Genomic DNA, 53869 nt, shown 5'->3' with positions numbered 1-53869 from the left:
CGATCTCGGCCCCCGTGTCCGGGTCGCGAGAGGGGACGACGCAGCGCTGACACGGGTTGACGCCGATCAGCGCCGTGTCGCCGACCGCGACGCGGACGCCCTCCCCGTGGTCGGCGAACAGCCGGTCCTCGAAGAACGCCGGGCAGTCGTCCAACACGACGTTCGGGCGGAGCCGCCGGCGCATCTCCGTCGCGTCCGCCACGTCCTCGAACCACGAGGCGATGGTCGCCAGCGTCGCCCGCGAAACCACCGTCGGCCCGCGCGCGGCGCGGTCGTCGGGGAAGCCGCCCGCGTCGTCTCGCACGAGGTCGACCGCGTACCCGAGGTACTCGCCGACCCAGTCGGCCAGCGCGTCGCCTTCGTCGGGGAGCGCGAAGGTGCGCTCGTCGGCCGGGGCGCGTTCCGTCGCCGGTCGCGAGAGCGTCACGGCCGTCGGCGTGGCGTCGGGCGGGCCGGCGAGTTCGTACTCGGCGCTGAGCCCGTGGATCGCCGGCTCGCTCTTCCCGTTGACGTAGCCGCCGCCACCGCTGACGGAGGCGCGCTCCGGGTCGACGCCGGCTTCGACGAGCGCGTACGTGCGGTCGCCGCGGAGCGCGCCCTCGGGGCCGATCGCGGCGCGGTCGACGGCGACGCCGTCACAGGACTTCAGGGGATACGCGAGGAGTTCGGCGACGCGTGTCATACCGCGAGTTCGACGGGCCGGATAAAAAGCGATCGGCCGACGGGGGCGTCCCCGCCGGACGGTGGTCGCGCGCGACGACGGGTCAGAACAGCCCGGCGATGAACCCGACGCCCATGACGACGAGGACCGCCGCGGAGAACGCGGGCAGGTACGGGGTGTACCGCTCGACGCGCTCCCGAGAGCGGTGGTAGCCGGCGATCAGCAGCAACGTGAGTCCGACGATACCCGCGATGACGGTGAGCGCGTAGGCGCTCATCAGTTCGAGACAGTAGTTCGACCCGGCACAGAGCGCGATGATCTCGAACTCCTCCTCGTGGGCGAACCCGAGGACGAACGCGAACCACGCGATTCCGAGCAGGCCGCGGTCGGCCCCCTCGTCGAAGCCGCCGTGCGAGTGGCCGCCGACGAACGGGAGAAGCCGCTTCAATCGAGCGAGGCGTCCGTCGTCGTCATCGTGGTCGTGGCTGTGGTCGTGGTCGTGGCTGTGGTCGCGATCGTGGCCGTGGGCGTGAGCGTCGTGATCGTCCGACGCCTCAAGAGAGCCGTGAGAGTGCCCGTGGACGTACTCGCGGACGCCGAGCCCGATCAGCAGCGCGCCGGCAACGAGGCTAACCGGCCCACCGATCTGGACGCCGCCGAGCACCGTGATCGGCTCGTTGACCTGCGTGAGATCGAAGTAGCTCTTCGCGTAGAAGAAGACGACGACCATCGCGATGCTGCTCACGAGGTGGCCGAGGCCGATGATGGCGCTCGCCGCGAACCCGTACAGCCACTTGTTGGTCTGGTCGAGGGCGTAGGAGGCGGCGACCGGCCAGCCGTGGCCCGGTTCGACGCCGTGGACCGCGCCGAGGAGGACCGCGCCCGCGAGCGGCCCGAACAGTTCACTTGAGAGCATACGCGGCGCTCCGAGCGGGCGGGGTTTAGCGGTTGTTAGTACCGAACCGGGTGAATCGTCATAACGAACCTCTTGTACTCGCGGGATCCACGACGGCACAATGCGAACGAGCTTCAACGTCCCGGACGACCTCGTCGACGAGTTCGATCGGACGTGGCGGGAGGAGGGGATCGAGAACCGGTCGCGGGCTGTCCGCGAGGCGATGCGCGAGTTCGTGGAGTCGCACTCGCGGCTCGAAGACACGACCGGCGAGGTGGTCGCGCTCGTCGGCTTCGACTACCGCCACCACGAGGTCATCCGGGAGCTCCACGGCGCGCAACACGAGTATCAGGACGTGATCCTCAACACGAGTCACACCCACCAGGGCGAGTGGTGTCTGGAGTCGCTGTTCTGCCGCGGCGACGCCGAGCGCGTCCGACAGCTCACGTACCGGATCCGCGACTTCGACGCCGTCCGTCGAGTGAAGGTGATGCTGATTCGGGACGGCCCCGACTGACCGGGACGAGGTTCCCGAGTGGTAATCGATGAACGTTCGCCGCGGCGATGTCGTCATCGTCGAGTTCGATCCGACGGAGGGCTCGGAGCAGAGAGGGACACGGCCCTGCGTAGTCGTCCAGAACGATATCGGGAACGAGAACGACCCGACGATCATCGTCGTTCCGATCACGACATCGCGGGGAGACGAACTGTGTCCCTTCGAGGTGCGTATTCCGGCCGCGGAGTCGCCGCTTCGGGAGGATTCGGTCGCGCTCTGTAGTCAAATTCGCACGGTGTCTATCGAACACCGCATTACCAACAGCAGTGGTTCCGTCCCGGAATCTCGAACGAACGAAGTCGACGAGGCGCTCAGGTATAGCCTCGGCCTGATCGATCCCTACCGACTCTCCCGCTGTTCGACCTTGTTCAATTCGATCAACAGCCGGAAGATCGCCTTCACGAGGTTCGCGTCCACGTCGAAGCGCTCGGCGTTCTCCCCGGCGCGCTCCATCACGCGCTCCTCCTGCCCCTCGTCGGTGGTCGGGAGGTCGCGCTCCTCCTTCACTGCCGCGACGGTGTCGGCGACGTACGTCCGGCGGGCGATCAGCTCGACTATCTCGCGGTCGATGTCCTCTATCTCGTGTCGCAGTTCGTCGAGGCTCCGGTCCTCCGCGTTGGGTGTGTCGCTCATTGGTAGTAGGGTCAGTGATCTGTCGCGGGCGCTCACTCGACGGTCGCGCCGTCGGCTCTCGTCGTCGTTCGCCGCAGCGTTCCGGGACGGTCGGCCCAGGCGTCGGCGACCGCGTCGAGGTCGGTCTCGGGATCGGCGGGGTCCGCGACGGCGACGACGCTCGGGCCGGTCCCCGACAGCGACACCGCGGTCGCGTGCGGCATCGCCTCGACCGCGGGGTCGGCGTCGAAGCCGAGCGCGGCGGAGAACGCCAGCCCGTTCACCGTCATCGCCTCGCCGTACCGGCCGTCGAACACGAGGTCGGTGACGAGGTCAGCCATGGGCGCGACGGCCTCGCAGCGCGCCACGTCGGCGTCCGCGCTGTAGGCGCGCTCGGGCGGCGTCCAGACGAGAACGTCCCAGTCGACTGTCTCGCGGGCGCGGAGTTCGTCGGCGTCGTTGTCGGTGACGGTGACGCCGCCGAGCATCGACGCGGTCGCGTCGTCGAACGCGCCGGTGACCGTGACGCCGACCTCGCGGGCCGCTCGCACGCCAAGTCGACAGGCCTCCAGGCGGGTCACGTCGACCGCGGGATCGTCCGGGTCGTCGCCGACCGCGTCGTCACTTGCGCGGCCGCCGTCGCCGACCACGAGCCCGAGCGCGTCGCAGGTCGCGAGGACGGTCGCGTTGGCGGCCGCGCTGGAGCTTTTCAGCCCCGCCGCAAGCGGCACGTCGCTGTCGGTCCGGACGGTGCCGCCCTCGCCGTCGCCCCAGCGGTCGGTCGCGAGGCTCACGCAGCGCTCGATCAGGTCGGTGTCGGCGTCGGGGTCCTCGGCGATTTCGCCCGCGACGCCGTCGGCTGCGGGATCGAGGTCGACCGTCGCGCGCGTCTCGACGTCGATGCCGAAGGCGGCGCCCGTGCCGGTCGCGAGCGCGTTCAACACGGTCCCGGCGCCGAGCGCCGCCGCCCGTCCTTCCATGGGTTCACGGCTCGCGAGCGCGGACAAAGAGGTAGCGATCACGGCGAGTCTCTCTGTCAGGGAGGCCGGCCGCACCGGTTCCGGGGTATCAGAGCGGTTCCGCGCGCCTGACGGCCGCGTCGACCGCGTACCGCTCGGCGTCGGGTCGGACGGGCGTCCCGCCGGTCTCGAACCGGATCGTCACCTCGAACGACCGCGATCTCGTCCCGTCGAACCGGTCGTCGCGGGGGAAGCGTCGCGTGACGGACGCGAACCCGACCGCCTCGCGCTCGTCTGAGCCCCGCGGGACGGCGTACGCGTCGGCCCGGAACTCGATCGTTCCGTACTCGAATCGCCCCGCGTTCTCGACGGTCAAGCGGGCCCTGACCCGCGTCCAGCCGCCGCCCTGCGTCACGTTGCGGACCGTCGCGTCGGTGACGACGAGCCCTGACCCGTCGGGGTTGACCTCGTCGGGCGTCGCTTCCTCGGCGCCGCCGTCGGACCCACCTCCGTCGCCGTCGGATCCGGTCTCGTCGCCGTCGGACCCGCCTCCGTCGTTCGCGTCCGAGCCGCCGGTCGTCCCGTTCTCGGTCTGCCGAGGGGTCGAGCCGCCCTCCTCCGAGGTCACCAGACAGCCGGCGAGCAGCCCGGCGACGCCGACCGCGACGACGCCCCGCCGCGACGCTCGCCGGACGGGTCGGTCGGCGTCCCGGCCGTCCGCCCCGTCCGCGGAACGGGTCATCGCATCACCGTCCCGAGGACCCCGGTCGACGCGCCGACGGCCGCGGCGACGAACGCCGTCGCGACCGTCGGCACGAACGCGTCCGCCAGCCCGTGCGCCTGCGCGGCGGCGTCGCCCTGCGAGACGACGATCATGGTGACCGCGACCAGGCCGTACGCCAGCGCGCCGAGTCCCGTCCCGAGCCCGCATGTCACAGCCGCGGCGGTGACGCCGCGGGCACGGGACCCGACGAGGACGCCGAGGACGCCGGCCAGCGGGACCGCGCCGACGAGGACCGCCGCGGTCACGGCGAGGTACGACTGGGCGACGAACACGGGTCCGAAGCGCGCGGTCTCGCCGGTCGCGGCGGTCGCCAGCGCCGTCTCCGCCCAGCCCGTCGCGGCCGCGCCGACGATGCCGGCGCCGGCGCCGACGAGGGCGAACGCCGCGGCCACGAGGCCGATCTCGTTCGCGTTCACGCGCCGGTCACCCACCCGTGCCGTAGTCGGCCGTGCCAGCCCGTCCGCTCCTCCCACGCGTCGCCGGAGAAGCCGGTGGCGAGTAGGAACTCGCCCGCTCGGACGAGGTAGCCGTACTGGACGCCGGCGTGCTCGTCGAAGCCGTACCGCTCTCCCTCCGCCTCGCGGTGATAGAAGCGGTACCAGGGGGTCGGGCCGCCGTCGTCCCCAATTCCCCCGGCGGCGGCCGTGCCGTTCTCGGTCGCCGAGCCGTTCTCGGTCGCCGAGCCGTCCCCGGTCGCCGAACTGTTCCCGCTGAAGTCGGAACCGGCGAGCGTCACCTCCGGGTCGATCGGCGCGCGCCCCTCCGTGGCGCCCTCGTCGAGGGCGGTCGAGAGCCGCACGTCGGCGGTCTCCGCGTCCGGGTACCGCTGGACGTACACCGGGACCCCGTCCAGTTCGCGGGCCCAACCGCGGAACGTCTCTTCGGGCCGATTCCCCGCTGGCGGGCGGCGGGCGAACGAGAAGAACAGCTCCTCGACGCGGTCGGCGGGCCGCGGAATCGGGCCGAGGCGGGCACGCAGTTCGCGCCGGCGATCGGCACTAAGGGCGTCTCCGTAGATGCGCGGGACGCGGTCGCGGTCGATCTCATCTCGGTCGTACGGCCGGTGCGCGAACGTCGAGAAGCCGCGGCTCGCGACGGCGAGTTCGACGAGCGTCCCGGTCGTGACGCGACCCCGTTCGGGATTGTCCGGCGGGAGCGGCGCCAGCAGCCTCCGGAACAGGCGGTTGTGGATCGGGTTCCGCGAGAACTGTTCCTCGACGTAGAGGGAGGTTCCCATGCCCGCCAGCCCGGTGCGCAACCGGTCGAGTTCTTCGAGGGCGCGGTCCACGTCGCCGCGGGGCGCGAACTCGCGTAAGACCTCGACGTGGCGGTCGACTCGGTCACGGATCCGGGACCCGGGCGAGAAGTGCGGTTCGAGGGCCTCGGCCGCGCGGGACGCCGCGGTCTCCCCCGCGGCGGCGACCGCGTCGACCTGTTCGGTCGCGATCGCCGCCTCCTCGTCGACGGTCGCCCGGACCGACCGGACCGTCGAGACCGCCTCGGCGACAGCGTCGCGGTAGGTCGCGACCGCGTCCGGGTACTCGGTCGCGAACCACACCGCGTCGTCGACGACCTCGCGCGTCGCGTCAGCGAGCGCGGCGTTCGTCACCGGCGGGTCGCCGTCGGCGTCCGCCGGGTCGTCGGAGGGGGGGTCCTCTGGCGGGTCGTCGGCGTCGCCCCCGTCTCCCCCGTCGCCCGGCGCGTCGGCGGCCTCGGGCGCGTCGGGATACTCGACGCCCTCGACGCCGAGGCACCCGGCGGTCCCGACGAGGGCGGCGCCGACGCCTAAGAGCGCCCGTCGCGTCCGTTGCATGACACGCACTCCCCGCGGCAGGAACTTAAATGTGGTACGCCGATTCTCGCTGTTGAGGGCGCGCCCGCAGTCCGGCGGTCCGACCGGCAGCCGAGCGACGCGTTGGGGCCGAGGGCCGAGCGCGTCCCTTTTGAGGCCGGCACCCCGAGCGTCGCGTATGTCCGCGCCATCACGCAGCGACGTGCCGCCGACCTCGATCGGCGTCGACCTCCGCGAGGAGGGCGTCGTCGTCGAGTACCTCGACGGCCGAACAACCCTCTACCGGGGCGCCCCCGACTCCGCCGAGGGGTCGGTCACCGCCGGTCCCGGCAAGGAGACGCACGTGCTCGTCACCGACCCGACGGAGACGGAGGGCGTGATGACGTACGTGAACGATTACAAGACCGACGACGAGATCCTCGAGGAGTCCGGCGTCGGTCGCGTCATCGTCGAGGACGGCGATCGCGACGAGGTGTTCCCCGGCGTGATCGTCGGTCGGGACGGTAAGCGCAACGAGGTCGTCGCCGATCCCGAGGTCGCCGGCGGGCGCGTGTTCGTCTTCGTCGAGGACGGTTGGACCGAGGGGAGCTACGAGATCGTCGAGGGCCCGGAGGACGGGCTCGACGCGCACCGGTGACCCCGACGCCGACGGGATCCTTCTGATGAGCCTCGCGAAACCCTGGCGCGAACTCGACCGCTCGACCGTCGGGAGCGCGCCCGATCGCTACGCACTCTACGAACTCGGCGATGCCGACGGCGACACGGTCGGGTTCGGCACGGGCGTCCTCCGCGACGAGCTGAAGGAGGCGCTCGCGTACGGCGACGCCGCGACGGTTCGGTGGGAGCTCGCCGACTCGCCCGACCACGCCGAGCGGCTGCTCGCGGACCACGTCGAGGAGTGACCCACTCGTCCGGTCCGCCCGTCCCGACCGACCGGGAACGACCGACAGACGAAAGGCCCGCGGCCGCCGAGGAGGCGACATGAGCGACGAGGCCGAGACCGACGGCGGCGACGAGGTGCTCCGCGCCAGCGACATCGGCGGCGAGGGGCCGCCGATCGAGGAGAAGCCGTACAAGATCGTCTTCGAGGCGAACAAGTGCTTCGGGGCGGGGAAGTGTGCCGAGGTCGCGGACAACTGGGTGATGGACGTGGCGAGCGGGATGGCGAAGCCGGAGGCGTACTACATCGGCGAGGAGGACCTAGCCGAGAACGTCAGCGCGGCAGAGGCGTGTCCCGCGAAGAAGGACGCGGGTGTGATCCACGTCGTCGACCGGCGGACCGACGAGGAGATCGCGCCGGACCCGCACGGCGACGGGACGCTCTCGGTCGACTGGTAGGGCCCGGGCTTCCGAAAGGGGTTTCACCCCGCCGCCGGTAGCCGAATCCGCGCGGGGGTGGCTGAGCCTGGCCAAAAGCGGCGGACTTAAGATCCGCTCCTGTAGAGGTTCGAGGGTTCGAATCCCTTCCCCCGCACTCCTGCGGCGAGCACTTCGCGAGCCGCGGGTGGAGACAAGGAACGGTTCGAACTAGGGAGCGGGAGGTGAGCGAGCCGCGACGCGGCGAGCGAACGGGAGCGACTGGAGTTCGAATCCCTTCCCCCGCACTCCTGGGGCGAGCACTTCGCGAGCGGCCCGCGAATTAACTGGCACCGTCCACCTGCTCGGCGAGCAGATCTCCGCTCCCGATTCCGAATGTCGATACTGGTGGGATCCGCGTCACGGCCCGAACGACCGACCTCGGAGGACCGGAAGCGGTCGCCCGAGCCTAAGGCTATCAGATGCGATAATCTCTCCCGTACAGTTTTGTGAGGGCGGTCGGAGCAGGGGACATGGAAGTTCCGCCCACCGTCCGGGAACACGCCGGCGTGCCGTTACTCGTCGGGATCGGCGGGGGGTTGTTCGCGACGCACGTGTGGCACGCGATCGGCGAGGAAGAGAGCGCCGCGACGTTCCTGTTGGGTATCGTCGCTCCCATGCTCTTCGCCGCCGGCGTCGTAGGCGGCGGCGTCTGGCTGTGGAGGCGGGACACGGACGGCGAGTACGCGCTCAGAGTCGGGAGTTGGTCCGCGGTCGGAGCCGCCGTCCTGGCCGTCGGTGGGGTCCTCGTGATACTGTATCAGCAGCAGTACGGCGTGGTGATGGACGAGCAGGCGTTCGTCGTCGTCAACGCCGCGTCGGGCGGAGCCCTCCTCGGATTCATCGTCGGCGTGTACGACATCCGGCAGCGGAGAGCGGAGGAGAGAGCGACTCGGCTCACTCGGCAGCTAACCGTCCTCAACCGCGTCCTCCGTCACGACATCCGTACCAACGCCAACGTCATTCAGGGGAACGCGAGTCTCCTGACCGAGGAGTCGGTCGACACCGACGAGAAGGCCGACACGATCCGACAACAGGCGACCGATCTGGTGAAACTGGGGAAACAGGCCCGGAGCGTCGAGCAGATCCTGACCACGGAGGAAGTCGACCGAGAGTCACAGGAGCTCACCCCCACCGTCGAGGCGTGCTGCGAGCGAGTCCGGCGCGACAATCCGTCGGCGGAGATCGACGTCTCGCTGCCGCCGACGGTGCCCGTCGTCGCGCACCGGCTGATCGACTCGGCGCTGGCGAACGTCATCGAGAACGCGGTCGAACACAACGACAAGGAGACGCCGCGCGTCCGCGTCGAGACCGAGCCCGTCTCGCGGAATGGGACCGACTACGTCGAACTGCGAGTCGCCGACAACGGGCCGGGGATCGCCGAGAGCGAGATCGAGGTGTTGAAGCGCGGCTACGAGACGGACCTCGAACACACGAGCGGGCTCGGCCTCTGGCTCGTCAGCTGGATCGTGGCGCGCTCGGGCGGAGAGGTCCGCTTCGAGGAGAACGATCCCGAGGGCAGCGTCGTCTGCCTGCGACTGGCGCGGGCCGACGGCGGCGCGCGGTCCGTCGGGGGATCGGACACCGCCGCGCCCGCCGTGTAGCGGTCGCCGAGAGCCGTCTCTGCGTTCGACGACTGCTCTCGCCGCTCGGTCAGCGGATCGGCGCGCCGCCATCGGGTGCCGGATTCGGAGGGAGTCGCACGCGCGGCCCCGTGCTCGCGACCGCGGCGGGCGACGCCGGCGGCAACGGCGGGGCGGAGTGGGGCGGTCGCGCTAACAGCAGAACACGAACGGGTAGACCAGGGCGACGCGGTCGCCCGCCTCGAGCTCCGTGTCGAACCCGTTCTCGTTCTCGTTGAAGTGGCCGTTCACGAGGATCCGGGCGTACGTCGTCGTCTGCTCGCCGACCGGGTTCTTCGTCCACGTCCCCGGCGGCTCGTCCGGCGCCGGCGCCCAACCGCTGTGAGTCGCGTCCGCCTCGGTCTCCGCGATGAGCGTCTCCTGGAGCTGCGGATACTCCTCGAACAACTCGTCGAGGAACGCCCGGAGCGTGTCGCCCTCGAACGCGTACTCGAACTCGTGCTCGTCGAGCTCCGTGCGGACGTGGCCGGTACACCGGACGGTGACCGTCGTCTCCGCCTCGGTCGCGGCGGTCGGCGCATCCTCCGGGTCCGTGCCGTCCGTCGCTGTCGGAGGCGACTCCGCCAGTTCGCTGGTCTGAGTCATGTGTCGGCGTACGCCGCCGCCTCGGGTAAGACAGAGTGCGAACATGTTCCCCGGGATAGTGCCGACGGGACGCGGGCACCGTCGGCCGTCGCCCTCTGCGCGCGGGTCGAGCCGCCCGCCTCACTCGTCGAGCCGGTCGGAACGCTCCGACCACCCGGTCGCGTCCGTCGCGAGGTCGTGGACCTCCTTCCGGATCCCCGCGTAGTTGTCGACGATGTCCTGCGTGGTGACGATCCCCTCCGGCGTCGTCCCGTCGACGACGACGAGCTTCTTGACGCCCTCCGACCGCATCCGCTTCGTCGCCGTCCGGAGCGTCGCGCTCGGTCGGACCGTGACGAGGGGAGCGCTCGCCGCCTTCCGGACCGGAATCGCCGACAGCGGGTCGTCGGTCGCGTAGCCGGCGCGGAGCACGTCGCTCTCCGTCAGGATCCCGGCCGGCGTCCCGTCGTCGGTGACGACGACGCTGCCGACCCGGTTGCGGAGCATCCGCTCCGTGGCGTCTCGGACCGCGGCGTCGGCCCCGCAGGTCACGAGGTCCGTCGTCATCACCTCCTCGACGAGCATACACTGGGGTACCGCGTCGGCGTACTTGTAGGTGTCTTCGCGGGGCGCGGAACCGGGCGCGGCGCGGAACCGGGCCTCGGCCCCGCGCGGCGCGGCCGCCGCCGCTCAGTAGTGCCAGGGGTACTCGCGGAACCGCGGCTCCCGGCCCTCAAGGAACGCGTCGCGGCCCTCTTGGGCTTCCTCTGTCATGTACGCGAGCCGCGTCGCCTCGCCTGCGAACACCTGCTGGCCGACCATCCCGTCGTCGGCCATGTTGAACGCGTACTTCAGCATCCGCATCGCCGTCGGCGACTTCCGAGTCATCTCGTCGGCCCACTCTAGGGCCACCTCTTCCAAGTCCTCGTGCGGGACGACCTCGTTGACCATGCCTATGTCCGCCGCCTCCTCGGCTGAGTAGGTCTTCCCGCGGAAGAACACCTCGCGGGCCTTCTTCTGGCCGATCTGCTTCGCGAGGTAGGCGGAGCCGAACCCGCCGTCGAACGAGCCCACGTCGGGGTCGGTCTGGAGGAACTGCCCGTGCTCCTCGCTGGCGAGCGTCATGTCACAGACGACATGGAGCGAATGACCGCCGCCGACCGCCCAGCCGGGGACGACCGCGACGACGGGCTTCGGCATGAACCGGATCAAGCGCTGGACTTCGAGGATGTGGAGCCGCCCCGCCCGCGCCTCGCGGACGAGGTCGTCGTCGTCGTCGCCCGCCTCGTCGTCGTCGCGGTACTCGTAGCCGGAGCCGCCCCGGACGGACTGGTCGCCGCCCGAGCAGAACGCCCAGCCGCCGTCCTTCTCGGACGGGCCGTTGCCGGTGAGGAGGACGCAGCCGACCTCGGCCTGCTTGCGCGCGTGGTCGAGCGCCGCGTACAACTCGTCGACCGTGCCCGGCCGGAATGCGTTGCGGACCGCGGGGCGGTCGAAGGCGATCCGGACCGCGGGGACGTCGACGGCGCGGTGATAGGTGATGTCGTCGAACTCATCGGTGACGGGCTCCCACGCGTCGGGATCGAAGATCTCCGAGACCATGCCGGATCGTACGTCCGGACCGTTGATAAACGGCGTCGGATCGACGGACGGAGAACGCGACCGCGCCCGGACCGGGGTGAAGTGAAGCCGTTCGGCTCAGAACGGTGCGCGCTCGGTGCGCCGCACGGCCGGAAGCGGGAGCCGGCTCCGGAGTCCGAGGGGGACGCGGGAGCCGCGACTCGCCCGTCGGGACCCGTCAGTCGTTCTGCGCGTACGCGCCCTTCGGGTGGCCCTTGTGCTGGAGGTTCCGGTTGTCGCGCTTCCGCGTCGCCGTCGCGGGGATGACCTCGCGGGACGGGTCGATCTCGGACCGCGGCATCCCGGTGTACCCGTGGTCGGGATGCTCGGAGCAGTGTGCCATCGCGTCGTGCGAGCCCTCCCACGGGCCCTCGTCACAGCCGTCCGCCGTACAGACGAACACTATCTCCTCTGACATGCTAACCGTGGCTTCCGGGTCAGTGTACAAAAACCCCGCACCGAAATTATCAGAATTGATTACGAGCTGTGTCCGAGGCGGACCGACGGCGCGGCGGAGGGTCAGTCTCCCGCGGCGGGCGCGCCGAACAGCTCGACGCTCGTCCCGTCGTGTCGGCAGTCTTCGAGGGCGTGCTTGGCCGCGAATCCGGCCTCATGGGCGGACGGGCCGCGGCCGACGCCGACCTGGAGCTCGATGTCCACGTCGTCCTGTACGTGGGTGACCGCCGACGAGAACGCCGCCTCCGGGAGGTCGGGACAGACGGCCACGACGTTGTCGCCGCCGACGAAGAAGGAGAGGGCGCCGTGCGCCTCGCGGAGGTGGCGCATCAGCGAGCCGTACGCCCGTTCGATGTTGATGAACGTGTCGAACTCGTTGAGCCGGTCGGTGTACTTGCCGGTCGCGTTGACGACGTCGAAGTGCGCGATCTGGAGGTCCGACCGCTCCGTCTCCGAGAGGTACTCGCCCGCGAGCACCTCGGTCCGACTCTCGTCCTGCGCGCTGCCCGCGGTCTGGAGCCGCCGGTTCGCCGCTTCGAGCGCGTCGACCGGGCGCTCGGCGACGGCGGTCCCGAGGCTGATACTGACCGGGTAACGGTTGCCGATCGACTCTTGGAGGGTCGCGTGGGCCGCGCCGTCGACGCCGTTGGTCACCGCGATCATGTTGTCGAAGCGAGTGAAAAAGACGTAGGCGTCGCGGTGGCCGAGGAACTGGGCCACGTCGGCGAAGAGCCGCGACTGGAGCGTCTGGAGATCCATCTCACGGCGCGGCTCCGGCGTCGTCGTCCACGGCCCGTAGTTGTCGATCTGGACGAGGGTCACCTGAGTCGTCGTCACAGTGAACGTCGGTACGGAACCCGGCCGCTTTACCCTTCCGTTATCCCGAAGGTGGGATCGGTACCGAGTTCGTGATCGGCGCCGCGGCGGCAGCGGTCCGTTCGCGGACGCGAGCGCAACTCCTAGGACCGTGGCGCCCCCACCACAAATATGGATTTCAGCGGCGCCGTCCTCGACGTCGACGGCACGGTCGTGCGGGGCGACGATCCGATTCCGGGCGCCCCCGCTGGGTACCGCCGCCTCCGGGAGGTCGGCGTCGAGACGCTGTTCGTCTCGAACAACCCGACGAAGGCGCCGCGGGCGTACGTCGACCGGCTCGGTGGGGCGGGGTACGACATCGACGCGGACCGCGTCTTCACCGCGGGCAGCGTGACGACGCGGTACCTGCGGGAGCACCACCGCGACGACGACCTGCTCTGTATCGCCGACCCCGGACTGCTCGACCAGTTCGCCGAGGCTGGGCTCTCGACGACCGACGACGTGGACGCCGCCGACGCGCTGGTCGCCTCCATCGACCGCGAGTTCGACTACGAGGACCTCTGTACCGCGCTCTGGGCCCTAGAGCGCGACATCCCCTTCATCGGTACCGACCCAGACGTGGTGATCCCGGCCCCGGAGCGCGACGTGCCCGGCTCCGGCGCCGTGATCAACGCGATCGCCGGCGTCGCGGAGCGCGACCCCGACGCCGTCCTCGGCAAGCCCTCGGACACCGCGATCGAGATGGTGCGCGAGCGGCTCCCCCACCCCGCCAAGGAGTGTCTCGTCGTCGGCGACCGGCTCGACACCGACATCGCGCTCGGCGAGCGCGCCGGGATGACGACCGTCCTCGTCCGGTCGGGCGTCACCGACGACGCCGACCTCGCGGCGTCCGAGATCGAGCCGGACCACGTGCTCGACCACCTCGGTCAGATCGACCGAGTCGTGGGCTGAGGAACCCCGAAGCGGTCGGTACCCGTTCGCCGCGTGGGAAACAGTTATGTGCGGTCGAGCGTACCGTTCTCGCATGGGAGTGGTTGACTCACACGAGGACCGGACCGGAGACGACGAGGAGGACCCCGAGGAGTCCGTCCGCGTGGTGGAGGGACACGCGGTCCAGTTCAACGAGTACCGGTACTGACGGGCGAGCGCGTTCGGGCCTGACGGGCGAGGGAATGCGGTTGTGACGCCTGGATCGGTGTCCGCGCTGTCCTGACGGCCGGCGCCGGCGTCCGCGCGGGCCGCGACCGACCGCCCGACGGCTGTCGGGACCGTTAAGTGGTCGTCGCGGGTAGCCGAGGGTGTGATACCGAGGCTCCGACGCGCGAGTGCCTTCGCCGCGGTGGCCGCGATCGCGGTCCTCGCGCCGGCGCTCGACACCGCCGCAGCCGTCCCCTTCTTCGCCGTCGCCGGGGCGGCGTTCTTCGGCGTCCGCGACGGCGAGTGGTTCGAGACGCTCGCGCTGCCGGGCGACCGCGAGGCGGAGCGCCTCTACGGCCTCGTCTCCTTCGCGCTCGCCGGCGCGGGCCTCGCGCTGTTCGCGTCGCTGCCGCGCGCGCCGCTGCCGTACGAGGCGTTCGCGGCCGCGACGCTCGCGGTCGGCGCCGGCCGCCTCGGCCGGACGCTCGTCTCCCGTCGGACCGCGGACGAGTTCCCGCTCGTCGCCGGCTACGTGGTCGCCGGCACGGCCGCCGCCCTCGCCGGACAGATCGCGGTGCGCCTTCAGACCGGGGCGCCGGTCGACGGCGCGACGCTCCCGGTCGCGGTGTTCTTCGCGGCGGCCGCGGCGCTGACGGCCGCGCTCGTCCGCTCGCTGGTGTTCTCGCGGGACGCTCACATCACGACGATCCTCGTCGCGTTCGTGACGTGGGGGTTCATCGCCCTGGAGCCGACCGTCGACGCCCCCCTCGTCGTCGCCGGCCTCGCGGTGACCGGCGTGCTCGGGTACGTCTCCTTCGCCATCGGCACCGCCTCGGTCGCGGGGATGCTCACCGGCGTCGTCTCGGCGCTGCTCGCGGTCGTCCTCGGCGGCGTCGGCTGGTTCCTCACCCTCATGTCCTTCTACGCGTTCGGGGGGCTCGCCTCGAAGTACCGGTTCGACGAGAAGGCGGCCCGCGGGGTCGCCCAGGAGAACGAGGGGGCCCGCGGCACCGGGAACGTGCTCGCGAACTCGGCGGTCGCGCTCGCGGCGGTGGTCGGCTACGCGGTCGCGCCGCACCTCGCCGTCCCGGCCGCGCCCTTCGGCTTCGCGTTCGCGGGCGCGACCGCGACCGCGATGGCCGACACGCTCTCCTCGGAGATCGGCGGCCTCTACGACGGCCCGCGGCTGGTGACGACGCTCCGCCGCGTCGAGCCCGGGACCGACGGCGCGATCACCTGGCAGGGCGAACTGGCCGGCCTCACCGGCGCGCTGCTCGTCGGCGCCCTCGCCGCCAGCGGGTCGCCGCTGATCAGCCCGGTGGTCGCCGGCGGCGTCGCGGCGGGCGGGGCCGTCGTCGCGGCCGGCGTCACCGGGATGACCGTCGACAGCCTCCTCGGCGCCCTGATCGAGGGGGATCGCGTCGGGAACCAGTCGGTGAACTTCCTCGCGACGCTCGCCGGCGCCGTCGTCGCCGTCGCGCTCTGGGCGGTGGTGTGAGATGACGGGCGACGGCGACGGCGCCGGGCGAAAACCCGACGCCTCCGGCGATCCCGACCCACGAGTGCGCCCCGGCCGACCCGCCGACGCCGACCGGATCCGCGGGCTCCAGTCGCACCTCAGGCAGCCGAGCCCGGACCTCCTGGAGTACGGCCTCGCGGTTGGCGCCGCCCGCGTGAGCGTCGCCGAGGGACGCGTCGTCGGCTACCTCCTCCCCGTGGACGCGCCGAACCGCCCGGGGCTCCACGTCGCGGAGCTCGTCGTCGCGCCCGGCTTCCGGCGCGAGGGGCGCGCCCGCGGGCTCCTCGACGCGGCGATCGCGGACGCCGACGGCCCCGTCACGCTCCAGGCCCACCCCGACAACGACGCCGCCCGCTCGCTGTACGAGTCGCTCGGCTTCGAGGTCGTCGACCGCCGACCGGACGCGTACGCCGACGGCGACGCGCTCGTGCTGCGATACGTCTCGTAAGGGGTCGGCGGCGCACTCGTATGTGGGGACCGCAGGCACAAGGACTATTCGAGCGCCACGCCTCCGGACAGCCATGAGTGACGCCGACGCGGAGACGGGGTCGATCGAGGTCGACTTCGGCGAGGACGGGCTGGTGCCGGCGGTCGCCCAAGACGCCGACTCCGGCGAGGTGTTGATGCTCGCCTACGTCTCGCCGGAGGCGCTGGCGCGCACCCGCGAGACCGGCGAGGCGCACTACTACTCCCGGTCCCGCGAAGAGATCTGGCACAAGGGAAATACCTCGGGCCATACCCAGTCGGTCCGGGAGGTCCGGGTCGACTGCGACGCCGACGCGCTGCTGTACCTCGTCGACCAGGCCGGCGGCGCCTGCCACACCGGCCACCGCTCCTGTTTCCACCGGACGGTCGACGGCGAGAACGTCGGCGAGCGCGTCTTCGACCCGGACGAGGTGTACTGACCGATGTCGGGGGAAACCGCCGGCGCCACGTCGGGAGGCGCCGAGGGCGACGAGGACGACCCCGTCCGCGGGGCCGGCGAGGCGGCCGCGCGGCTCCGGGAGCGCTACGACGAACTCCGCCGGATCGAGTCGCGGATCGACGACCACGGGCGGGACCGGGTCGAGGCGGCGGCCGACGCGTACCGCCACGCGCACCGGATCCTCGACCGATACGAGGAGGACGCGGTCGGCTCCGGCGACTTCGAGTCGTACGTCCGGTTCCGCGGCGAGTTCGGGGACGCGGTCGACGTCGACGACGACCTGCCGGCCGCCGAGGCGTTCGAGGCGGCGGACGAGGCGGTCGACAAGCGGCGCCTCTCCGACGAGGACTTCGCGACCGCCCGCGAGGCGCTGGAGCCGGCGGGGGAGTTCGTCGACCTCCTGGAGGCGTACGACGACGCGGTCGACGACTACCGGGCGGGCCGGAAAGCGGCCAAGGAGGCCCGCAAGCGGCTGGAGTCGCGGGTGGAGGAGCTCCGTGAGGTCGCCGACATGGCCGACGCGGACCTCGACGCGGACCTCGACCGCCTCCGCGGGCCGATCGATTCGTACGATGAGGCGGTGATGGAGGCGTTCCGGGAGTTCTTCAAGTTGGCGTCCGCCCGCGAGGTGTTCGACTTCCTCGACCGCGCGGACGCGACTCCCTTCGTCGACGTCGACGTGCCGCCGACCGACCTCGCGGAGTACGTCGAGACGCACGCGGCCGGCGAGGAGCCGCCCGCGACGCTGCTGGAGTACGCCGACTACACGAACTCGAAGCTCGACCACTACGTCGACGACCCGGGCGCGCTCCGCACGGCGGTCGCGGTCCACCGGACGTACCTCGAACGGCTCGACGGCGAGCCGCTGACGCTCGACTGGCCGCCGAAGCCGGGCGACGAGCTCGCCTACGAGATCGACGAGCTGGTCCCGCTCGTCGGGCGGATCGCCGACGACGACGCGGTCGCGACCCTGCGCTCGGTCCGCGAGCTCGCGCGGAGCGACGAGTACGGGCGCCTCCGCCGCGCGGCGGAGGTGCGCCACGCGCTCGACGACGGGGACCTCGCCCTGATCGAGCGCGGCGAGGCCGACGAGCGGCTCGCCGAGGCCGAGCGGACGCGCTCGGTCGTCGACGACGTGTTGAGCGAGACGGAGCGGTGAGCGGCGCGGGCGGCGACCGGATCCGCCGCCGTCGAGTGCGGATTTTTAAGCCTCGTCGCGGCGGAGCACGGGTATGACCCGATTCGACGCCGCGACCGAGGACGAGCGGCTGAAGCTGTTCGCCGACGCCGCGGCCGCGCACCGCGCGCGCTCCGGCGACGTGATGACCGTCGACGTCGACCCCGACAGCGACGACACCAACGGCGGCGAGGTCCCGCCGTGGATCCAGCTCGCGGGCACGGAGCTGATACTGGACTGTACCGACGCGGAGTTGGAGCGGCTGAAGACGCTCCTCTCCGAGTTCCCGGAGTTCCGGATCGACGAGCTCGTCAGCCCGGAGGAGGCCGAGGGGATGAACGCGGTCGTCACGGCGCGCTCGGACGCGAACCGCGTCGCCGGGTTCGTCGAGCGCGCCTTCCGAGAGGTGTACGAGCTCGACGCCGAGTACCGGGCGTGGGTGACGGCGATCTGACGCGGGCGATCGGCAAAGGCGTCACCGACCGGCCGGGCGTTACCGGCCGACCCGAACGTCACCGACCGCGGGTCACTTCGCGAAGTAGCTCGTGAAGTAGCCCGAGAGGAAAGAGCTGATCGCGACCGCGAGGAGGAGGTCGGTCGTGTCGTGGTCGCCGTCGTCGGCCGCGAACCAGGTGACCGCGACGCCGATGCCGAGCGAGATCAGGCCGTTCGCCGTGTCTTCTTTGACTCCCATACCCCCCGTTGGCGGCGGAGCGACAAAACCGATGCGGCGGGTCCGGTCTCGTCCGCACCGCGGCGAGTCGGCGCGGTCGCGCTAGCGCCCTCACCGCCGCTCAGTGGAACCCGCGGTCGACGTCGTCGTCCTCGATCAGGTCGTCGAGCTCGGCGGTGAGCAGCTCCTCGGCCTCCTCGAAGGTGTCGGAGAGTTCGTCGAGCTCGTCGGGCCGTCCGTCGAACTCGTACTCCATCGGGCCGAAGGCGGGGGAGTCGACCGCTTCCATCACATCCTCAAAGAGGTGGTCCGGGTCGGTCGGCGCCTCGGCGTGGACTCTCAGCGTCTCGGTGAGCCGCGTCGCCATCTCCTCGGCGTGGTCCTCGTCCTCGGGCGCCGTCCGGACCGCGAACCGCCCGTCGCTGTCGGCGTCGGGCAGGAGCGGGTCCAGCCCGTCGTCGACCTTGCGGGCGACCTGCGCTCCGACGCCGCGGAGGTCGCGAGGATTCTTCGCGTACGTCTTCAGGTGGTAGAGGCCGACGCTCGGGTGACCGAAGTAGAGGTCCTCCCCGAGGCCGCCGCGGCGGGAGCCGGCGACCGCGCGCCAGCCGTCGGGGTCGGTCGAGTCGCTCGCGACATCCGCGAGGATGTCGTCCCAGTCTCGCACGCGCATGTCGGTCGACAGTACGGAAACGCGGGCGCAAGAGCGTGTCGGTGGCGGCGGCGCGCGCCGGAGCGGGTCGTCAGGGCGCGTGGAACGAGGGCGGTCGGCGGGACTACTGGTACGCCTGAATCCCGGTGAGGTCCTCGCCGAGGATCAGGGTGTGGATGTCGTGGGTCCCCTCGTAGGTGTAGACAGTCTCCATGTTCGCCATGTGGCGCATCGGGGAGTAGTCGGCCGTGATCCCGTTGCCGCCGAGCATCTCGCGGGCGATCCGCGACTGGTCGCGCGCCGTCCGCACGTTGTTGCGCTTGGCCATCGAGACGTGCTGTGGCCGCAGCTCCCCCGCCTCCTTGAGGTCGGCGAGCCGGTGGGCGAGCAGCTGCGCGAGCGTGATCTGCGTCGCCATCTCCGCGAGCTTCTCCTGTTGCATCTGGAAGCCGCCGATCGGCTTGCCGAACTGCTCGCGGTCCGTGGCGTACTCCCGGGCGGTCTCGAAGCAGTCCTGCGCGGCGCCGACGGCGCCCCACGCGATGCCGTAGCGGGCCTGTGTCAGACACGACAGCGGTCCCTTCATCCCCTCGACGCCGGGGAGGCGGTTCTCGGCGGGCACGCGGACGTTCTGGAGGCTGATCTCGCCCGTGATCGACGCCCGGAGGCTGAGCTTCTCGTCGATCTTGTTCGTCGTGACGCCGTCGCGGTCGGTCTCGACGAGGAACCCGCGGACGGGCATCTCCTCCTCGCCGTGGTCCTTCGCCCACACGACCGCGACGTCCGCGATCGGGGAGTTCGTGATCCACGTCTTCGAGCCGTTCAGGACGTACTCGTCGCCGTCGGGCTCGGCCATCGTCTCCATCGCGGAGGGGTTCGACCCGTGTTCCGGCTCCGTGAGCCCGAAACAGCCGACCGCATCGCCGGTGCCGAGCCGCGGGAGCCACTCCTCTTTCTGCTCGTCGCTGCCGAACGCGTGGATCGGGTACATCACGAGGGCCCCCTGAACGCTCGCCATCGAGCGGAGTCCGGAGTCGCACGCCTCCAGCTCGCGCATCAGCAGGCCGTACGCAGTCTCGCTGACATCGGGTAAGCCGTACCCGTCGAGGTTCGGCGCGTAAAAGCCCATCTCACCCATTTTCGGGATGAGGTCCGTGGGGAACGTCCCCTCGATCCAGTGGTCGCCCATGTCCGGGACCTCCCCGTCGACGAACGAGCGCGCGGAGTCGACGAGCAGGCGCTCCTCCTCGGACAGGGTCGACTCCATGTCGAAGTAATCCAGCATACTATCGCTATCGAACCCAAGAATAAATAACCATAGTTGTGTCCGCCACCCGACCGGAGCCGCGGGCAGCGGTGGTCAGGGAGAGACGGGCGACCCCGGCGAGAGGCCTATCGGGAACGGTTCGGCACCGGTCACGCGTCCGCGTGGCACGAGTAGCCGCACGCGGACGTGGAGCCCGCCCGATCTGCGGGTCTCCCACCCGTAGTTTTGTATCGCGGTTACGAGAGGTCCCCCATGGAGTTTCCCGACCGTTCCGAGGTCGACGGGCTCATCGATCCGCAGCCCCTGCCGGAGTTCGCGCGGGTCCGGTACGAGCCGCGGGCCGAGCGCCTTGACGGGGTCGCGGAGACGGCGCGCGAAGAGCTGGACGAGCTCGCACTCGACGGCCTCGACTCGGGCGCCACCGTGGCCGTCGGGGTCGGCAGCCGCGGGATCGACCGGATCGACGAGGTCGCGGCGGCGGTCGTCGAGCGGATCGCCGAGCGCGGCTTCGAGCCCGTGGTGGTGCCGGCGATGGGGAGCCACGGCGGCGCGACTCCGGAGGGGCAACGAGAGGTGCTGGCGGCGCTCGGAGTCACCGAGGAGCGCGTCGGCGCGCCCATCGACGCGCGGATGGGAGCCGAGCGGCTGGCGACGGCGGGCGTCGGCGACGCCGACCTGCCGGTGTACTTCTCCGAGGCGGCGCTCGCGGCCGACGCCGTCATCGTGGTGAACCGGGTGAAGGCTCACACCAACTTCACGGGGGAGATCGAGAGCGGGCTGACGAAGATGACGGTCGTCGGGCTCGGTAAGCAGCGCGGGGCGAAGTCGTTCCACTCGACGGCGCTCGCCGAGGGGTACGTCGAGACGCTGACGGCCGCGCTCGACGTGATCGAGGAGGAGACTCCCCTCGTCGGGGGAATCGCGCTCGTCGAGAACTTCGAGGAGGAGATCGGTCACCTGGAGGCCGTCCCGGCGGGGTCGTTCCTCGCCCGGGAACCGGAGCTGTTGGAGCGCGCGAACGACGAGATGCCGACGCTCCCCGTCGACGACGTGGACCTCCTGGTCGTCGACGAGATCGGGAAGGAGATATCAGGGGCGGGGATGGACACGAACGTCATCGGGCGCTACCGCGTCCTCAACGCGTCCGACCCGGAGACGCCCGACGTCGACCTCATCTACGTCCGCGGGCTCACCGAGGCGACGAAGGGGAACGGCAACGGGATCGGGCTCGCGGACCTCACCCGGCGGTCGGCCGTCGACCAACTGGACCTGAAGAAGTCGTACGCGAACGCGCTCACGAGCGGGTCGCTCGCGAAGTCGAAGCTCCCCGTCGTGGCGCCCGACGACGAGTTCGGGCTCCGGACCGCGGCGGCTGCGTTGGGGGCGTACGACCCCGAGACCGCCCGGATCGTCTGGATCCGAAACACGCAGGACCTCGGCGAGTACCGCGTCTCCGACGCCGTGGTCGACGACCTCCCGGAAGGGGCTGACGTGGTCGGCCGCGAGACGGTCGCGTTCGAGGACGGGACGGCGGGGTTCGAGGCGGCGGGCGGCGACGCATCGGGCGCCTGACGCCCAGTACGGCCGCGTCGAGCGTGTCGGTCGCTCCGCCGTTTGCCTGCAAGAAAATGTTTTCACGGCGTACGCGGGATGGGAGAGACATGGACCTACAGATCGACGGGAACGCGGCGCTCGTCACCGCATCGTCCAGCGGGCTCGGCAAGGCATCGGCGAAGGCGCTGGCGCGGGAGGGCGTCGACGTCGTCATCAACGGCCGCGACGAGGAGCGACTGGCGGCCGCGAAAGAGGAGATCGAGGCGGTCGCGACCGGCGAGGTCGTCGCACAGCCGGCCGACCTGACGGACGCCGCCGAGGTCACCGCGCTCGTGGAGGCGACCGTCGACGAGTTCGGCACGATCGACCACCTCGTGACGAGCGCCGGCGGCCCTCCTTCGGGCGCCTTCCTCGACACCGACGACGAGGACTGGCAGCACGCCTACGACCTGCTCGTGATGAGCGTCGTCCGGCTGGCGCGGGAGTCGTATCCCCACCTCAGGGAGGGCGACGGCGGCACCATCGTGAACATCACCTCCCGCAGCGTGAAGGAGGCCATCGACAGCCTCGTGCTGTCGAACGCGGTCCGGATGGGCGTCATCGGGCTGGAGAAGACCCTCTCGAAGGAGTTCGCTCCGGAGGTGCGCGCGAACGCGGTCCTGCCGGGCCCCCACGAGACGAGCCGGATCCGGGACCTCGTCGAGGCCGCCGTCGAGCGGGGCGAGTACGACTCCTACGAGGAGGGGCTCGACGACTGGGCGGGGAACCCCCTCGAACGCATCGGCGACCCGATGGAGCTCGGCAACACGGTCGCGTTCCTCTCGTCGCCGAAGTCCGGCTACGTCAACGGTACCGCGCTCCCGATCGACGGCGGCTCCACCGGAGCGAACCTATGAAGCCGGTTGCGTTCGACGAGGCGGAGACGTACGAGCCGGAGGAGGGCTGGCGGCGCGTGTCGATGGCGGGCAGCGACCGGTTCTCCTTCGAGTGGTTCGAGAAGCCGCCGGGCCACAGCTCGCCGATGCACGACCACGAGAACGAGCAGGTGTGCCTCTGTCTGGAGGGCGAGCTGACCGTCGCGACCGAGGACGACGAGGTGACGCTTCAGAAGAACGACTCCGTCCTCTTAGCGCCCAACGAGCCCCACCGCGTCGAGAACACGGGCGACGAGCTCGCCGCCGGCCTCGACGTGTTCGCGCCCGGACGCTCGTTCGACTTCTGGACCGACCGCGAGGAGTGAGATGAGCGGGGCGACCGCGCGATGAAGTACCTCGCACGGACGGCGACCGGCGACCCCCTGCTCGGCGGCGAGGAGGGGTACGTCCCCCTCGGCGCCGTCGAGCCCGACCTCGAGACGGTCCGCGACGCGCTCCCCCGAGCTGCCGCGGGGACGCTCGGCAGCGTCGCCAGCGCGACGGCCGACCCCGTCCCGGCGGCCGACCTGTCGTTCGGCGCGCCGCTGGCGTCGTTCGGGAAGCTGTGGGGGATCGGCCTGAACTACGCGGAACACGCCGGCGATCTCGACGAGGAGCGCCCGACGGAGCCGGCGAGCTTCATGAAACCGTCGTCGGCCCTGACCGGGCCGGACGGCCCGATCCGCCTGCCGCCGCGGTCGCAGAGCGAACGGGTGACCGCCGAGGCGGAGCTGGCCGTCGTGATGGGCCGGACGTGCCGGGGCGTCGACGAGGGCGAGGTGAGCGACGTGATCGCCGGCTTTCTGCCCGTGATCGACATGACCGCGGAGGACGTGCTCCAGCAGAACCCCCGGTTCCTCACCCGGGCAAAGAGCTACGACACGTTCCTCGTGCCCGGCGCCGCGATCGCGGTGCTGGAGGGGCCGCTCGACCTCGACGGGCTCTCGGTGCGCACCGAGGTCAACGGGGAGGTGCGGGCCGAAAACGAGATCCGTAACATGCTGTTCCCGCCGGCGGAGATCGTCTCGTTCCACGCCGACGCGATGACGCTGGAACCGGGGGACCTGTTCAGCACGGGGACGCCCGGCGCGGCGCCGATCGCCCCCGGCGACGAGGTGCGGGCGGTCGTCGAGTCGATCGGGTCCGTCACCGCGCCGGTGACCCGGTAGGCGAGCGCCGACTCGACGCGGACGCGATCCCGGCTCACCGACAGCGTTTTTCGACGGCGCCGCCGAGCGGGGACGTGAACGTTCGGGGGCCGATCGTCTCCGTCGGGGAGGCGCGGACGGTGTCGACGTCGTATGGCGAGCGCGACCTCCGCGAGGTGCGGGTCCGGCCCGACCGCGGCGCGGGCGACCCGGTCGACGTGACGCTGTGGGGGAAGTGGACAGAGGTCGCCGAACACGCGGAGCCGGGGATGGAACTGCTCGTCACCGACCCCGAAGAGGACGAGTACCGCGGGGAGACGGGGTACGCGACGACCGACGAGTCGTGGGTCGTCCTCGAACCCGACTTCCTCGTCGACGTGACCGGCATCCGGTCGTGGGTCCAGTGCCCGCGGATGTACTACCTGAACAAACTGTCGGGGATTCCGCTCAACTACCCCGTCGTCAAGGGGACCATCGTCCACGAGGTGTTCGGCGACCTGCTCCGCGGGATGGACCTCGACGAGTCGGTCGCGGAGCGCGTGGCCGAGGCGGGCCTCGAACTCGGCCTCCTCGGCTACGAGACCGCGGAGGTGGAAGACGAGGTGCGGCGCAACGCCGCCGCGGTCGAGGGGTGGCTCGCGCAGGGGACGCTCGCCGACGAGGACACGTGGCGCTCGGAGTTCTCCCTCATCTCGCCCACGTTCGGGCTGAAGGGGCGCGCGGACGCGCTCCGGCGCGGCACGCCGGTCGAACTGAAGACGGGGAAGAACACCAAGCGGGAGCCGCGGTTCCACGACAAGGTACAGGCGGCCTGCTACGCCCTCATGCTCGACGAGCGCGGCGTCGACCCGGACATCGGGACGCTGCTGTACACGAAGAACACGGCCTTGGACCGCAACGAGGAGTCGGGCGACCTCGCGCCGGCCAAGGAGTTCACCGTCGGCCGGGGGTTCCTGGAGTTCGTCGTCCGCGAGCGAAACGCCCTCGCGGCCGCCGAGTGGCGCGCGCTCAACGAGGCCGGCGAGCGCCCCGCGGTGCCGACGGGGTACGAGGCCGACGCGACCTGCAGCTACTGCTTCGAGCAGGACGCCTGTATGGTCGTCTCCGGCCGGCTCGACCAGGAGTCGAAGGCGGGCCAGATCGGGACGCCGGTGCCCGAGGAGGAGCGCGACTACTTCGACCGGTTCTACGTCGCCCTCGAAGAGGAGCGCCGCGAGACTCACGCGGAGTACCGGAAGCTGTGGGAGCAGACGCCCGAAGAGCGCGCGGCCGACGACCGCGCGCTGATCGGCTTGGAGCCGGTCGCGCAGACGGAGATCGACGACGCCCGGTGGGAGCTTCGCGCGAAGAAGCCGAGCGACGCCGTCTCGAAGCTCCGCGAGGGCGACGTGGCGCTCGCGAGCGACGGCGACCCCGTCGCCGGCCACGCGGAACTGGGCCGGATCACAGCCCTCGGGAGCGACGAGGTCGTCGTCGAGACGGACGAGTCGGTGGAGCTGCGGCGGCTCGACGTCTACCCCTCCGAGATCTCCGTCGACCGCTCGCTGACCGCGCTCCACGACGCCGTCCTGAAGGGCGATCCCGACCGCAAGGACGTGATATTCGGCCGGCGGGACCCGTCGTTCCGGGACCCGGCCGAGCGCCCACCGGGCAGCCCCGGAGCCGACGACCCGGACGCGCCCGACGCCTACATCGACAACAACGCGGCGCAGAACGAGGCGGTCGAACTCGCGGTCGACGCCGAGGACTGCGCGCTGATCCACGGCCCGCCGGGGACGGGGAAGACGTACACAATCGCCCGGACGATCCGCGCGCTGGTCGCGGAGGGGAACCGGGTGCTGCTCTCCGCGTTCACGAACCGCGCGGTCGACAACGCGCTGGAGGCGCTCCGCGACCAGGGGTTCGACGACGTGCTTCGAGTGGGAACCGAGACCGGCGTCCGCGAGGACATGCGGGACGTGCGGCTCGTCCAGCGCGGCGAGCCGAACGCGAAGGCCGCCGAGTTGCGGGACGCGCCGGTCGTCGCCGCGACGACGGCGGCCTGCGGTTCCCGCGTCATGCGCGAGTGCGAGTTCGACGTGGCCCTCGTCGACGAGGCCTCCCAGCTCACCGAGCCCGGGACCCACGCCGCCGTCAACCTCGCCGACCGGTTCGTCCTCGTCGGCGACCACGAGCAGCTCCCGCCGGTCGTCCGCGCGGAGAACGACCTCCGGACCTCGCTCTTCCAGCGGCTCATCGAGACGTACCCCGACGCGAGCGTGATGCTCGACCGGCAGTACCGGATGAGCCAGCGGATCCAGGCGTTCGCCTCCGCGGAGTTCTACGACGGCGCGCTCCGCCCCGCGACCCCCGAGGTGGCCGGGCAGACGCTCGCTGACCTCGGCGTCGACCCCGACGCGCTCGCGCCCGACCTGACCGGCGGCGTCGGGTTCGTCGACCCGGACGGCAAGCGCGACGGGAACCGGAACGTCCGCGAGGCGGAGCGCGTCGCCGCGATCGCCGACGCCTACGTCGCCGCCGGCGTCGACCCCGACGACATCGGCGTGATCGCCCCCTTCCGGGCGCAGGTCGCGGAGATCGGCCGCCGGACCGACGTGACGGTCGACACCGTCGACCGCTTCCAAGGCTCCTCGAAAGAGGTGATACTCGTCTCGCTCGTCGCGACCGGCGACCTCGACGGGCCGATATTCGAGGACCACCGGCGGATGAACGTCGCGCTCACCAGGGCGAAAAAGCAGTTGACGCTGGTGGGCGACGCCGACGCCCTCGCCACGGACCCCTTCTACGCCCGGATGCTCGACTGGGCGCGGAGGTGAGGAGCGACCCTACGACTCGTCCGCGTCGGTGACGATCCCCGGCTCCTTGCTCGCGATCACGACGATCCGGTCGGTGAGGTCCTCGATCGTGTTCGCGAGCTCGTCCAACAGGATCGCGAGCTCGCGGTAGACGAGCGGCTCCTCGATCGCGTCGTCGGCGAACGCGGTCTCGATGGCGTCGTTGCGCAGCTCGTCGCACTCGCTCTCAAGGGCGCGGATCGACTCGATCCCCTCGGCGAGCGTCTCGGTGGCGTCGGCGCGCGCGAGCCCCCTGACGAACCCCTCGACGACCTCGGCGAGGACTTCGGTCATCTCGGCGATCCGGGCGGCCATCTCGCGCATGTCGGCGAACGGCTCGACGCCCGCGGCCGGGCGCATCATGGCAACCTCCTGGACGATCCGCTCGGTGTGGTTCGCGACCACGTCCAGCTCGTTGTAGAAGTCGAGCAGCGCGGACTCGTTGAAGTTGATCCGGGTGTTCAGCAGGCCGATGTCGTCCGGCCCGGCGTCGGTGATGAGCCCGGTGAGCCCGCGGACGAGGTCGTCGCACTCGCTCTCGACGGCGGCTATCTCGTCGACCGTGTCGCGGGACGCGCCCTCGCTCGCGTACTCGTCGAGCGCCCGCGGGAGGAGGGCGACGCAGTCGTCGATCCGGTCGAGGTACGCGACCGTTTGGGTCTCGAGCCGTTCCCCGAAGTCGGCGTCGGTGGACATGTGCGAACCCACGCGCGTCGGCGGTAAAGAGGTTCCCTCGCGTGTCGCCGATCGTGAGGGTCAGGCGGTCGCACGCCGCGGATCGGCGGTGCCGCGGACCCGCGTCCTACAGCTCGGCGGCGGCGTCGAGCGCCGCCTCGACCTCCGGGGCGTCGAACCACTCGCGGTCGGTGTACGCGTTCGCGCCGGCCGCGTACAGGTCCGAGACCGCGTCCACGACCGCCGGCGGGAGCGGGTCGGGGTCCGGGTCGCAGAGCTCGCGCCAGTCGTCGATGTCGCGGTCGGCGACCGCGTCCTTCGCCTCGCCGACGGCCGCGACCCAGTCGGGGTCGTTCGCCTTGTACCACTGGCGGACGACCTCCTTCGAGATCCCGCGGCCGCCGTACGAGAACCGGTTCTCGTCGAAAGTGCCGACCACGTCGGCGACCCGGAGTTCGCCGTCGACGTAGAGGCACTCGATCTTGCCATCCTCGTGGACGAACCCGGTCGCCTCGGCGCGCTCGGTGACGACGCGGTTCACGTCGCGCGCGAGCGATTCGAGGGCGTCGACGGCGGCGGCGCCCGCGATCTCGTCGGCCTCCGCCCGGGTGAGATAGCGGTCCTGCTGCTCGTACTTCGTCGAGAACTCCACGACCGGCTCCGGGAGGTCGACCGGCTCGGCGGGCCAGTCGCCGTCGGCGAGGTCGTCGAGCCCGAGGTCGGCGGGCTCGGCGCGCTTCCGCAGGCTGGACCCGACGGGGACCCGGTTGCGGAAGACGACCTCCAGCGGGACGAGGTAGTTCCCCCCGCCCGCGGCGTGGAATGCCTCGTAGTCGTAGCCGGCGTGGGGCCCCTCGTACGACAGGTCGGGCACCTGCGTCAGGTCGATGGCCATCTCGGTGGGCGGCGCGGTCGCCTCGGCGAGGGGGACGGGGTCGAGCTCGGTCCCGTCGTCCGCGACGGTACCCGGGTCCACGACCCCGCGGTAGTGGGTCGGGACGCCCGCGTCCTCCAGTAGTTCGAAGTTGAACGCGCCCATCGCGCAGAGGCTCGCCCCCTTGTGGGGGATCGCGTCGGGCATCTGTCCCCAGTCGAACACCGAGTAGGCGTCGGTGAAGGCGAACCGACCTCGGCCGAGTCCGTCGGCGGTCGCCGGCTCGTCGACGCGGAACTCCTTGACGCTCGTCATGACTCACACCGCGACCGCCTCCCACATGAACCTTTCAGTTACGTGCGTACCTCGGACATGTTTTCCGAGGTTTGATCCACACATGTGCGGTATCTCGGTCGCGATGTGGACCGGCGCCCGCGCGCTCGCATCGAAAGCGACACCGGGATCCGCCCCCCAGTCCGGGGCATGAACGATGCGCGCGAGGTCGTCGTCCTCCGGTACGGCCACCGGCCGGGGCGCGACGACCGCATGACGACGCACGTCGGGCTCACGGCGCGGGCGCTCGGGGCCGACCGGGTGATCTTCCCCGACAACGCGGGCCAGTCGGCGGAGACGGTCCGCGACATCACCGGCCGGTTCGGCGGGCCGTTCGCCGTCGAACTGCGCGACGACCAGAAGGCGATCGTCCGGGAGTTCGACGGGGTCGTGGTCCACCTCACGATGTACGGCGAGCGCGTCCAAGACGTGGAGACGGCCGTCCGGGAGGCGGTCGGGCTCGACGAACCAGAAGCGCCCGAGGAGGCGTCACCGCCGCGCGACCTCCTCGTCGTCGTCGGCGGCGAGAAGGTGCCGTGGGCGCTGTACGAGCGCGCCGACTTCAACGTGGGCGTGACGAACCAGCCGCACTCGGAGGTCGCGGGGCTCGCCGTCTTCCTCGACCGCCTGTTCGACGGGGCGGAACTCGGCCGCGAGTGGGCCGACGCCGACCGGCGCGTCGTCCCGGAGGCGACCGGGAAGACGGTGATCGACGCGGGGACCGAAACCGACAGCGCCGGGGACGACGAGGCTGGAGACGACAGCCCCGGGAACGACCGAGCGTCCGAGCGCCGCGACTGACCCGGCTACTCTCCCGCGTCGCCGCGCTCGGCGTCTCGCTCGACGACCTCCGGAGTCCCGCTCAGGATGCCGCGGAGCCCCGACATCGGCTCGCCGACGGTGACCCCGTGCTCCGTGATCTTGAACTCGCGGATCGTCCGCTCGAAGTCGCTCGTCCGCTTTTTCAACACGCCGATTGCCTTGCGGAGCTCGCCGCCGACCTCTAGGTGCCGGAGGAAGAGGATGTTATCGGCGAGGTAGCTGATGTTCTCCATCGTCGCGCGGAACTCCCCCGTGACGTTCCGCGTCTCGTCGATGAAGAGGCCGGTGACGCCCGCGTTCTTGAGATAGCGGCCGAGCGCGTGCATCTGCTGGAGCATCTGCTCTTTCTCGCCGCGCAGGGTCAGCCGATACCCGGAGATGCCGTCGATCATGACGATGTCGGCCCCCTCCTCCTCGACCTCGTCGCGGACCATGCGGGCGAACTCCTGTGGCGACCGCTCTAACGCCTCCACCTCCGTCACCTGAAGCGTCCCCTTCGCCAGCATCTCGTCGACGGGAATGTTGACCGCGCGCGACCGGGCGAGGAACGTCTCCCGGTTCTCCTCGAACAGGTAGATCACGGAGCGTTCCCCGCGGCCCGCGGCCTCCTTCATGAACTGGGTGCTGAGCGTTGTCTTCCCCACGCCGGTCGGGCCGCTCACGATGGTGACGGTGCCGCGCTCGATCCCGCCGTGGAGCAGCTCGTCGACCTCGGGGATCCCCGACGAGACCTGCTCGAACGCCAGCTCCTCGTCCCGCGTGCCGGGCTGGAGCGCGGGAAACACCTCCATTCCCGCGTCGGTGATCCGGTAGGCGTGGTCCCCGCTTTGCGTCGACGACCCCCGGAACTTGGGGACGCTGACCGTCTTGCCGTACGCCCCCGCGTCGAGCCGGACCGTCCCGTCCGTGATGAACTCGAGGTCGTCTGTCGGGAGCGACCGCGTGTTCTGGACGGTGAACAGCACGGTCGCCCCCCTGTCTTTCAGGAACCGCATGAATCCGACCACCTGCTTGCGGAACTGGTAGTCGTCCGAGAGGAGGAACCGGAGCTGCGTCAGCGGGTCGACCACCACCCGGTCGGGGTCGACCGCCGTCACGCCCTCGACGATCCGCTCGGTCAGCGGCTCTCGCTCGACCTCCGAGGGCGCGAACACCTCGTACGACTCGTCCTCGACGAACGCGTCCGCGCCCGGGCTCAGGTCAAGGAACTCGATCGAATCGGTGTCGAAGCCGAGCGCGTCAGCGTTCGCCTTCAGGTCGCGGAGGTCCTCTTCGAGGTTGACGAAGAGCGCCGTCTCCCCCTCGTCCACGCCCCGCTGGAGGAAGTGGAACCCCAGAATGGTCTTCCCGCTCCCGGCCTGTCCGCGGACCATGTAGCTCCGCGTGGGGACGAGCCCGCCCGACAGCACTTCGTCGAGGCCGTCGACGCCGGTCGACGCCCGCTCGGATAGCGACGTTGTCATACCGTGGTACTCGCCCCCGACCGTGATATATATGGGGTAGTTCTTAGTGGCTCCCCGACTCAGATACGACGAGATGGATTCGAAGTCGGACGCGGAGTCCGGGGGCGATGACGGCGGCGGGCCCCCGGACCGCCCCGCCGGGGACGACGCCGGCCCCGCTCTCTCCCGGGCCCCCGACGGCGACCGCGCGACGGTCCTCCTCCTGATGGACGCCGACCGCGACCGCGGGCTCCTGTCCGACGCGCTGTCCGACCGGTACGCCGTTCGGACCGCCGAGTCGCCGGACGCGCTGAACGGCGAGTTCGACTGCTGTCTCCTCGACGCCAGCGCCTTCGAGGCCGCCGCGGACGCGATCGACGCTCGACGCGAGCGCGCCGAGCCCGCGTTCCTCCCGTTCGTACTGCTGGTGAGCGAAGGGTCGCGGGCGGGGCTCGGCCACGCCGCGTGGGAGCGCGTCGACGACGTCATCGAACTCCCGGTCGGACGCCGGGCGCTCGTGACGCGCGTCTCGAACTTGACCGAGCGGCGGCGGACGTCGCTCCGGTTCCGGCGGACCGTCGCGGACCTGCGGCGCAAAGAGCGGGCGATGGACGAGGCGCCCGTCGGGATCACCCTCGCGCGGGCGACCGACGGCGACGACAGCCCGCTCGTGTACCACAACCGAGAGTTCGAGGAGCTGACCGGCTACGGCGACGAGATCCTCGGCGAGGACTGTCGGTTCCTTCAGGGCCCCGACACCGGCGAGGAGTCCCGGGCGCGGATACGGCGGGCCCTCGACGAGGACCGACCGGTCGAGGTCGACATCCTCAATTATCGGGCGAACGGCCAGAAGTTCTGGAACCGGCTCTCCATCGCGCCGCTGCGCGACAAGGAGGGGAACGTGACGAGCTACGTCGGATTCCAAGCCGACATCACCGAGCGGAAGATCCGCGAGCGGCGGCTGGAGGTGATGGCCCGAGTGCTCAACCACAACCTCCGGAACAAGATGAACCTCATCGAGGGGTACGCGGACCTCCTCCGCGACGACCCCGGCGAGGAGTCGCGGCGTCGGTCGCTGGACGTCATCGCCGAGACGGCCTCGGACCTCACCGGGATCGCGGGCGCCGTCCAGACCGTCGACGAGACGGTCTCACCGCCCGGGCTCGACGCCCCGATCAACCTCCGAGACGAACTGGTCGAGCTCCGAGACCGGCTCCGCAGCCGCTACCCGGACGCGTCGGTGACCATATCGCTACCCGACGACGGACCGATAGAGACGACCGCCGTGGGCCTGCCCGTCGCCGTCTCCGAGGCGGCCGAGAACGCGGTGAAGCACAACGACGCGGCGACGCCGTCGGTCGAGGTGCGCGTCGAGCGCCGTCCGCCGGAGTGGATCGCGATCGAAGTCGAGGACGACGGCCCGGGGATCCCGGACCACGAGACGCAGGTGCTGGAGGCTGGCGAGACCTCGCTGACCCACGCGGACCGGCTCGGCATATGGCTCATGTACTGGGTCGTCGCCAAGGCGGGCGGCGAGTTCGACATCGACACCGACGGTGAGGGGACGACGGTCCGCCTGGAAGTCCCGGTGCGGCCCTGAGTCGGCCGATACACCGAGCCGCTTCCCCTACAGTGTCCGCTTCGAGCGGAGCCGCGCGAGCCGCGTCCGGGCCTCCTGCCGGCTCGTCCCGCGAACCCGCCCCGTCTCGGCGTCGGCCATGGAGACGAAGGAGAGCCGGTCGAGGAGCGGGGGCCAGTCGCCGGCGCCCGCGGCGTCACCGGCGAACGCGACCGCGTTGGCGAGCCCCTCGCGCTCCTCGCTTCCGACCCGGGCGACCAGCGCGTCCGCGGCCCGCCGCCCGCCGGCGACGGAGAGCCGATCGCCGACCGTCGCGGGGACCCACGCCGGGAGGAGCAACAGCCAACACAGGACGCCGGCGGCCGCGTACGCCCACGACGGGATGCGCTCGCGGTCCGGCTCGTACCCGTGGATCCGGTTGACGCGCCGGTCGGCGGCGGTCCGGTCGCCGCGGCGTCCCACGAGCAGCGTCGCGAGCAGCGCCGCGGTCTCGACGGCCGCCAGCGCCGGCAGCGTCGCGGTGGTGAGGAGCGCCCGCCGCGTCCGGAGCCGGACGAGCGCGTGGCGCAACGCCGCGTCGCGGTCCGCCTTCGGCAGGGCGAGCAGCCGCGTGGAGACCACCAGTCGCGCCCCGCGGTAACCGTCCGTGACGGCGACGTTCGCGGCGTCGGCGCGGACCGTGGTCACCGGCGGCGCGTCGACGCCGACCTCGCCCGCGAGGTGTTCGACGCGGTCGGCGACGAAGTCCGCGCGGCGGTCGTCTAGGTCGGCACGGGGGAGCCGCGCGATCCGCCTGTCGACGAGCGCGGGACCGAGGAGCGCGGAGAGCGCGGGGCCGACGACGACGGCCGCGAGCAGCCCGCCCGGCGCGCCGAGCGGGACGGTCCCGAGCCCGCCGGGGCCGAGCAGCGCGGCGAGCGGAACCAGCGGGACCGCCGCCAGCACGACCGGGACCGCGAGGAGCGCCAGGGCGCCGAGGGCGCGTCGCCCCCGTCCGTCGACCGAGTCTGCCATACGGGTGAGTGTGAGTCACGGCGCGTAAAGCTCTGCCGGACCCGCGGGTCCGGCGGGGGCGGCGCAGGGCCCGCTTTTCGGGCGGGCGGGACGCGTCGCGACCGCGCCTTTCGGAGGTTTTAACCGGATTCCACCACCAGTTTCCCGTAATGGCTTTTGAGGATCTACTGAACGACCCCGTCATCCAGAAGTACCTCCACGAGCTGGTGGGGCCGACGGGGATGCCGGTCGCGGCCGCGCCGCCCGACGGCGAGGTCACCGACGAGGAGCTGGCCGAGGAGCTCGGCTTGGAGCTCAACGACGTGCGGCGCGCGCTGTTCATCCTGTACGAGAACGACCTGGCGACGTACCGCCGCGTCCGCGACGAGGACTCCGGCTGGCTCACGTACCTGTGGACGTTCCACTACGACAACATCCCGGAGAACCTCCAGGAAGAGATGTACCGACTGCTCGAGGCCCTAGAGGAGCGCGAGGAGTACGAGCGCACCCACGAGTTCTACCTCTGTGAGGTGTGTTCGATCCGCTTCGAGTTCGGCGAGGCGATGGACTTCGGCTTCGAGTGCCCTGAGTGCGGCTCGCCGCTGGAGGCGATGGAGAACGACCGGCTCCGCGAGGCCATGGACCGGCGCATCGAGGAGCTGCGCGACGAGCTCAACGCGGACGTGACCGCCTGATGGTCGTCCTCGCAACCAAGTGCTACGTCGAGGGCGACGCCCGCGACCGCGCGCTCGACGGCATGGACTCGCTCGTCGCCAACGACGTCGGCGAACTCGACGTCGACTGGCAGGTGGGCGTTCGGGACGACGAGTTCGTCCAAGTGGACGTGACCGGGGAGGACGCCCCGGTCGCGCGCAACGTCCTCGGGGAGACGTGGGGCGAGGTCGTCGCCCACGACGGCGGCCTCGAAGCGGGCGAGACGTACGTCGGAACCCTCGAATCGTGGGACGACGTGGGTATCACCCTCGACGCCGGCGTCGACGTGTTCGTCCCCGCCGACGAGCTGGGGCTCGGCGTCGGCTCGCCGGAGCAGGTCGTCGAGCGGTTCGGGCTCGTCCAGCACCTCCCGGTGCGGTTCGTCTACGGCGGCGATCCGGGCGACCCGGACGCGGACCAGAGCCGGCTCGCCGACGGCGAGCGCGACCGGCTGTACGACTGGCAGCGCGGCGACGGCCGGGTGAACGTCAACTCGGCGACCCGCGGCGAGACGCGGGCGACGGTGAACCGCGCGGGCCACGCGCAGGACATCGTCACCGTCGAGCGGTTGGGACTCCTCGAACAGAGCATCGTCTGCGCGGAAGGGACCGACCCGCCGGGACTGCTCGCCGCCATCGGCTCGTACCTCCCGGCCGAGATGCGCTGCGTCGTCTAACCTGATCACACGTGAACAGACGCTTCGCGCTCGCGGTGGCGGCGATCGCTCTCCTCGCGGTCAGCGCCGGCTGTCTCGGCTACGCGACCGGCGGCGGCGAGGTGACGAACGAGACGCTCGACGCCGAGCCGCCGCACGGGTACGACTTTGACACGGACCGCGACGCCGCGTTCAACCTCACCACGGACGCCAGGTACACCGTCGTGTACGCGGTCGACGACCGGGAGGAGATCCGGCTGTACCGGCAGACGCCGTACGCCGGCGACCAGCCGCTAGAGTTCGAGGCGTTCCGCTACCAGTACCCCGACGGGGAAGTGATCACGGGCAGCGAGTTCCGCGCCCGCGGCGGCGAGATCGAGCGCACGACCGACGAGACCTGGATCCGCTTCGCCGACGACATGAGCGGCGGGAAGGCGGCCTTCGCCGGTGCCGGGTCCCCGCGACGGTTCAGCATGCGCGCGTACGTCGAGGGGTCGTACGCGGTGACGCTGCCGCCGCAGTTCAGCACGGAGGTGCCGATCGTCGGCCACGTGTCGCCGCGCGATCACGCGGTCGAGACGGTCGGCGACCGCGACCGGATCGTCTGGGAGGAGGTGACGAGCGGCTCGATCGTCGTCCAGTCGTACCGCGAGGGCGACCTCGTGGTGTTCGGTGTCATCCTCGTCATCGGCGCGGTCGCCGCGGTCGCCGGGACGCTCTACTTCCGGCGACAGCTGGAGGCGCTCCGCCAGCGCCGCCGCGACCTCGGACTGGGCGTCTACGAGGACGACGACGACGATGACGGCCTGCTCTAACGGGCGCGACCGGCCGCCGTCGTCGGGGCGTCAGCCCGCGCCGCGGTCCTTTTCTACCACGCGCCGCTTGAGACTGGTATGAACGCCGCCGTCGTCACCGTCGGGGACGAGCTCCTCGTCGGCGACACCGAGAACACGAACGCCACCTGGCTCTGCGACCGCCTCGACGCCCGCGGGGTCGACGTCCGGCGGGTGACCGTCCTTCCGGACGAGGTCGCCGAGATCGCGCGCGTCGTCAACGAGTACCACGCCGAGTACGACGCGGTGATCGTCACCGGCGGCCTCGGGCCGACGCACGACGACGTGACGATGGAGGCGGTCGCGGCCGCGTTCGGGCGCGGCCTCGAAGCGAACGCGGAGGCGACCGCGTGGCTCGCCGACCGCGGGTACAGCGGCGACGACCTCGCCGCCGAGACGACGCACCTCCCGGCCGACTGCCGACCGCTGCCGAACGAGGCCGGGGTGGCGCCGGGCGCCGTCGTCGAGTCCGTCTACGTCCTTCCGGGGGTCCCGGACGAGATGAAAGCGATGTTCGATCTGGTCGAAGACGAGTTCGCGGGGACGCCGACCCACGTGCTCACGGTCGACGTCGACGAGCCGGAGAGCGAGCTGCTCGACCGGTTCGCGTCGCTGCGCGAGCGGTTCGACGTGCGGGTCGGCTCGTATCCGGGCGAGGTCGTGACCGTGAAGATCACGGCCGAGAGCGAGGCGGAGGCCGAGCGCGCGGCGGCGTGGATCCGCGAGCGGACCGACGCGGTCGAGGAGCGGTCCGCCTGAGCGTGTAGGGAGGGCAGACGGTCGGCGGCCGAGGCGGGGCTACCGGTAGAGGTACGCGATCCACACGACGACGAGGGCGAGGCTCGCGAGCAGGATCGCGCCCGCGGTCGCGCTGATCGGCAGCGGCTCCGTCACGGCGGCTTCGAGGATCATATCTCGGCGTTGTTCTGGGGACGTCTTAAGTATTGACTCTCGGACGAGAGGGGGCAGACCGACGGACGAGCACCGCGGCAGGGGTACGAAAACGGGACCGGGAGACGTGGGCGTGTGGCAGCTACCGCGGGAGGGATCCAGTCCCGATGAGACGAGCAGGTTACCGATGGCGGGCTCGTTCCACCGGCGGTGACAACTACGAGCGGACACGTGTTGAGTGCCGTGTCCCGGTGTTGAGGGCCTTTATGTGCCGGTCCGACCGACGGTTCCGGGCGCCCGCGCGCTCCGACCCGGACGCGTCTCGCTTAAGGGGCCGGCGCGGCGAACTATTTGTCATGCACGTGGGGATCGCGGTGAACCCGGTCGCCGGGATGGGCGGCCGCGTCGGACTGAAGGGGACCGACGGGAAGGTGACCGAGGCGGTCGAGCGCGGCGCGGAGCCGCGGGCGCCGGACCGGGCGCGGCGGATGCTGGAGCGACTGGCCGCGGTGGAACCCGACGCCGCCGTCTCCGTAGCCGCGGACCCAATGGGCGAGTCGGTCGTCCGCGGGGCGGGCTTCGACCCGGCCCGCGTCGTCGACCCGTTCGACGGCGAGCCGCCGGCGTCGACGGCGACGACCGCGGCGCACACCGCGGCGGTCGTCCGGGCGTTCGCGGGGATCGACGGAGGCGGAGGGACCGGGGCTTGGGGCGACGCGACCGCCCCCGCCGACCCCGTCGACCTCGTCCTGTTCGTCGGCGGCGACGGCACCGCGGCGGACGTCGCGGCGGCGCTGGAGGGGACTGACGTGCCGATGCTCGGCGTCCCCGCCGGCGTGAAGGTGTACTCGTCGGTGTTCGCGGTGTCGCCGGAGGACGCCGCCGAGGTCGCCGCCTCGTTCTCGCGGACCGAGCGCCGCGAGGTGATGGACATCGACGAGGACGCCTACCGCGAGGGCGAGGTCCACCCGGAGCTGCGGGGTGTCGCGCACGTGCCGGTCGCCGACGACCTCCAGTCCTCCAAGCAGACGGCGAGCGGGACCGTCGAGTCGCTGGCGGAGGGGGTCGCGGCCGACATTCGCGAGCGCGACGGCGAGGGCGTCGCGTTCGTCCTCGGCCCGGGGTCGACCGTCGGCGCGATCAAGGACGAGCTCGGCTTCGAGCCCTCCCCGATCGGCGTCGACGTCTGGCGCGACGGCGAGGTGGTGGTGCGGGACGCCACGGAGGCGGAGATCCTCGGCGCGCTCGGCGAGGAGAACGTGATCGTCGTCTCGCCGATCGGCGGGCAGGGGTTCGTCTTCGGCCGCGGCAACCCGCAGGTATCGCCGGCCGTGATCCGGCGCTGCGACCTCCGGATCGTCGCCTCGCGCGCGAAGCTCGACGACGTGCGCGCGCTCCGCGTCGACACCGACGACCCCGCCCTCGACGAGGAACTGGCGGGGTGGGTTCGCGTCCGCGTCGGGAAGTTCGAGACGCGGATGATGAAGATCGTCTGAACTCCAACCCGGAGGGTCGCCGAACGCCGGCCGCGCTCGACTCCGCGGAGACGGACAGCCCTTTGTTGGTGGCTGCGCCGGAGGCCGTATGGGACGCGAGAAGGAACGGATGTTGGCCGGCGAGGCGTACGACCCCTCGGCTCCCGAGCTGGTCGCCGATCGTAAGCGCGCGCGGGACCGCTGTCGCCGGTACAACGCCACCGCGCCGACGGAGGCCGACCGCCGCGACCGCCTGCTCTCCGAGCTGTTCGGAGCCGCCGAGGGCGACGCGACCGTCGTGCCGCCGTTCCGCTGCGACTACGGCTACAACGTCGGGGTCGGCGACGGCTTCTTCGCGAACTACGGCTGCGTCGTCCTAGACGTCGCGCCGGTCGCGTTCGGCGAGAACTGCCTGCTCGGGCCGGGGGTCCACGTGTACACCGCGACGCACCCGATCGACCCCGCGGAGCGCGCCGCGGGCCGCGAGTTCGGCGACCCCGTGACCGTCGGCGACGACGCCTGGATCGGGGGACAGGCGGTGATCACGCCTGGGGTCGAGATCGGGGACAGCGCGGTCGTCGCCGCGGGAGCCGTCGTCGTCGACGACGTGCCGGCGCGGACGGTGGTCGGCGGCAACCCGGCCGAGAAGATCCGAGAAATCGACGACGAGTGACCGTTACGCGGCGTCAGTCCAGCGCGTCGGCCAGCGCCGGCGCGACGCTGACGACGCTACAGCCGCGCTCGACGGTGTCGCTGCCGAGGATCCGGTCGACGCCGGCGGCGCGGAGCTTCGTCACCGCGTTGGCGGCGAGCACCGGGTGGACGCAGGCGGTCAGCACCTGCGCCGCACCGCGGTCGGTGAGGACGGCGACCGACTCGCTCATCGTCGACCCGGTCGCGATGATGTCGTCGACGACGACCACGTCGCGGTCGGCGACGCTCGCGTCGGAGGGCGACACCGCGACGGCACCGGTCTCGCGGTCGCGGTGCTTCTCGAAGTAGTCCGTCTCGCCGGCACCGTACGCGTCGCGGACGGCCGCGGCCACGTCGGTGGCGCCCTCGTCGGGCGCGAGGAAGAGCGGGTCGGCGAGGTCGGCGGGGAGCGGGTCGGCGAGGACGCCGGCCGCGTCGACCGCCTCGACAGGGACGTCGAAGAAGTCGGCGACGGTCGACTCGTGGGGGTTGACGAGGCGGACGCGGTCGGTCCCGGTCGAGATCGCCTTCGCCATCGCGCGGGCGGAGACGGGTTCTCCGTCGCCGAAGGAGTCGTCCTGGCGGGCGTACCCCATATAGGGGACAACGGTGGTCACGTCCGTCGCGCCGGCCTCGCGGACGGCGTCCTGGAGCTGGAGCAGTTCGACCCACGCCTCGTCGGAGTCGGTCGCGGCGACGATCACGGCCTCGTCGGCGTCGAAGTCGGGCACCGCGGCGAGCCCCTCCCCGTCCGGGAACCGGTCGTAGGTCGGGGTCGCGAGCGCCCGGCCCGTCTCCGCGGCGAGCGCCGCCGCGAGCTGCTGCGAGCTGGACCCGGGTACGATCATGGGCGACCGTTCCGCGGACTCCGGTAAACCAGTTTCCTTACCGCGCGACGCCGCGCGCCACGCGAGCGCGACCCACACCGCCCCCACAGGGGCGGATATTTACGGGCGCGGCGGGTACGAGCGCCCAATGACTGACACCGAAGCCGGCGCGCGCGTCGGGCTCCCCTGCCCGTCGTGTTCGCCCGCCGAGCCGACCGTCCACGAGGTCCTCAGCCCGGGCGGGCAGGCCACCGTGCGCTGTACCGAGTGCGACCACACCCACAAGACCGAGATCCCCGAGGACGAGACCGTCGCCGTGACGGTCGTCGTCTCGCAGGACGGCGACTCGTTCACCACGACGATGGACGTGCCCGCCGAAGGCGACGTGGGCACCGGCGAGGAGTTCGTCGTCGACACCGACGAGGCGCTGATGCAGGTGCGGATCACGGGGATCGAACTCGGCCCCGAGAACCGCGTCGAGGAAGCGGACATCACGGACGTGGAGACGCTGTGGACCCGCGCGGTCGACAACGTCGCGGTCCCGGTCACGCTCCACCCGAAGGACGGGGACGCGGACCAGACCCGGTCGCTGCGAGTGAACGTCCCCGGCGACTACGAGTTCACCGTCGACGAGACGGTGGAGTTCGGCGAGGAGGAGTTCACCGTCGAGGGGCTCCACATCCGTGAGGACGCGCCCGAGTACCGCCACGAGAAACTCGACCACCCCGGCGACCTCGCCTACGCGAAGGACCTCAAGCGGATCTACGCCCGCGACGAGACGCTCGCCGCGTGGTCGGCCTGGTAGGAGACGATCACCGTACCGTCGGCCCGGTAGGAGGCGATCACCGTACCGTCGGCTCGGCGAGACTGATCGCCGATCGCTGAGTCGCCGACGGCCGCGACCACTCCCCGCGGCGATCCTCATACTAACATAAACAATTATGAAGGATACGCACGTTGCCTGTGACGTGCCACCCGTAGTACACGACTGACGCACGCTCGACGGCGGGGACGACGACCGGTCCCGGCGGTCCGAGCACGCGCGAGGCGACGCCGACCGAACAGCCCACCGACCGATCGGGTCCATCCGCTGACTCGGCCGCAACCGACGCTCCGGACGACCTTCCGACCGCCGCGGAGGCTGTCGCGCAGGCGGCGGGGACGTTCGACCCGTCGGACACCCGGCGGATCGCGAACGGGACCGACCGCTGGAACGAGTACGCCGGGTCGTCGCACTGACGGCGCGGCCGGAGCCTTTTATTCAACGGCGCGACTACCGACGAGCGGCCGATGACGAATCACCGCTCCGAGCCGGACTCGGCACCCGGCGACGACGAGCCCTATGAGTGCCGAGGCCAGCCTTTCCGTCCGTACAGTTCGACTGGAGACGACCGCGAGTGAACCACGCTCACAGCCGCCGAGAGTGCGGCGCCGCGATGACGACGGGAGTAGCCTGACGACCGACTACGGCGGCGTCGCGTCGTCGACGGCGTCCGCGAATAGTCCGAGGAAGCCGCCGTCGTACTGTTCGTCGGCGTGATCCACGTTCCAGAGTCCCGACTCGCGGATCGCACGGCTCCGGCTGTGTCGCCCGATCCAGTCGGTCCGCCGGGGATCGACCGGCTCCCGATCGAAGTTGCTCAGGAGGGCGATAGCGTTCCGTTCGAGAACGCACCGGTCGCTATCCGCGCCGGGTTCGTCGTCGAGGGGCACCCAGAGGAACGGCTGTTCGCGGACGAACGCGCTCACGCGCCGTTCGAGGGCGTACTCCTCGTCGCGGACCGCTGCTCGCTCGCGGTCGACGCCCGACCACCGCTCGTCCCAGTCGGGGTAGTCCTCGCGGAGGCCGTACTTCTCGATGATCGCTTCACCGACGCGCTTGCGATATACGGACGCGCGGTGAGCGCCGCCGTGAGGATGGTTTGAGCTTCCGCTACCCGTGCCGTAGTGCTGTTTCAGTCTGTCCCAGAGGGTCGTGCTGCTCCCCGCGGACACCGCGTGCGTCCCCACGCGGGTGACGCGTGACTGGTCGGTCGAAGCGCGCGTTTCGCCCGGGGCGAGGAAGAAGTAGACGCCCCGGTCGGGCCAGTCCATGTACCCGGTACACTCCTTGAGCTTCCGCGGTCCGCCGACCCGGCGCGCGAGGTCGTCGAGCAGGTCGTAGAAGCGATCGAGGTCGGCCCGGCGAGTCATCCCTACGGCCCGATCGCCCCGGCGTCGAAAGAGTCTGATCACTCGACCCGGGTGGCTCGGCGCCCGGGGAACAGCGTCGCTCGGCCGCCGAGCGGACGAACCGTTTTCAGGTCGCCGCGCGAGTCGACCCCCATGGACCACCGCTGTCCGGACTGCGGCGTCACGATGGAGGAGGTCGAGTTCAGCATGGGCGACGCGTGGAACGCGCACGTCAGGACCGGCGAGAAACGGTCAGGGCTCCTCGGGAAGCTCGGCATGAACGAGCGCAAGGAGCTGACGACCGTGATGTGTCCGGAGTGCGGGCTTGTGCGTCACTACGCCGAGTTCGAGGAGTGACGCGGGGTCGGCGGGCGCCGCCGCGGACTCGCCCGTTCCGAAGCTGTCATGCCGCTCGCTCGTGAACGGCGGGTATGGACGAGCAATCGACCGACGAGTACACGCGGCTCGTGGCGGAGAACGGGCTCGCGCTCCTGTTCACGAACCGAGTGCGGGCGCGGGTCGTCGCGGCGCTGTTTTACGCGTCCGAGCCGCTGCCGGTCGATCGGATCGTCGAGGGCGCGGGCGTCGACCGGACTGTCGTCCACGAGGCGCTCGACGGACTCGAACGGTTCGGAATCCTGGAGATCGATCGGACCGAGGGGCGCGACCCCGACCGATACACGCTCGACGAATCGGACGATCTCACCGAGGCGCTCCGGGCGGTCGCGGAGCTCGCGACCGAGCGTTACCATCAGGAAGAGATAGACATCCCGAGCGACGACGAGTGAGGCCCTGCGGCGCCCCGGACGCGGGTCACTCGATCCGGACGGTCGTCTCGTCGTAGACGCCTTTTCCGGCGGGGTCGTCCACGGCGAGCCCGGCGCCGATCGTGTGTTCCCCGCGGTCGGCGGGCCGCCACTCCGTCTCCGAGACCTGGAAGCTCTGCTGCCACCGCCGGGTGAACCGTCGTCGCTCCCCGCGGTCGAGCGTGAACCGCGCTTCCGACTCCGGGAGCGGTTCGGACACCTGTGACGCGTCGCGGTGCCCGTCGACGTGCCACGTCCACGGGACCGGGGACCGCGTCCGAACGGTTACCGGGACTGGAAGCGGGTTCCGGAGCTCGATCGCCACCGGGATCGGCTCGCCCGCTTCGTACACGGTCGCCGGCGTGTCGACGCTGACGGAGACGGCCCAGCGGTGAAGCCGCGCCGGGAGCAGCCACCGTGCGAGCGTCGCCGCCGGGAGCGTCTTGGCGGCCCGAGGGCGGTGGCGTTCGACGGACTCATTCGGCCGGAACGGGTCGTCGTCGGAGCGGTCGACGCCGTCCCGCCGACGTGAGCGAGGCATGCGTGGAGGTTCCCGCCGGGAGGAATAAGCGTGTCGTCGGGGCCGCTCCCGGGCGGGAGGGACGACGGACCGGGGTCAGTCGTCGCCGCTCGCGGCCGAGCCGGGGGCGGTACCGTCGTCGGGCGCCGCCCCCTCGGTCGGCCCGGCTTCGTAAGCCGGGTCGAAGAGGTGACACGCGACGCGCCCCGCGTCGGTCTGGCGGAGCACCGGTTCGTCCGTCGAGCAGGGCGTGTCGAACGTCTCGTCGAGCACCCGCTCGGCGTGCTCGAACTCTTCGTCGGCGACCAGCCGGAGCGCCTCTTGGACCACTTCCTCTGCCTCCGGGTCCGACAGCGTCGATGGGAGGTCGAGCTCCTCGCGGAGCGCCTCCATCAGCGCGCTCTCGCCGGCGTCGAACGTCTCGACGGCGATGTCCTCCTCGCGGGCGCGGTGGCGGAGCGACATGACCGCGCGCCACTCCGCCTGCTCGAACTCGTAGTCCGAGGGCGGGATGACGCGGGGACACCGCGTGTGGAACTTACAGCCGGACGGGGGATCGATCGGGGAGGGAACCGACCCCTCCAGCAGGATCCGGTCGCCCTCCCACAGCGGGTCCGGCTCCGGGATCGCCGACAGCAGCGCCTCGGTGTACGGGTGTTGCGGCGGCGCGAACAGCTCCTCTGGCGTGCCGATCTCGGCCATCTTGCCGAGGTACATGACGGCGATCTCGTCGGCGATGTGCTCGACGACGGAGAGGTCGTGCGCGATGAACAGGTACGCGATCCCAAGCTCGTCTTGGAGGTCCTCCAACAGGTTGAGGATCTGGGCCTGGACCGACACGTCGAGCGCCGAGACGGGCTCGTCGCAGACGATGAAGTCGGGGTCCACGGCGAGCGCGCGGGCGATCCCGATCCGCTGGAGCTGTCCGCCGGAGAACTCGTGCGGGTACCGGTTGGCGTGGCTCGCGTTGAGCCCGACGCGGTCGAGCAGTTCCTTGATCCGGGCGTCGCGGGAGACGCCCCCCTCGATCCCGTGGATGTCGAGCGCCTCTCCGATGATGTCGTTCACCGTCAGCCGCGGGTTGAGGCTCGACTGCGGGTTCTGGAAGATTATCTGCATCTCTTTTCGCAGATCCCGGAGCTCCCTGTCGGAGAACGTCGTGATGTCCTCGCCCTTGAAGTACACCGAGCCGGCGGTCGGCTCGCGGAGCTGGAGGATCGACCGGCCGATGCTGCTCTTCCCGCAGCCGCTCTCGCCGACCAGCCCCAGCGTCTCTCCCGCTTCGATCTCGAAGGAGACCCCGTCGACCGCCTTCACCTTCTTCTGCCGGCCGAGGAGCCGGTCGATGAAGTCGCTCTCGGACTCGTAGTACTTCTCGAGCCCCTCGACGCGGAGGAGCGGCTCGGAGCCGCTCATCGGTCGCTCACCCCCGCTGAGCTCGCCGCGTCGCCCGACCCGACCGGGTCGTCCTCGCCGCGGACGGTCACCTCGTAGTCGAGTTCGCCGGTGAGTTCGCCGGTGTGTGCGAGACACGCGGCGCTCTGCGCGTCGCTGTTGATCGGGTCCGCGGGCTCTCCCGTCTCGACGTCGACGAGCCGGGGCTCCATGCGGGTACACGACTCCTCGGCGTACGGACACCGGGGGTGGAAGTTACAGCCCGGCGGCATCTCGATCAGGTCCGGCATCCGGCCCGGGATCGTCTGGAGCCGGTCGCGCTCGTCGCCGATACGCGGGATGGAGCTCATCAGCCCGACGGTGTACGGGTGTTGCGGGTCGTAGTACACGTCCTCGACCGGCGCCATCTCCACCGGGTGGCCGGCGTACATCACCATGACCCGGTCACAGAACTCGGCGACGACGCCGAGGTCGTGGGTGATGAGCTGGATGGCGGTGTCGAACTCGGTCGCGACCTCCTCCAGCAGTTCGAGGATCTGCGCCTCGATGGTGACGTCGAGCGCGGTGGTCGGCTCGTCGGCGATGATCAGGTCGGGGTCGCACGACAGCGCGATCGCGATCACGACGCGCTGTTGCATCCCGCCGGAGAACTCGTGCGGGTAGTCGCTGTACCGCTCGGCGGCCGAGGGGATCCCGACCGACTCCAGCGTCTCGATGGCGCGCTCGCGCGCCGCTTCCTCGTCGAGCCCGATGTGGTACCGGATCGCCTCCGAGATCTGCTCGCCCACCGTGTACGACGGGTTCAGCGCGGTCCCGGCGTCCTGGAAGATCATCGCGATCTCGTTGCCGCGGAGTTCGCGCATCTCCTCTTCATCCATCTCCAAGATGTTCTGGCCCTTGAACCGGATCTCGCCGCTCTCGATGACGCCCGGCTCGTCGATGAGGCGCATCAGCGCGAGGCTCGTGACGCTCTTCCCGGCCCCGCTCTCGCCGACGACGCCGAACCGCTCGCCGGCCTCGATCCGGTACGAGAGGTCGTTCGTCGCCTTGACGACCCCGTCGTCGGTGTAGAACCGCACGTTGAGGTCCTCGACTTCGAGCATCGCCATCAGCGGAGCCCCCCGGTGTCGGTGTCGGTCTGGTCGCCCTGCGGGTCGAACGCGTCGCGGACGCCGTCGCCGACGAGGTTGATCGCCATCACGAAGACGAAGATGGCGAGGCCCGGGAACAGCCCGGCCCACCAGCGGCCGCGGGCGATCGCGTCCTGCTCGACGTTGAGCATGACGCCCCACTCCGCGCTCGCCGGGGACAGGCCGAGCCCGATGAACCCGAGCGCCGCGGCGACGAGCACCGTGGTGCCGATGCTGAGCGTCGCCTGAACGATCACCGGCGCCATGGCGTTCGGGAGGATGTGCCGCGCGATGATCGAGCGGTCGCGGGAGCCGAGCGCCTTCGCCGCGGTGACGTACTCGTTCTCCTTCACGCTCAGGATCTCGCCGCGGATGATGCGGGCGTACGGGAGCCACCCGACGACGACCAGGGCGAGGATCATCTCCCAGTAGCCGCGACCGAGGACGGCGATGACCGCGATCGCGAGCACGATGAACGGGAACGCGTACAGCAGGTCGACGAGGCGCATGATGATCTCGTCGATCTTGCCGCCGTAGTACCCCGCGATCGAGCCGAGCGGGATCCCGACGAGGAGGGCCATGGCGACGGCGATGAAGCCGATCGAGAGGCTCCAGCGCCCGCCGTACATCACCCGCGAGAGGATGTCGCGGCCGGCCCAGTCGGCGCCGAACAGGTAGAGTCCGGTGGGCGGCCAAGTGAGGAGGTTCTCCAGGGTGGGCTCCCGGTACCCGGTGATCACGTCCTGGTTCGCGGGGTCGGCCGGCGCGAGCGAGAACGGCTGGACCGTCTCTCCGGCCAGCACCGGGAAGCTAGTCGGGAGCTGGATCGGACGGGAGAACACCGCGAGCAGCACCATGAAGACGATTGTGGCCGCACCGAACAGCGCGAGGCGGTTCCGTTTGAACCGCATCCACGCGTACTCAAGGCGACCGCGCCCCTCCTCCGACTGGAGGTCGGGCTGCCACGAGGAGAGCGGGTCCCGGGAGTCGACGCGCTCGACGTCGAAGCCGGAGACCCGTATTCGTCCGCGTTCCGTCGTCCGCTGTGAGGTTTCGCTTGACATTATCTAGTATCGGATTCTGGGATCGAGGTACGCGTAGAGCACGTCGGCGACGAAGTTCGCGAGTATCACGGCGACGCCGATCAGGAGGACGATCGCCTGGATGACCGGGAAGTCGCGGTTACCCACCCGATCGACGAGCAGCCGTCCGATACCCGGATACGAGAAGACGATCTCGACGACGACGGAGCCGCTGATGATGAACGCGACCTGGATCGCCGCCACGGTGACGACGGAGATCAGCGAGTTCCGCAGGACGTGTTTCCGGACGACCGTCCGCTCCGGGAGCCCCTTCGCGCGCGCCGTCCGGACGTAGTCTTTGTCGAGTTCCTCCACCATCGAGGACCGCATCAGTCGCATCAGCAGAGCCGTGGAACCGGTCCCGATGGTGATCGCCGGCAACAGGGTGTACACCAGCATGTCGTAGCTGAGGATCCCCTTACTGGTGGGCGGCAGGATGGGGAACAGGTCGAGCCAGCTCGCGAAGATCAAGAGCAGCAGCAGGCCGAGCAGGAAGTTCGGGATCGCGATCCCGAGCAGCGCGAACACGCGGCTGGCCTGATCGATCTTGGTGTTGCGGTAGTACGCCGCGATCACGCCGGTCGGGATCGCCGTGGCGAGCGTGACGCCGAACGCCATGATCCCCATCACGAGCGTGTACGGGAGCCGCTCCATGATCTCGTTTATCACCGGGTCGCGGGTGATGATCGACCGGCCGAAGTCGCCGGTCGCCGCGCTGGTGACCCAGTCGATGTACTGGATGTACACCGGCTGGTCGAGGCCGTACTCGGCCCGGATCTCCATCTCCGTCTGCGGATCGAGCTCCGTGAACAGCGTGATGAAGTCGATCGGGTCGCCGGGAATGGCGTGGACCATCCCGAAGGTGAGCAGGGATATCCCGAGCAGCAGCGGGATGGTTATCAGGCTGCGTTTAATGACAAATCGTTGGAGACTCATCGGGGTGAATTGAGGGCGCTATCGGATGTTTGAGACCGTTACTCCGCCGGGTACACGATCTCGTCGAGGTGCGGCTTGTACAGCGTGTTGTACCGGTTGCTCGCGTTCGGGTGCGGGCTCCACTGGTCGACAGACTCGACGTTGGCCGGGTTGAGCACGTCGATCACGTCGCCGGTCCACATGTTCGCCATCGGGACCTCCTGCGCGACGAGCTCTTGGATGTCCTGGTAGATCGGGAGTCGCTCCTCGGCGCCGAGGGTCGTCTGCCCCTCGGTGATCAGCGAGTCCATCTCCTCGTTCTCGTAGAGGTTCCAGTTGAATCCGTCGGGGACGTGCTGGCTGGAGTGGAGCAGCTGGTTGATGTGGCCGTCCGGGTCGGAGCCGCCCGTCCAGCCGATGCCGACGACGTCGGTGCTGGCCGCGGCGCCCTCGGGGTCGAGCAGGAACGGGACGAGGTCGTCGAAGGCGCGGACGTCGAGCTCCGCGTTGAAGTACTCGGTCTCGTCCATCGTCTGCTGGATGATCTCCATCCACCGCTCGCGGGTCCGGTTGACGTTGGTGATGAAGGAGACGTCGAACGGCGCCTCGATGCCCTCCTCCTCGAACGCCTCGCCGATGAGCCGGAGGCCCTCCTCCTCGTCCTGGCCGACGTACTCGTCGAGGAGGTTCTGCTCGTGCTCGGGGTCCCAGAACGCTCCGAGACCGGGGCTGATCGGGCCGGCGAGCTCCGTCGCATAGCCGCCGAAGACGGCCTCGATGACGTCGGACTTCGGGAGTAACCGGGTCATCCCGCGGCGGAGCTTCTCGTTGGTGAACGGGCTCTGGTTGACCGGATAGGTGATGAAGTCGAACCCGACGGCGCTGCCGGTGACGACCTCGCCGGTCTGGTTCTCCCACTGGTCGAGCTCGAAGGGCGCCGCGTTGTCGATCATGTCGAGCTCGCCGGCGGCCATCGCCTCCTCCTGCGAGACCTGCTCCGGGATGACCCGGATCGTGACCCGGTCCCACGGCGCCGTGCCGGGGTAGTCGTCGCCGTCGTACCAGTAGTCGTCGTAGGGGACGAGGACGGCTCGGTCCTCGGCCGAGAACTCCTCCAGCTCCCACGGTCCGGTACCGAGGGTCTGCTCGGTGAATGAGTGGTCGTCCTGTTCCGGGCTTTCGCTGATCGCGTCGGTCTTGCTCGTGAGGATCGGGACCGCGGCGAGGTCGTTCAAGAACGGCGCGTGCGGGTCGGTCGAGGTGATTTCGACCTCGTAGTCGCCGAGTATCTCGACGTTCTCGATGAAGGAGACGTCGGCGTCGTTCGTCGTGCCGCTCGTCCGGTTGATGGAGAACTGAACGTCCTCGGCGGTGAACTCGTCGCCGTTATGGAACGTGACCCCCTCGCGGAGCTGGAACCGGAACGTGGTGTCGTCGACCTGCTCGTAGCTGGAGGCGAGTTCGCCCCGGAACTCGGAGTAGTCGAACGTCAGCGCGACCAACCGCTCGTAGGCCATGGTGCCGACGACGGAGTTGGAGGTCGCGTCCGTGATGATCGTCGGGTCGAACGTGCCCGGGTTCGCGGCCGCCGACGCGACGAACTCGTTCGTGCCGTCGCCACCGTCGGACCCGTCGCCGCCGTCGCCGCCGACACAACCTGCGAGGCCGACGACGCTCGCACCGCCCATTGCGGCGAGAACCCGTCGGCGAGTCGCTGCCGATTTCGTCTATCCGTTGTCAGAGTGAGACATACCAACACGTACACGTCGGTCGTTAAAAACTATTCTATTCAGTACATCAGGTCGTCATCCGTACAGTAATTGACCGATTCGGTGACAATTGGACGTATTGACATGATCGTTCACTATTGTCTGGCGAAGCGCGACCGAGCCCCGCCTTCCGGTGGCAGATCGTTCGGTCGGGAGCGAACAGACCGGATAGATCCGGATCGATGTTTATGTGCCGGGCGACCGGATCGAGAGTATGGATCCGGACTTAGACCGATTCACCTCGCGGCGGTCGACCGTGTACGGCGAGCGCGGCGTGGTGGCGACAAGCCAGCCGCTCGCGAGCCAGGCGGGGATCGAGGTGTTACGCGAGGGGGGCAACGCGTTCGACGCGGCGGTCGCGACCGCCGCCGCGCTCAACGTCGTCGAGCCGACCTCGACCGGGCTCGGGGGCGACGTGTTCGCGCTGTACCGGACCGCCGACGGCGAGGTCGGCGCGATGCGCTCCTGCGGCGGCGCGCCCGCCGACGCGACGATCGAAAGTGTGCGGGCGGCGCTCGCCGAGGACGACGACGCCGACTCCTACTACCCGGACGACGGCGGCTACGCGGTCGACGACGCCGGCGAGGCCGAGATGCCGTTCTACGGGCCGCACGCGGTCACCGTCCCGGGGACGGCCCGCGGCTGGGAGGCGACCGTCGAGAAGCTGGGTCGGCTCACGCTCGCCGACGCGCTCGCACCGGCGATCCGGTACGCGACCGAGGGGTACCCGGTGTCCGAGGTGATCGCCTCCTACTGGGCGAGCGCCGACGCGCTGTTCACCGACGACCATGCCCGCGAAGCGTTCCTGTTCGACGGCGAGCCGCCGGCCGTCGGCCAGACGGTGACGCTCCCGCGGCTCGGCGAGTCGATGGAGACGATCGCAGAGGAGGGCGCGGACGCCGTCTACGAGGGCGAGATCGCCGAGGCGATCGCCGACGAGGTCCAGTCGCAGGGCGGGTTCATGACCGTCGACGACCTCGCCGAGTTCGAGGTCGAGTGGCCGGAGCCGGTGTCGACGACGTACAACGGCGCCGAGGTGTACGAGCTACCGCCGAACAATCAGGGGCTCATCGCGCTGGAGGCGCTCAACGTCGCCGCCGAACTGGGCGCGGGCGAGCACGACTACGACTCCCCCGAGCGCGTCCACTACTTCGCCGAGGCATTGAAGCGAGCCTTCCACGACGGCCACCGTTACATCACCGACCCGGAGTACGAGGAGATCCCCCCGCTCGCGTCGGCCGATTGGGCCGCCGAGCGCGCCGCCCGCGTCGGCGAGACCGCCTCGCACGACGTCTCCTTCGGGGTGCCGAACGCGAACGCGGAGGACGCCGACACCGTGCTGCTCACGGTCGCCGACGACGCCGGGAACGTCGTCTCCTACATCAACTCGCGGTTCGCCGGCTTCGGCTCCGGGCTCGTCGCGGGGGACACCGGTATCGCCCTCCAGAACCGCGGGGCCTCGTTCTCGCTCGACCCGGACCACCCGAACAGCCTCGAACCAGGCAAGCGCCCCTTCCACACCCTCATCCCTGGCGTGGTCCGGTTCGACGAGGACGACTGGGCGGCGTTCGGCGTGATGGGCGGGTACATGCAGCCGCAGGGCCACGTCCAGGTGATCTCGAATCTGGTCGACTACGATATGCCCCTCCAGCGCGCGCTCGACGAGCCGCGGTGGCGCTACCGCGAGGGCGGCGAACTCGCGCTCGAACCTCACTTCGACGACGACGCCGCAGCCAAACTGGTCCGGAAGGATCACGACGTGCGGACGCTCTCGCCGGTCATGTTCGGCGGCGCGCAGATCGCTCGCAACCGCGACGGGGTCCTCTCGGCCGCCACCGAACCCCGGAAGGACGGGAACGCGCAGGGGTACTGAGCCGACGGGTGGCCGCGAGGTGCGGTCGAGTCCCCGTCGCCACGGCGGCCGATCCCGGTTCGACGGGGCGTCCCGTTCGCGTTCCGTCACGCGCCCCCGACCACCTATCAGCGAGCGGGAACGACCCGCGTTTCCGGTCGCCGCCGGTCCGGCCCGAGACGCACCGTAAGCCTCCCAGACCGCGAGAGGAGCCGTCTGAATTCGGGGAGTTCGCGGGTGTGGTATTTGTGGTCGTGGATACACTTATAATGGCTCGCATGGTATTCGCTCGCAGGATGAAGCGAAGAATCCAGCGACGCGACGTACTCAAGGGCGCCGGCGCGGTCGGCATCGCGGGGCTCGCCGGTTGCTCGACGGAGAGCGGCGACGGGTCCGACGGAGACGACGGCGGCGACGGGATGGACGGGGACGACGGCTCCGACGGGTCCGACGGCGGCGACCAGAGCAACGTCCCGGACGCCGTGATGGTCGTCGGGTTCCCGCAGTCCGGTATCCAGCTGTTCCGCGACTTCTACTCGGACTTCGCCGACAGCGCGCCCGACCTCGACATCATCGTCCCCGACGGGCTGATCGACAGCGACCTGCCCGGCGAGGTCGACAACGACATGAACAACGTCATCGGCACCGCGCCCTCGGCCGGCGGTCCCGGCGCGGAGTTCTTCACCGAGTCGTATCAGGAGGAGTACGGCGAGGAGCCGGGCGTGTTCACGGCGCAGGCGTACGACGCGATGGCGGTCGAGATCCTCGCGGCGACCGCCGCGGGCGAGAACAGCGGCGAGGCGATCCGCGACCGCGTCCGGACCGTCGCCAATCCCGGCGGCGACGAGTTCGGCCCCGCGGACCTCCCCGAGGCCGTCGAGACGGTCGCCGCCGGCGATCCGGTCCACTACGTGGGCGCGTCCTCGGGCGTCAACTTCGACGTCAACGGCGACATCGCCACCGCCGCGTACGACATCGTCGACTTCCAAGACGGCGAACTCGTCACCCTCGACACCGTCGAGTTCGGCAACGAACTCTCCGAGGAGGACCGGAACGCGACCGCCGCGGACCCGGTCGGCGTCGAATCGTTCACCGCGCGAATCGGCGTGTTGATGCCGGAGACGGGTGACCTCGGTCCGCTCGGCGTCCCGATCCGCGACGGCGCCCTGCTCGCGGCGACGCAGGTCAACGACGCGGGGATCAACGTCGACGTCGAGACCCGAGTTGAGGACACGCAGACGGACCCGCAGGCCGGTATCTCGGGCGCGAACGCCATCGTCAACGCGGGCTACGGCGCCGTCGTGGGCCCGGCGTCGTCGAACGTTAACCTCCAGGTCTCGGACCAGGTGTTCATCCCGAACGGCGTCGTCGGCATCTCGCCGTCCTCGACCGACCCGAACGTGACCGATCTGGAGGACAACGACTACATCTTCCGGACCGCGCCCTCCGACCTGCTTCAGGGGCCAGCGATGGCCGACCTCGCCGTCAGCGACACGGTCGGCGCGGCGAGTTCGGGGACGCTGTACCTCAACGACGCCTACGGCCAGTCGCTGGAGGAGTCGTACGTGAACGCCTTCGAGGAGCGCGACGGGACGATTACCGAGCGCGTCTCGTTCGAGCCGAACCAGGCGACGTACACCAGCCAGTGGTCGAGCGTGCTGAACCAGTAGGAACCTCGACGGAGACCCGTTCCGGTTTTTCGCACGTGAACCGCGCCGGCCGGCTCTGAGAGAGTTGAGCCGCAACTGATAGCGTTCAAATCACTCTCGGTGATTTCCTCGCTTCGCTCAGAAAATACACCGGCCGGGACTCCCGCGAGTGAAGCGAGCGGGAGTCCCGGCCGGGGCACGATCGCAGGAAGTGCACCGGCCGAGATTTGAACTCGGGTTGCAACCATGGCAAGGTTGCGTGATACCACTACACTACCGGTGCGTGCTTCACATTCGTCCCTTGTTTGGAGACTCACTTAAGTCTTTGAGATCGCGACCAACGCGGCACGCCGGGCGTCGACTGGGACGGAACGCCGCGACCGTGTCTTCCCCGGGAATGCGGTGTCTATACCGACCGCGGAGAGGGCTGCGATCTGGTGATTACTCTTCGTCGTCTCGCGACCGTCGATAGGCAGCGTATCCGAATCCACTGACGACGGCGAGTATCCCGGCGAACGGGAGAGCGCTGAACTGGTCGGAAGAGGAACTGCCGTCGCCGACGCTTTGCTCCGGGCCGGGGCCTTCCGAGCCACTCCCTTCGGTGGTGTTCGTGGTCTCGGTCGCGTTGGTCTGTGTCGTTGCTTCGGTAATCTCGACACGCTCCGTCCGGGTGTCAGTAGCTCCCTCATCATCTATCACTTCGAGCGTAACGGGATACTCTCCGGGCTCTTCGAACGCGTACTCGACCGTCGACCCGGTCGCGGTGGTCCCGTCCGGTCCGAATCGCCAACGATACTCGGCGATCTCTCCGTCACCGTCGGTGGACGGTTCGCCGTTGAACGTGAGGGTGGCGTTCGCTTCCGCGGGCGACGGAGCGTAGTTGAAGTCGGCGCTGGGCGGTTCGTTCCCGTTTCCGAGCCCGTAGACAGTCCCTCGGGTCGGGACGATAACTTGTCCGTTCGTAACGCCGGGAGAAGCGGGAATCGTTCCGTCCACTTCGAATATCCCGGAGAGAGACACCTCTCCGGATTCGTACGCCCAGATCAGCGTTGTTGCGGTAGCGATCGGTGCGCCGGCGACGTCAGACCGTCGCCCGGACCGACTGCTGACCACTTCCCCGGTCTCCGGGTCTCGCTCTTCGGTAGACTGGCGGAACTAGCGGAATACATTGACAGCGATACAGTCCACGAGACTGTGGATCGGTGCCCCAGTAAGGTTCAGTGACCGGAGGAAGCCGTAGGTCCGAGCGGCCTGCTCCA

The 53869-nt window shown here is 70.4% G+C and carries 57 protein-coding genes, 2 tRNA genes and 2 pseudogenes (1 of these 61 cut by a window edge); 31 read left to right on the top strand and 30 right to left on the bottom strand.

Annotated features, from left to right (window positions below; all coding sequences use genetic code 11):
- Both EXE41_RS09310 and EXE41_RS09305 read right to left on the bottom strand, forming a co-directional pair.
- Positions 1-682: the 5' portion of an MOSC domain-containing protein gene (locus EXE41_RS09310; RefSeq protein ID WP_137690816.1), read on the bottom strand. 221 nt of this gene lie to the left of the window's left edge; only the first 682 of its 903 coding nucleotides appear in the window; its start codon is at positions 680-682; its stop codon lies beyond the left edge, outside the window.
- An 82-nt stretch (positions 683-764) separates the two neighbouring features.
- On the bottom strand, positions 765-1577 hold the full coding sequence (locus EXE41_RS09305; protein WP_049931608.1) for a hypothetical protein: 813 nt from the start codon (positions 1575-1577) through the stop codon (positions 765-767).
- A 100-nt stretch (positions 1578-1677) separates the two neighbouring features.
- Here EXE41_RS09305 and EXE41_RS09300 point away from each other — a divergent pair, with 100 nt between their 5' ends.
- Complete coding sequence (locus EXE41_RS09300) at positions 1678-2073, top strand: CopG family ribbon-helix-helix protein (RefSeq protein WP_137690815.1); 396 nt, start codon at positions 1678-1680, stop codon at positions 2071-2073.
- Positions 2074-2101: 28 nt separating this feature from the next.
- Positions 2102-2443: pseudogene (locus tag EXE41_RS09295) on the top strand (type II toxin-antitoxin system PemK/MazF family toxin); the annotation flags it as partial.
- An 8-nt stretch (positions 2444-2451) separates the two neighbouring features.
- Here EXE41_RS09295 and EXE41_RS09290 read toward each other — a convergent pair.
- From EXE41_RS09290 to EXE41_RS09270, 5 genes are all read right to left on the bottom strand, one after another.
- Positions 2452-2745 carry a chorismate mutase gene (locus EXE41_RS09290; RefSeq protein ID WP_004596730.1) on the bottom strand — a complete coding sequence of 98 codons (294 nt, stop codon included), beginning with the start codon at positions 2743-2745 and terminating at the stop codon, positions 2452-2454.
- A 32-nt stretch (positions 2746-2777) separates the two neighbouring features.
- Positions 2778-3704 (bottom strand): shikimate kinase, encoded by a 927-nt coding sequence (locus EXE41_RS09285; protein WP_137690814.1) that lies wholly within the window; start codon positions 3702-3704, stop codon positions 2778-2780.
- An 88-nt stretch (positions 3705-3792) separates the two neighbouring features.
- Positions 3793-4425 (bottom strand): hypothetical protein, encoded by a 633-nt coding sequence (locus EXE41_RS09280; protein ID WP_137690813.1) that lies wholly within the window; start codon positions 4423-4425, stop codon positions 3793-3795.
- On the bottom strand, positions 4422-4883 hold the full coding sequence (locus tag EXE41_RS09275) for a hypothetical protein (protein ID WP_137690812.1): 462 nt from the start codon (positions 4881-4883) through the stop codon (positions 4422-4424). Before EXE41_RS09275 ends, EXE41_RS09280 begins: the two co-directional genes overlap by 4 nt.
- Entirely contained in the window at positions 4880-6280 is a 1401-nt protein-coding gene (locus tag EXE41_RS09270; RefSeq protein ID WP_137690811.1) for a hypothetical protein, read from the bottom strand. The genes EXE41_RS09275 and EXE41_RS09270 overlap by 4 nt, the downstream gene beginning before the upstream one ends.
- 157 nt (positions 6281-6437) lie before the next feature.
- Between EXE41_RS09270 and EXE41_RS09265 the strand changes: the two genes are divergently transcribed.
- The 5 genes from EXE41_RS09265 to EXE41_RS09245 all read left to right on the top strand — a co-directional run bounded on the left by EXE41_RS09265 (position 6438) and on the right by EXE41_RS09245 (position 9219).
- Complete coding sequence (locus EXE41_RS09265; protein WP_049931616.1) at positions 6438-6896, top strand: DUF5796 family protein; 459 nt, start codon at positions 6438-6440, stop codon at positions 6894-6896.
- A 25-nt stretch (positions 6897-6921) separates the two neighbouring features.
- Positions 6922-7161, top strand: coding sequence for a hypothetical protein (locus EXE41_RS09260; protein ID WP_049931617.1), 240 nt, complete (start codon positions 6922-6924; stop codon positions 7159-7161).
- Between the two features lie 79 nt (positions 7162-7240).
- On the top strand, positions 7241-7597 hold the full coding sequence (locus EXE41_RS09255; protein WP_086215433.1) for a ferredoxin: 357 nt from the start codon (positions 7241-7243) through the stop codon (positions 7595-7597).
- A gap of 51 nt (positions 7598-7648) precedes the next feature.
- Positions 7649-7733 (top strand) — tRNA-Leu (locus tag EXE41_RS09250).
- A 355-nt stretch (positions 7734-8088) separates the two neighbouring features.
- Complete coding sequence (locus tag EXE41_RS09245; RefSeq protein WP_089308154.1) at positions 8089-9219, top strand: ATP-binding protein; 1131 nt, start codon at positions 8089-8091, stop codon at positions 9217-9219.
- 171 nt (positions 9220-9390) lie between these two features.
- Here the strand turns inward: EXE41_RS09245 and EXE41_RS09240 are convergent, their stop codons facing one another.
- From EXE41_RS09240 to EXE41_RS09220, 5 genes are all read right to left on the bottom strand, one after another.
- Positions 9391-9843: a MoaD/ThiS family protein gene (locus EXE41_RS09240; RefSeq protein ID WP_137690810.1), complete on the bottom strand. Its 453-nt coding sequence runs from the start codon at positions 9841-9843 to the stop codon at positions 9391-9393.
- Between the two features lie 120 nt (positions 9844-9963).
- The gene (locus EXE41_RS09235) at positions 9964-10407 is read right to left on the bottom strand and encodes a CBS domain-containing protein (protein WP_049931622.1); all 444 of its coding nucleotides are present in this window, start codon (positions 10405-10407) and stop codon (positions 9964-9966) included.
- A 105-nt stretch (positions 10408-10512) separates the two neighbouring features.
- A complete protein-coding gene (locus EXE41_RS09230; protein ID WP_137690809.1) occupies positions 10513-11424 on the bottom strand; it encodes a 1,4-dihydroxy-2-naphthoyl-CoA synthase in 912 nt (303 codons plus the stop codon).
- A gap of 196 nt (positions 11425-11620) precedes the next feature.
- Positions 11621-11860 carry a hypothetical protein gene (locus tag EXE41_RS09225; protein WP_049931624.1) on the bottom strand — a complete coding sequence of 80 codons (240 nt, stop codon included), beginning with the start codon at positions 11858-11860 and terminating at the stop codon, positions 11621-11623.
- Between the two features lie 101 nt (positions 11861-11961).
- Positions 11962-12735, bottom strand: a complete 774-nt coding sequence (locus EXE41_RS09220) for a GTP cyclohydrolase III (protein WP_049931625.1) — start codon at positions 12733-12735, stop codon at positions 11962-11964.
- Positions 12736-12885: 150 nt separating this feature from the next.
- On the opposite strand from EXE41_RS09220, the gene EXE41_RS09215 reads away from it, so the two are divergent.
- The 6 genes from EXE41_RS09215 to EXE41_RS09190 all read left to right on the top strand — a co-directional run bounded on the left by EXE41_RS09215 (position 12886) and on the right by EXE41_RS09190 (position 17926).
- Positions 12886-13665 carry an HAD-IIA family hydrolase gene (locus EXE41_RS09215; RefSeq protein ID WP_049931626.1) on the top strand — a complete coding sequence of 260 codons (780 nt, stop codon included), beginning with the start codon at positions 12886-12888 and terminating at the stop codon, positions 13663-13665.
- 349 nt (positions 13666-14014) lie between these two features.
- A complete protein-coding gene (locus EXE41_RS09210) occupies positions 14015-15349 on the top strand; it encodes a DUF92 domain-containing protein (RefSeq protein ID WP_137690808.1) in 1335 nt (444 codons plus the stop codon).
- Position 15350: 1 nt separating this feature from the next.
- Positions 15351-15818 (top strand): N-acetyltransferase, encoded by a 468-nt coding sequence (locus EXE41_RS09205; RefSeq protein WP_049931629.1) that lies wholly within the window; start codon positions 15351-15353, stop codon positions 15816-15818.
- 73 nt (positions 15819-15891) lie between these two features.
- Entirely contained in the window at positions 15892-16275 is a 384-nt protein-coding gene (gene hisI / locus EXE41_RS09200) for a phosphoribosyl-AMP cyclohydrolase (protein ID WP_086215439.1), read from the top strand.
- A 3-nt stretch (positions 16276-16278) separates the two neighbouring features.
- Positions 16279-17454 carry a hypothetical protein gene (locus EXE41_RS09195; protein ID WP_137690807.1) on the top strand — a complete coding sequence of 392 codons (1176 nt, stop codon included), beginning with the start codon at positions 16279-16281 and terminating at the stop codon, positions 17452-17454.
- A 73-nt stretch (positions 17455-17527) separates the two neighbouring features.
- Positions 17528-17926, top strand: coding sequence for a hypothetical protein (locus tag EXE41_RS09190; protein WP_137690806.1), 399 nt, complete (start codon positions 17528-17530; stop codon positions 17924-17926).
- 72 nt (positions 17927-17998) lie between these two features.
- Here the strand turns inward: EXE41_RS09190 and EXE41_RS19285 are convergent, their stop codons facing one another.
- The 3 genes from EXE41_RS19285 to EXE41_RS09180 form a co-directional block, all read right to left on the bottom strand.
- Positions 17999-18166 carry a hypothetical protein gene (locus tag EXE41_RS19285; protein ID WP_167373073.1) on the bottom strand — a complete coding sequence of 56 codons (168 nt, stop codon included), beginning with the start codon at positions 18164-18166 and terminating at the stop codon, positions 17999-18001.
- Between the two features lie 100 nt (positions 18167-18266).
- Positions 18267-18818, bottom strand: coding sequence for a hypothetical protein (locus EXE41_RS09185; protein ID WP_049931633.1), 552 nt, complete (start codon positions 18816-18818; stop codon positions 18267-18269).
- 103 nt (positions 18819-18921) lie between these two features.
- Complete coding sequence (locus EXE41_RS09180; protein WP_137690805.1) at positions 18922-20082, bottom strand: acyl-CoA dehydrogenase family protein; 1161 nt, start codon at positions 20080-20082, stop codon at positions 18922-18924.
- A 234-nt stretch (positions 20083-20316) separates the two neighbouring features.
- Between EXE41_RS09180 and EXE41_RS09175 the strand changes: the two genes are divergently transcribed.
- The 5 genes from EXE41_RS09175 to EXE41_RS09155 all read left to right on the top strand — a co-directional run bounded on the left by EXE41_RS09175 (position 20317) and on the right by EXE41_RS09155 (position 26496).
- Positions 20317-21636, top strand: a complete 1320-nt coding sequence (locus tag EXE41_RS09175; protein ID WP_137690804.1) for a DUF362 domain-containing protein — start codon at positions 20317-20319, stop codon at positions 21634-21636.
- Between the two features lie 89 nt (positions 21637-21725).
- Positions 21726-22514, top strand: coding sequence for an SDR family oxidoreductase (locus tag EXE41_RS09170; RefSeq protein WP_137690803.1), 789 nt, complete (start codon positions 21726-21728; stop codon positions 22512-22514).
- Complete coding sequence (locus EXE41_RS09165; protein WP_137690802.1) at positions 22511-22858, top strand: cupin domain-containing protein; 348 nt, start codon at positions 22511-22513, stop codon at positions 22856-22858. The genes EXE41_RS09170 and EXE41_RS09165 overlap by 4 nt, the downstream gene beginning before the upstream one ends.
- 21 nt (positions 22859-22879) lie before the next feature.
- Positions 22880-23701, top strand: coding sequence for a fumarylacetoacetate hydrolase family protein (locus tag EXE41_RS09160; RefSeq protein ID WP_137690801.1), 822 nt, complete (start codon positions 22880-22882; stop codon positions 23699-23701).
- 74 nt (positions 23702-23775) lie between these two features.
- Positions 23776-26496 (top strand): AAA domain-containing protein, encoded by a 2721-nt coding sequence (locus EXE41_RS09155; RefSeq protein ID WP_086215447.1) that lies wholly within the window; start codon positions 23776-23778, stop codon positions 26494-26496.
- Positions 26497-26505: 9 nt separating this feature from the next.
- Here EXE41_RS09155 and EXE41_RS09150 read toward each other — a convergent pair whose 3' ends face one another.
- Positions 26506-27210 (bottom strand): DUF47 domain-containing protein, encoded by a 705-nt coding sequence (locus EXE41_RS09150; protein ID WP_089308165.1) that lies wholly within the window; start codon positions 27208-27210, stop codon positions 26506-26508.
- A 106-nt stretch (positions 27211-27316) separates the two neighbouring features.
- The gene (locus EXE41_RS09145; protein WP_137690800.1) at positions 27317-28378 is read right to left on the bottom strand and encodes a phosphoribosylaminoimidazolesuccinocarboxamide synthase; all 1062 of its coding nucleotides are present in this window, start codon (positions 28376-28378) and stop codon (positions 27317-27319) included.
- A 168-nt stretch (positions 28379-28546) separates the two neighbouring features.
- Here EXE41_RS09145 and EXE41_RS09140 point away from each other — a divergent pair, with 168 nt between their 5' ends.
- Complete coding sequence (locus EXE41_RS09140; protein ID WP_049931708.1) at positions 28547-29197, top strand: tRNA (cytidine(56)-2'-O)-methyltransferase; 651 nt, start codon at positions 28547-28549, stop codon at positions 29195-29197.
- Positions 29198-29202: 5 nt separating this feature from the next.
- On the opposite strand, the gene EXE41_RS09135 is transcribed toward EXE41_RS09140, so the two are convergent.
- Positions 29203-30681 carry an ATPase domain-containing protein gene (locus EXE41_RS09135; RefSeq protein ID WP_086215450.1) on the bottom strand — a complete coding sequence of 493 codons (1479 nt, stop codon included), beginning with the start codon at positions 30679-30681 and terminating at the stop codon, positions 29203-29205.
- Positions 30682-30754: 73 nt separating this feature from the next.
- On the opposite strand from EXE41_RS09135, the gene EXE41_RS09130 reads away from it, so the two are divergent.
- Positions 30755-32260: a PAS domain-containing protein gene (locus EXE41_RS09130; RefSeq protein ID WP_137690799.1), complete on the top strand. Its 1506-nt coding sequence runs from the start codon at positions 30755-30757 to the stop codon at positions 32258-32260.
- 27 nt (positions 32261-32287) lie between these two features.
- Here the strand turns inward: EXE41_RS09130 and EXE41_RS09125 are convergent, their stop codons facing one another.
- A complete protein-coding gene (locus EXE41_RS09125) occupies positions 32288-33253 on the bottom strand; it encodes a hypothetical protein (protein ID WP_086215452.1) in 966 nt (321 codons plus the stop codon).
- A gap of 149 nt (positions 33254-33402) precedes the next feature.
- Between EXE41_RS09125 and EXE41_RS09120 the strand changes: the two genes are divergently transcribed.
- The 6 genes from EXE41_RS09120 to EXE41_RS09095 all read left to right on the top strand — a co-directional run bounded on the left by EXE41_RS09120 (position 33403) and on the right by EXE41_RS09095 (position 38473).
- Positions 33403-33927 carry a transcription factor gene (locus EXE41_RS09120; protein ID WP_049931644.1) on the top strand — a complete coding sequence of 175 codons (525 nt, stop codon included), beginning with the start codon at positions 33403-33405 and terminating at the stop codon, positions 33925-33927.
- Positions 33927-34622: a DUF2110 family protein gene (locus EXE41_RS09115; protein ID WP_086215453.1), complete on the top strand. Its 696-nt coding sequence runs from the start codon at positions 33927-33929 to the stop codon at positions 34620-34622. Before EXE41_RS09120 ends, EXE41_RS09115 begins: the two co-directional genes overlap by 1 nt.
- Before the next feature lie 11 nt (positions 34623-34633).
- The gene (locus EXE41_RS09110; RefSeq protein ID WP_086215454.1) at positions 34634-35416 is read left to right on the top strand and encodes a DUF5803 family protein; all 783 of its coding nucleotides are present in this window, start codon (positions 34634-34636) and stop codon (positions 35414-35416) included.
- Between the two features lie 78 nt (positions 35417-35494).
- Positions 35495-36193 (top strand): molybdopterin-binding protein, encoded by a 699-nt coding sequence (locus tag EXE41_RS09105; RefSeq protein WP_137690798.1) that lies wholly within the window; start codon positions 35495-35497, stop codon positions 36191-36193.
- Positions 36194-36681: 488 nt separating this feature from the next.
- Complete coding sequence (locus tag EXE41_RS09100; protein ID WP_137690797.1) at positions 36682-37821, top strand: ATP-NAD kinase family protein; 1140 nt, start codon at positions 36682-36684, stop codon at positions 37819-37821.
- An 88-nt stretch (positions 37822-37909) separates the two neighbouring features.
- On the top strand, positions 37910-38473 hold the full coding sequence (locus EXE41_RS09095) for a maltose acetyltransferase domain-containing protein (protein ID WP_137690796.1): 564 nt from the start codon (positions 37910-37912) through the stop codon (positions 38471-38473).
- Positions 38474-38486: 13 nt separating this feature from the next.
- Here the strand turns inward: EXE41_RS09095 and prs are convergent, their stop codons facing one another.
- A complete protein-coding gene (prs, locus tag EXE41_RS09090) occupies positions 38487-39341 on the bottom strand; it encodes a ribose-phosphate diphosphokinase (RefSeq protein ID WP_137690795.1) in 855 nt (284 codons plus the stop codon).
- Between the two features lie 127 nt (positions 39342-39468).
- Here prs and EXE41_RS09085 point away from each other — a divergent pair, with 127 nt between their 5' ends.
- A complete protein-coding gene (locus tag EXE41_RS09085; RefSeq protein ID WP_089308170.1) occupies positions 39469-40125 on the top strand; it encodes an HVO_0476 family zinc finger protein in 657 nt (218 codons plus the stop codon).
- Positions 40126-40784: 659 nt separating this feature from the next.
- Here EXE41_RS09085 and EXE41_RS09080 read toward each other — a convergent pair.
- Complete coding sequence (locus tag EXE41_RS09080) at positions 40785-41513, bottom strand: hypothetical protein (protein WP_137690794.1); 729 nt, start codon at positions 41511-41513, stop codon at positions 40785-40787.
- Positions 41514-41645: 132 nt separating this feature from the next.
- Here EXE41_RS09080 and EXE41_RS09075 point away from each other — a divergent pair, with 132 nt between their 5' ends.
- Positions 41646-41849, top strand: coding sequence for a hypothetical protein (locus EXE41_RS09075; RefSeq protein ID WP_049931656.1), 204 nt, complete (start codon positions 41646-41648; stop codon positions 41847-41849).
- Positions 41850-41923: 74 nt separating this feature from the next.
- Positions 41924-42280: a GntR family transcriptional regulator gene (locus tag EXE41_RS09070; protein WP_137690793.1), complete on the top strand. Its 357-nt coding sequence runs from the start codon at positions 41924-41926 to the stop codon at positions 42278-42280.
- Positions 42281-42305: 25 nt separating this feature from the next.
- On the opposite strand, the gene EXE41_RS09065 is transcribed toward EXE41_RS09070, so the two are convergent.
- The 6 genes from EXE41_RS09065 to EXE41_RS09040 all read right to left on the bottom strand — a co-directional run bounded on the left by EXE41_RS09065 (position 42306) and on the right by EXE41_RS09040 (position 49028).
- Positions 42306-42839, bottom strand: coding sequence for a hypothetical protein (locus EXE41_RS09065; RefSeq protein ID WP_049931658.1), 534 nt, complete (start codon positions 42837-42839; stop codon positions 42306-42308).
- A 75-nt stretch (positions 42840-42914) separates the two neighbouring features.
- Positions 42915-44234 (bottom strand): ABC transporter ATP-binding protein, encoded by a 1320-nt coding sequence (locus EXE41_RS09060; RefSeq protein ID WP_089308171.1) that lies wholly within the window; start codon positions 44232-44234, stop codon positions 42915-42917.
- Positions 44231-45322: an ABC transporter ATP-binding protein gene (locus EXE41_RS09055; protein ID WP_137690792.1), complete on the bottom strand. Its 1092-nt coding sequence runs from the start codon at positions 45320-45322 to the stop codon at positions 44231-44233. The genes EXE41_RS09060 and EXE41_RS09055 overlap by 4 nt, the downstream gene beginning before the upstream one ends.
- On the bottom strand, positions 45322-46407 hold the full coding sequence (locus EXE41_RS09050; protein ID WP_049931660.1) for an ABC transporter permease: 1086 nt from the start codon (positions 46405-46407) through the stop codon (positions 45322-45324). Before EXE41_RS09050 ends, EXE41_RS09055 begins: the two co-directional genes overlap by 1 nt.
- A 3-nt stretch (positions 46408-46410) precedes the next feature.
- Positions 46411-47361: an ABC transporter permease gene (locus tag EXE41_RS09045; RefSeq protein ID WP_049931661.1), complete on the bottom strand. Its 951-nt coding sequence runs from the start codon at positions 47359-47361 to the stop codon at positions 46411-46413.
- Positions 47362-47399: 38 nt separating this feature from the next.
- Positions 47400-49028, bottom strand: a complete 1629-nt coding sequence (locus tag EXE41_RS09040; RefSeq protein ID WP_086215606.1) for an ABC transporter substrate-binding protein — start codon at positions 49026-49028, stop codon at positions 47400-47402.
- Positions 49029-49323: 295 nt separating this feature from the next.
- On the opposite strand from EXE41_RS09040, the gene EXE41_RS09035 reads away from it, so the two are divergent.
- Both EXE41_RS09035 and EXE41_RS09030 read left to right on the top strand, forming a co-directional pair.
- The gene (locus EXE41_RS09035) at positions 49324-50982 is read left to right on the top strand and encodes a gamma-glutamyltransferase family protein (protein ID WP_089308173.1); all 1659 of its coding nucleotides are present in this window, start codon (positions 49324-49326) and stop codon (positions 50980-50982) included.
- 275 nt (positions 50983-51257) lie between these two features.
- Positions 51258-52631, top strand: a complete 1374-nt coding sequence (locus tag EXE41_RS09030; protein WP_137690791.1) for an ABC transporter substrate-binding protein — start codon at positions 51258-51260, stop codon at positions 52629-52631.
- 191 nt (positions 52632-52822) lie between these two features.
- On the opposite strand, the gene EXE41_RS09025 is transcribed toward EXE41_RS09030, so the two are convergent.
- From EXE41_RS09025 to EXE41_RS09015, 3 genes and pseudogenes are all read right to left on the bottom strand, one after another.
- A tRNA-Gly gene (locus EXE41_RS09025) sits at positions 52823-52893 on the bottom strand.
- Positions 52894-53051: 158 nt separating this feature from the next.
- Positions 53052-53606 carry a PKD domain-containing protein gene (locus EXE41_RS09020; RefSeq protein WP_158294403.1) on the bottom strand — a complete coding sequence of 185 codons (555 nt, stop codon included), beginning with the start codon at positions 53604-53606 and terminating at the stop codon, positions 53052-53054.
- 159 nt (positions 53607-53765) lie between these two features.
- Positions 53766-53869: pseudogene (locus EXE41_RS09015) on the bottom strand (IS1595 family transposase); the annotation flags it as partial.

The sequence above is a fragment of the Halorubrum sp. SD690R genome (assembly GCF_005435035.1).
GTDB lineage: Archaea > Halobacteriota > Halobacteria > Halobacteriales > Haloferacaceae > Halorubrum > Halorubrum ezzemoulense.
Note: the sequence above shows the minus strand (reverse complement) of the source record. Positions and strands in the feature narration are given on the sequence as shown.

Bases quoted from the DNA above. Each gene is read 5' to 3' on its own strand.
- EXE41_RS09305 (WP_049931608.1), bottom strand. From the start codon at position 1,577: ATGCTCTCAAGTGAACTGTTCGGGCCGCTCGCGGGCGCGGTCCTCCTC.
- EXE41_RS09300 (WP_137690815.1), top strand. From the start codon at position 1,678: ATGCGAACGAGCTTCAACGTCCCGGACGACCTCGTCGACGAGTTCGAT.
- EXE41_RS09290 (WP_004596730.1), bottom strand. From the start codon at position 2,745: ATGAGCGACACACCCAACGCGGAGGACCGGAGCCTCGACGAACTGCGA.
- EXE41_RS09285 (WP_137690814.1), bottom strand. From the start codon at position 3,704: ATGGAAGGACGGGCGGCGGCGCTCGGCGCCGGGACCGTGTTGAACGCG.
- EXE41_RS09280 (WP_137690813.1), bottom strand. From the start codon at position 4,425: ATGACCCGTTCCGCGGACGGGGCGGACGGCCGGGACGCCGACCGACCC.
- EXE41_RS09270 (WP_137690811.1), bottom strand. From the start codon at position 6,280: ATGCAACGGACGCGACGGGCGCTCTTAGGCGTCGGCGCCGCCCTCGTC.
- EXE41_RS09265 (WP_049931616.1), top strand. From the start codon at position 6,438: ATGTCCGCGCCATCACGCAGCGACGTGCCGCCGACCTCGATCGGCGTC.
- EXE41_RS09260 (WP_049931617.1), top strand. From the start codon at position 6,922: ATGAGCCTCGCGAAACCCTGGCGCGAACTCGACCGCTCGACCGTCGGG.
- EXE41_RS09255 (WP_086215433.1), top strand. From the start codon at position 7,241: ATGAGCGACGAGGCCGAGACCGACGGCGGCGACGAGGTGCTCCGCGCC.
- EXE41_RS09245 (WP_089308154.1), top strand. From the start codon at position 8,089: ATGGAAGTTCCGCCCACCGTCCGGGAACACGCCGGCGTGCCGTTACTC.
- EXE41_RS09240 (WP_137690810.1), bottom strand. From the start codon at position 9,843: ATGACTCAGACCAGCGAACTGGCGGAGTCGCCTCCGACAGCGACGGAC.
- EXE41_RS09235 (WP_049931622.1), bottom strand. From the start codon at position 10,407: ATGCTCGTCGAGGAGGTGATGACGACGGACCTCGTGACCTGCGGGGCC.
- EXE41_RS09230 (WP_137690809.1), bottom strand. From the start codon at position 11,424: ATGGTCTCGGAGATCTTCGATCCCGACGCGTGGGAGCCCGTCACCGAT.
- EXE41_RS09225 (WP_049931624.1), bottom strand. From the start codon at position 11,860: ATGTCAGAGGAGATAGTGTTCGTCTGTACGGCGGACGGCTGTGACGAG.
- EXE41_RS09215 (WP_049931626.1), top strand. From the start codon at position 12,886: ATGGATTTCAGCGGCGCCGTCCTCGACGTCGACGGCACGGTCGTGCGG.
- EXE41_RS09205 (WP_049931629.1), top strand. From the start codon at position 15,351: ATGACGGGCGACGGCGACGGCGCCGGGCGAAAACCCGACGCCTCCGGC.
- hisI (WP_086215439.1), top strand. From the start codon at position 15,892: ATGAGTGACGCCGACGCGGAGACGGGGTCGATCGAGGTCGACTTCGGC.
- EXE41_RS09195 (WP_137690807.1), top strand. From the start codon at position 16,279: ATGTCGGGGGAAACCGCCGGCGCCACGTCGGGAGGCGCCGAGGGCGAC.
- EXE41_RS09190 (WP_137690806.1), top strand. From the start codon at position 17,528: ATGACCCGATTCGACGCCGCGACCGAGGACGAGCGGCTGAAGCTGTTC.
- EXE41_RS19285 (WP_167373073.1), bottom strand. From the start codon at position 18,166: ATGGGAGTCAAAGAAGACACGGCGAACGGCCTGATCTCGCTCGGCATC.
- EXE41_RS09185 (WP_049931633.1), bottom strand. From the start codon at position 18,818: ATGCGCGTGCGAGACTGGGACGACATCCTCGCGGATGTCGCGAGCGAC.
- EXE41_RS09180 (WP_137690805.1), bottom strand. From the start codon at position 20,082: ATGCTGGATTACTTCGACATGGAGTCGACCCTGTCCGAGGAGGAGCGC.
- EXE41_RS09175 (WP_137690804.1), top strand. From the start codon at position 20,317: ATGGAGTTTCCCGACCGTTCCGAGGTCGACGGGCTCATCGATCCGCAG.
- EXE41_RS09170 (WP_137690803.1), top strand. From the start codon at position 21,726: ATGGACCTACAGATCGACGGGAACGCGGCGCTCGTCACCGCATCGTCC.
- EXE41_RS09165 (WP_137690802.1), top strand. From the start codon at position 22,511: ATGAAGCCGGTTGCGTTCGACGAGGCGGAGACGTACGAGCCGGAGGAG.
- EXE41_RS09160 (WP_137690801.1), top strand. From the start codon at position 22,880: ATGAAGTACCTCGCACGGACGGCGACCGGCGACCCCCTGCTCGGCGGC.
- EXE41_RS09150 (WP_089308165.1), bottom strand. From the start codon at position 27,210: ATGTCCACCGACGCCGACTTCGGGGAACGGCTCGAGACCCAAACGGTC.
- EXE41_RS09145 (WP_137690800.1), bottom strand. From the start codon at position 28,378: ATGACGAGCGTCAAGGAGTTCCGCGTCGACGAGCCGGCGACCGCCGAC.
- EXE41_RS09140 (WP_049931708.1), top strand. From the start codon at position 28,547: ATGAACGATGCGCGCGAGGTCGTCGTCCTCCGGTACGGCCACCGGCCG.
- EXE41_RS09135 (WP_086215450.1), bottom strand. From the start codon at position 30,681: ATGACAACGTCGCTATCCGAGCGGGCGTCGACCGGCGTCGACGGCCTC.
- EXE41_RS09130 (WP_137690799.1), top strand. From the start codon at position 30,755: ATGGATTCGAAGTCGGACGCGGAGTCCGGGGGCGATGACGGCGGCGGG.
- EXE41_RS09125 (WP_086215452.1), bottom strand. From the start codon at position 33,253: ATGGCAGACTCGGTCGACGGACGGGGGCGACGCGCCCTCGGCGCCCTG.
- EXE41_RS09120 (WP_049931644.1), top strand. From the start codon at position 33,403: ATGGCTTTTGAGGATCTACTGAACGACCCCGTCATCCAGAAGTACCTC.
- EXE41_RS09115 (WP_086215453.1), top strand. From the start codon at position 33,927: ATGGTCGTCCTCGCAACCAAGTGCTACGTCGAGGGCGACGCCCGCGAC.
- EXE41_RS09105 (WP_137690798.1), top strand. From the start codon at position 35,495: ATGAACGCCGCCGTCGTCACCGTCGGGGACGAGCTCCTCGTCGGCGAC.
- EXE41_RS09100 (WP_137690797.1), top strand. From the start codon at position 36,682: ATGCACGTGGGGATCGCGGTGAACCCGGTCGCCGGGATGGGCGGCCGC.
- EXE41_RS09095 (WP_137690796.1), top strand. From the start codon at position 37,910: ATGGGACGCGAGAAGGAACGGATGTTGGCCGGCGAGGCGTACGACCCC.
- prs (WP_137690795.1), bottom strand. From the start codon at position 39,341: ATGATCGTACCCGGGTCCAGCTCGCAGCAGCTCGCGGCGGCGCTCGCC.
- EXE41_RS09085 (WP_089308170.1), top strand. From the start codon at position 39,469: ATGACTGACACCGAAGCCGGCGCGCGCGTCGGGCTCCCCTGCCCGTCG.
- EXE41_RS09080 (WP_137690794.1), bottom strand. From the start codon at position 41,513: ATGACTCGCCGGGCCGACCTCGATCGCTTCTACGACCTGCTCGACGAC.
- EXE41_RS09075 (WP_049931656.1), top strand. From the start codon at position 41,646: ATGGACCACCGCTGTCCGGACTGCGGCGTCACGATGGAGGAGGTCGAG.
- EXE41_RS09070 (WP_137690793.1), top strand. From the start codon at position 41,924: ATGGACGAGCAATCGACCGACGAGTACACGCGGCTCGTGGCGGAGAAC.
- EXE41_RS09065 (WP_049931658.1), bottom strand. From the start codon at position 42,839: ATGCCTCGCTCACGTCGGCGGGACGGCGTCGACCGCTCCGACGACGAC.
- EXE41_RS09060 (WP_089308171.1), bottom strand. From the start codon at position 44,234: ATGAGCGGCTCCGAGCCGCTCCTCCGCGTCGAGGGGCTCGAGAAGTAC.
- EXE41_RS09055 (WP_137690792.1), bottom strand. From the start codon at position 45,322: ATGGCGATGCTCGAAGTCGAGGACCTCAACGTGCGGTTCTACACCGAC.
- EXE41_RS09050 (WP_049931660.1), bottom strand. From the start codon at position 46,407: ATGTCAAGCGAAACCTCACAGCGGACGACGGAACGCGGACGAATACGG.
- EXE41_RS09045 (WP_049931661.1), bottom strand. From the start codon at position 47,361: ATGAGTCTCCAACGATTTGTCATTAAACGCAGCCTGATAACCATCCCG.
- EXE41_RS09040 (WP_086215606.1), bottom strand. From the start codon at position 49,028: ATGGGCGGTGCGAGCGTCGTCGGCCTCGCAGGTTGTGTCGGCGGCGAC.
- EXE41_RS09035 (WP_089308173.1), top strand. From the start codon at position 49,324: ATGGATCCGGACTTAGACCGATTCACCTCGCGGCGGTCGACCGTGTAC.
- EXE41_RS09030 (WP_137690791.1), top strand. From the start codon at position 51,258: ATGAAGCGAAGAATCCAGCGACGCGACGTACTCAAGGGCGCCGGCGCG.